The 57,671-nt window shown below is 58.2% G+C and carries 46 protein-coding genes and 1 tRNA gene (2 of these 47 only partly in view); 21 read left to right on the top strand and 26 right to left on the bottom strand.

Annotated features, from left to right (window positions below):
• From DRW39_RS11835 to DRW39_RS11845, 3 genes are all read left to right on the top strand, one after another.
• On the top strand, positions 1-1,887 hold the 3' portion of the coding sequence (locus tag DRW39_RS11835; RefSeq protein WP_198664861.1) for a PQQ-dependent sugar dehydrogenase. 1,476 nt of this gene lie to the left of the window's left edge; the window shows 1,887 of its 3,363 coding nt (coding positions 1,477-3,363); the start codon falls outside the window, past its left edge; the stop codon is at positions 1,885-1,887.
• A gap of 179 nt (positions 1,888-2,066) precedes the next feature.
• Entirely contained in the window at positions 2,067-3,278 is a 1,212-nt protein-coding gene (gene hflX, locus DRW39_RS11840; protein ID WP_116107252.1) for a GTPase HflX, read from the top strand.
• Between the two features lie 178 nt (positions 3,279-3,456).
• Entirely contained in the window at positions 3,457-4,272 is an 816-nt protein-coding gene (locus DRW39_RS11845; protein ID WP_116107253.1) for a DUF2306 domain-containing protein, read from the top strand.
• A 90-nt stretch (positions 4,273-4,362) separates the two neighbouring features.
• Here the strand turns inward: DRW39_RS11845 and DRW39_RS11850 are convergent, their stop codons facing one another.
• Complete coding sequence (locus DRW39_RS11850) at positions 4,363-5,073, bottom strand: YqjF family protein (protein ID WP_116107254.1); 711 nt, start codon at positions 5,071-5,073, stop codon at positions 4,363-4,365.
• Between the two features lie 167 nt (positions 5,074-5,240).
• Between DRW39_RS11850 and DRW39_RS11855 the strand changes: the two genes are divergently transcribed.
• Positions 5,241-6,353, top strand: coding sequence for an aminopeptidase (locus tag DRW39_RS11855; RefSeq protein ID WP_116107255.1), 1,113 nt, complete (start codon positions 5,241-5,243; stop codon positions 6,351-6,353).
• A 278-nt stretch (positions 6,354-6,631) separates the two neighbouring features.
• Entirely contained in the window at positions 6,632-7,420 is a 789-nt protein-coding gene (locus DRW39_RS11860) for a hypothetical protein (RefSeq protein ID WP_116107256.1), read from the top strand.
• A gap of 29 nt (positions 7,421-7,449) precedes the next feature.
• Here the strand turns inward: DRW39_RS11860 and DRW39_RS11865 are convergent, their stop codons facing one another.
• The gene (locus DRW39_RS11865) at positions 7,450-8,667 is read right to left on the bottom strand and encodes a Pycsar system effector family protein (RefSeq protein WP_116107257.1); all 1,218 of its coding nucleotides are present in this window, start codon (positions 8,665-8,667) and stop codon (positions 7,450-7,452) included.
• A gap of 174 nt (positions 8,668-8,841) precedes the next feature.
• On the opposite strand from DRW39_RS11865, the gene DRW39_RS11870 reads away from it, so the two are divergent.
• Both DRW39_RS11870 and DRW39_RS11875 read left to right on the top strand, forming a co-directional pair.
• Entirely contained in the window at positions 8,842-10,380 is a 1,539-nt protein-coding gene (locus DRW39_RS11870; RefSeq protein ID WP_116107258.1) for a hypothetical protein, read from the top strand.
• Positions 10,381-10,384: 4 nt separating this feature from the next.
• Positions 10,385-11,734 carry a DUF5723 family protein gene (locus DRW39_RS11875; RefSeq protein WP_116107259.1) on the top strand — a complete coding sequence of 450 codons (1,350 nt, stop codon included), beginning with the start codon at positions 10,385-10,387 and terminating at the stop codon, positions 11,732-11,734.
• Here the strand turns inward: DRW39_RS11875 and mscL are convergent.
• The 7 genes from mscL to DRW39_RS11905 form a co-directional block, all read right to left on the bottom strand.
• Positions 11,673-12,131: a large conductance mechanosensitive channel protein MscL gene (gene mscL / locus DRW39_RS11880; protein ID WP_116107260.1), complete on the bottom strand. Its 459-nt coding sequence runs from the start codon at positions 12,129-12,131 to the stop codon at positions 11,673-11,675. The genes DRW39_RS11875 and mscL overlap by 62 nt on opposite strands.
• A 52-nt stretch (positions 12,132-12,183) precedes the next feature.
• Complete coding sequence (locus DRW39_RS11885; RefSeq protein ID WP_116107261.1) at positions 12,184-13,164, bottom strand: hypothetical protein; 981 nt, start codon at positions 13,162-13,164, stop codon at positions 12,184-12,186.
• A gap of 3 nt (positions 13,165-13,167) precedes the next feature.
• A complete protein-coding gene (locus DRW39_RS11890; RefSeq protein WP_116107262.1) occupies positions 13,168-14,901 on the bottom strand; it encodes a BatD family protein in 1,734 nt (577 codons plus the stop codon).
• Positions 14,901-15,662, bottom strand: coding sequence for a tetratricopeptide repeat protein (locus tag DRW39_RS11895; protein WP_157976070.1), 762 nt, complete (start codon positions 15,660-15,662; stop codon positions 14,901-14,903). Before DRW39_RS11895 ends, DRW39_RS11890 begins: the two co-directional genes overlap by 1 nt.
• A 171-nt stretch (positions 15,663-15,833) precedes the next feature.
• Complete coding sequence (locus tag DRW39_RS22255; protein WP_157976071.1) at positions 15,834-15,986, bottom strand: hypothetical protein; 153 nt, start codon at positions 15,984-15,986, stop codon at positions 15,834-15,836.
• Between the two features lie 526 nt (positions 15,987-16,512).
• Complete coding sequence (locus DRW39_RS11900; RefSeq protein WP_232830137.1) at positions 16,513-17,358, bottom strand: alpha/beta fold hydrolase; 846 nt, start codon at positions 17,356-17,358, stop codon at positions 16,513-16,515.
• Between the two features lie 45 nt (positions 17,359-17,403).
• Positions 17,404-18,891 carry a mechanosensitive ion channel family protein gene (locus DRW39_RS11905; RefSeq protein WP_198664862.1) on the bottom strand — a complete coding sequence of 496 codons (1,488 nt, stop codon included), beginning with the start codon at positions 18,889-18,891 and terminating at the stop codon, positions 17,404-17,406.
• Between the two features lie 65 nt (positions 18,892-18,956).
• Between DRW39_RS11905 and ade the strand changes: the two genes are divergently transcribed.
• Positions 18,957-20,609 carry an adenine deaminase gene (gene ade / locus DRW39_RS11910; protein ID WP_116107265.1) on the top strand — a complete coding sequence of 551 codons (1,653 nt, stop codon included), beginning with the start codon at positions 18,957-18,959 and terminating at the stop codon, positions 20,607-20,609.
• Positions 20,610-20,905: 296 nt separating this feature from the next.
• On the opposite strand, the gene DRW39_RS11915 is transcribed toward ade, so the two are convergent.
• The 3 genes from DRW39_RS11915 to DRW39_RS11925 all read right to left on the bottom strand — a co-directional run bounded on the left by DRW39_RS11915 (position 20,906) and on the right by DRW39_RS11925 (position 25,123).
• Positions 20,906-22,165, bottom strand: coding sequence for a LamG-like jellyroll fold domain-containing protein (locus DRW39_RS11915; RefSeq protein ID WP_198664863.1), 1,260 nt, complete (start codon positions 22,163-22,165; stop codon positions 20,906-20,908).
• Positions 22,166-22,517: 352 nt separating this feature from the next.
• Complete coding sequence (locus tag DRW39_RS11920; protein WP_116107267.1) at positions 22,518-22,931, bottom strand: hypothetical protein; 414 nt, start codon at positions 22,929-22,931, stop codon at positions 22,518-22,520.
• 2,117 nt (positions 22,932-25,048) lie between these two features.
• A tRNA-Val gene (locus DRW39_RS11925) sits at positions 25,049-25,123 on the bottom strand.
• Positions 25,124-25,251: 128 nt separating this feature from the next.
• On the opposite strand from DRW39_RS11925, the gene DRW39_RS11930 reads away from it, so the two are divergent.
• The 3 genes from DRW39_RS11930 to DRW39_RS11940 all read left to right on the top strand — a co-directional run bounded on the left by DRW39_RS11930 (position 25,252) and on the right by DRW39_RS11940 (position 28,674).
• Positions 25,252-27,321, top strand: coding sequence for a TonB-dependent receptor plug domain-containing protein (locus tag DRW39_RS11930; RefSeq protein ID WP_116107268.1), 2,070 nt, complete (start codon positions 25,252-25,254; stop codon positions 27,319-27,321).
• A gap of 78 nt (positions 27,322-27,399) precedes the next feature.
• A complete protein-coding gene (locus DRW39_RS11935) occupies positions 27,400-27,894 on the top strand; it encodes a hypothetical protein (RefSeq protein ID WP_116107269.1) in 495 nt (164 codons plus the stop codon).
• Positions 27,895-27,897: 3 nt separating this feature from the next.
• On the top strand, positions 27,898-28,674 hold the full coding sequence (locus DRW39_RS11940) for an SDR family NAD(P)-dependent oxidoreductase (RefSeq protein ID WP_116107270.1): 777 nt from the start codon (positions 27,898-27,900) through the stop codon (positions 28,672-28,674).
• Positions 28,675-29,030: 356 nt separating this feature from the next.
• Here the strand turns inward: DRW39_RS11940 and lptB are convergent, their stop codons facing one another.
• Both lptB and DRW39_RS11950 read right to left on the bottom strand, forming a co-directional pair.
• Positions 29,031-29,771 carry an LPS export ABC transporter ATP-binding protein gene (lptB, locus tag DRW39_RS11945; protein ID WP_116107271.1) on the bottom strand — a complete coding sequence of 247 codons (741 nt, stop codon included), beginning with the start codon at positions 29,769-29,771 and terminating at the stop codon, positions 29,031-29,033.
• A gap of 23 nt (positions 29,772-29,794) precedes the next feature.
• Positions 29,795-30,943, bottom strand: a complete 1,149-nt coding sequence (locus tag DRW39_RS11950; protein ID WP_116107272.1) for a S1C family serine protease — start codon at positions 30,941-30,943, stop codon at positions 29,795-29,797.
• Positions 30,944-31,092: 149 nt separating this feature from the next.
• Here DRW39_RS11950 and DRW39_RS11955 point away from each other — a divergent pair, with 149 nt between their 5' ends.
• The gene (locus DRW39_RS11955) at positions 31,093-31,683 is read left to right on the top strand and encodes a hypothetical protein (protein WP_116107273.1); all 591 of its coding nucleotides are present in this window, start codon (positions 31,093-31,095) and stop codon (positions 31,681-31,683) included.
• Here the strand turns inward: DRW39_RS11955 and DRW39_RS11960 are convergent.
• The 7 genes from DRW39_RS11960 to DRW39_RS11990 form a co-directional block, all read right to left on the bottom strand.
• Positions 31,676-33,049, bottom strand: a complete 1,374-nt coding sequence (locus DRW39_RS11960) for a glycosyl hydrolase 53 family protein (protein WP_116107274.1) — start codon at positions 33,047-33,049, stop codon at positions 31,676-31,678. The genes DRW39_RS11955 and DRW39_RS11960 overlap by 8 nt on opposite strands.
• 38 nt (positions 33,050-33,087) lie before the next feature.
• Complete coding sequence (locus DRW39_RS11965) at positions 33,088-34,815, bottom strand: CRTAC1 family protein (RefSeq protein WP_116107275.1); 1,728 nt, start codon at positions 34,813-34,815, stop codon at positions 33,088-33,090.
• Between the two features lie 4 nt (positions 34,816-34,819).
• Positions 34,820-36,715, bottom strand: a complete 1,896-nt coding sequence (locus tag DRW39_RS11970; protein ID WP_116107276.1) for a SusF/SusE family outer membrane protein — start codon at positions 36,713-36,715, stop codon at positions 34,820-34,822.
• Positions 36,716-36,725: 10 nt separating this feature from the next.
• On the bottom strand, positions 36,726-38,294 hold the full coding sequence (locus DRW39_RS11975) for a RagB/SusD family nutrient uptake outer membrane protein (protein ID WP_116107277.1): 1,569 nt from the start codon (positions 38,292-38,294) through the stop codon (positions 36,726-36,728).
• 45 nt (positions 38,295-38,339) lie between these two features.
• Complete coding sequence (locus tag DRW39_RS11980) at positions 38,340-41,324, bottom strand: SusC/RagA family TonB-linked outer membrane protein (RefSeq protein ID WP_157976072.1); 2,985 nt, start codon at positions 41,322-41,324, stop codon at positions 38,340-38,342.
• 141 nt (positions 41,325-41,465) lie between these two features.
• Positions 41,466-43,436 carry a stage II sporulation protein M gene (locus DRW39_RS11985; RefSeq protein WP_198664864.1) on the bottom strand — a complete coding sequence of 657 codons (1,971 nt, stop codon included), beginning with the start codon at positions 43,434-43,436 and terminating at the stop codon, positions 41,466-41,468.
• A gap of 19 nt (positions 43,437-43,455) precedes the next feature.
• Complete coding sequence (locus DRW39_RS11990; RefSeq protein ID WP_116107279.1) at positions 43,456-44,085, bottom strand: hypothetical protein; 630 nt, start codon at positions 44,083-44,085, stop codon at positions 43,456-43,458.
• 128 nt (positions 44,086-44,213) lie between these two features.
• Here DRW39_RS11990 and DRW39_RS11995 point away from each other — a divergent pair, with 128 nt between their 5' ends.
• Genes DRW39_RS11995 through DRW39_RS12015 form a run of 5 tightly spaced genes read left to right on the top strand, consistent with a single transcriptional unit; the run spans position 44,214 to position 48,970 of the window.
• A complete protein-coding gene (locus tag DRW39_RS11995; protein WP_116107393.1) occupies positions 44,214-44,447 on the top strand; it encodes a ferrous iron transport protein A in 234 nt (77 codons plus the stop codon).
• Positions 44,429-46,564, top strand: a complete 2,136-nt coding sequence (feoB, locus tag DRW39_RS12000; protein ID WP_116107280.1) for a ferrous iron transport protein B — start codon at positions 44,429-44,431, stop codon at positions 46,562-46,564. Before DRW39_RS11995 ends, feoB begins: the two co-directional genes overlap by 19 nt.
• Before the next feature lie 46 nt (positions 46,565-46,610).
• Positions 46,611-47,498, top strand: a complete 888-nt coding sequence (locus DRW39_RS12005) for a DUF4271 domain-containing protein (protein ID WP_116107281.1) — start codon at positions 46,611-46,613, stop codon at positions 47,496-47,498.
• A gap of 47 nt (positions 47,499-47,545) precedes the next feature.
• Complete coding sequence (locus DRW39_RS12010) at positions 47,546-48,328, top strand: uroporphyrinogen-III synthase (protein WP_116107282.1); 783 nt, start codon at positions 47,546-47,548, stop codon at positions 48,326-48,328.
• Entirely contained in the window at positions 48,329-48,970 is a 642-nt protein-coding gene (locus DRW39_RS12015) for an NUDIX hydrolase (protein ID WP_116107283.1), read from the top strand.
• 113 nt (positions 48,971-49,083) lie between these two features.
• On the opposite strand, the gene DRW39_RS12020 is transcribed toward DRW39_RS12015, so the two are convergent.
• The 5 genes from DRW39_RS12020 to DRW39_RS12040 all read right to left on the bottom strand — a co-directional run bounded on the left by DRW39_RS12020 (position 49,084) and on the right by DRW39_RS12040 (position 52,488).
• Positions 49,084-49,536, bottom strand: coding sequence for a type II toxin-antitoxin system death-on-curing family toxin (locus DRW39_RS12020; protein ID WP_116107284.1), 453 nt, complete (start codon positions 49,534-49,536; stop codon positions 49,084-49,086).
• Positions 49,536-49,721 (bottom strand): hypothetical protein, encoded by a 186-nt coding sequence (locus DRW39_RS12025; protein WP_116107285.1) that lies wholly within the window; start codon positions 49,719-49,721, stop codon positions 49,536-49,538. The genes DRW39_RS12020 and DRW39_RS12025 overlap by 1 nt, the downstream gene beginning before the upstream one ends.
• 74 nt (positions 49,722-49,795) lie before the next feature.
• Complete coding sequence (locus tag DRW39_RS12030) at positions 49,796-50,485, bottom strand: rhomboid family intramembrane serine protease (RefSeq protein ID WP_116107286.1); 690 nt, start codon at positions 50,483-50,485, stop codon at positions 49,796-49,798.
• Positions 50,486-50,620: 135 nt separating this feature from the next.
• A complete protein-coding gene (locus tag DRW39_RS12035; RefSeq protein ID WP_116107287.1) occupies positions 50,621-51,019 on the bottom strand; it encodes a hypothetical protein in 399 nt (132 codons plus the stop codon).
• Positions 51,016-52,488 (bottom strand): hypothetical protein, encoded by a 1,473-nt coding sequence (locus DRW39_RS12040; protein WP_157976073.1) that lies wholly within the window; start codon positions 52,486-52,488, stop codon positions 51,016-51,018. The genes DRW39_RS12035 and DRW39_RS12040 overlap by 4 nt, the downstream gene beginning before the upstream one ends.
• Before the next feature lie 534 nt (positions 52,489-53,022).
• Here DRW39_RS12040 and DRW39_RS12045 point away from each other — a divergent pair.
• From DRW39_RS12045 to DRW39_RS12060, 4 genes are all read left to right on the top strand, one after another.
• Positions 53,023-53,919: a hypothetical protein gene (locus tag DRW39_RS12045; RefSeq protein ID WP_116107289.1), complete on the top strand. Its 897-nt coding sequence runs from the start codon at positions 53,023-53,025 to the stop codon at positions 53,917-53,919.
• Complete coding sequence (locus DRW39_RS12050; RefSeq protein ID WP_116107290.1) at positions 53,906-55,261, top strand: ArnT family glycosyltransferase; 1,356 nt, start codon at positions 53,906-53,908, stop codon at positions 55,259-55,261. Before DRW39_RS12045 ends, DRW39_RS12050 begins: the two co-directional genes overlap by 14 nt.
• A 369-nt stretch (positions 55,262-55,630) precedes the next feature.
• Complete coding sequence (locus tag DRW39_RS12055) at positions 55,631-57,337, top strand: GMC oxidoreductase (protein ID WP_116107291.1); 1,707 nt, start codon at positions 55,631-55,633, stop codon at positions 57,335-57,337.
• Positions 57,337-57,671, top strand: the 5' portion of a protein-coding gene (locus tag DRW39_RS12060) for a gluconate 2-dehydrogenase subunit 3 family protein (protein ID WP_232830138.1). Its footprint extends 256 nt past the window's final position; only the first 335 of its 591 coding nucleotides appear in the window; it begins with the start codon at positions 57,337-57,339; its stop codon lies beyond the right edge, outside the window. The genes DRW39_RS12055 and DRW39_RS12060 overlap by 1 nt, the downstream gene beginning before the upstream one ends.

A 57,671-nucleotide genomic window follows, 5' to 3' on the forward strand; every position in this document is an offset into this window, starting at 1 on the left:
TCGGGGTCCAACGGCCGCATCAGTGCCCTGACCGTAGGCGCCGACGGGCGGCTGTACGCCGGGGGAAGCTTCACCACCATCGGTGGGGTGAGCGCCCGTAATATTGCTGTATGGGACGGAACTGCCTGGCAGGCCCTCGGCTCCGGCACGAACGGAGCCGTATTGGCGCTGGCCTCGAACGGATCGGACGTCTACGCCGGCGGAACCTTCGTTACCGCCGGGGGCCGGACCGTGAATAACATTGCCAGGTGGAACGGCAGCTGGACCGCCCTTACCGATTCCGGGACGGGAGTAGCCGGTACGAACAACGAGGTTCGGTCGATCGCCTTCGACGAGACCGGCACACTGTACATCGGCGGCAATTTCGGCAGCGCCGGCAACCGTACCGCCAACCGCATCGCCACATTCAACGGTAGCCGCTGGGGGACGCTCGGCAGCGGCACGAGCGGCTTCGTACAGGCGATCGTGATCACCGACGATAATATCTATGCCGGCGGCAATTTCGCCATCGCGGGCGGCCGGACCGTAAACCGCGTGGCCCGCTGGGACCGCTCCGCCCGCAGCTGGCAAGCGCTCGGTCAGGGCGTCAGCGGCAACGTCAACAGCCTGTACCACGATGGCACCTACCTCTACGTAGGCGGCAGTTTCGAAACGGCTACGACCGGTGACAATCAGTCGTATATCGTCAACAACGTCACCCGCTGGAGTGACGCCCTACAGTGGCAGGCCCTGGGCACCGGAAAATCGGTCGGCACGAACAACCTGGTCAATACGCTGGTCCCGGTGGAAGACGGCCTCTACGCGGGCGGTAATTTTACCACCGCCGGTGCCACTACCGCCGGGCGCGTAGCTCGCTGGACGCGGCCCGACTGCAGCCTCATTCCCTACGTCAATATCAATCGCAGCGGCTGGACGCAGGCCAACACGGTGCTCATCGAAGCAGGGGATGAGGTTTGGTTCGGTCCGCAGAGCGTGGACTTCGGCATCACCAGTAGCCCGTGGAGCTATACCGGCCCCAATAACTTTACCTCCACCGGCAGATCCCTGCGGTTAACCGACGTCGGGTTGGATCGCGCCGGGGACTACACGGTCACCAACACCGACCCGGACGGCTGCACGGCCAGCCTTACTTACACCATTGAGATCGACGATCCTACGGTACCGATTGTGAATGGCACCGTCTACGAAATGGAGCCCCAGCACGACACCCGGCTTCGACTGGATGTCCGGGAGGGCTCCACGGAGAACAGTACCCTGGTCGATGGTTACCGCAGACACGGCAGTGCCAACCAGCAGTGGAAATTTATCAGCCTCGGCAACAATGTATACGAGATCGAGCCACAGAACGCGATCGGTAAGCGGCTGGACGTTGCCGGAGGTAGTCGGGCGACCAATACGGAAATTCACATCTACGAACGTCACAGCTCCAACAACCAGCGGTGGCAGGCATTACCGGTCGGTGACGGAACCTACCGTTTCGCGCCCCTGAACGCACCGGACAACCGGCTGGATATCGAGAACGTCGGTGGCGTACCGCGGGCGCTGAGCCGTACCCTAGACCGGGGGAACAGCCAGCGGTGGCGACTAATTCCAGTCGGTACCGCCGCAGTCAGTCGACGGTCACCCGCCGCCATTACCAGCCCCTTATCCCTGAAAGATGAATTCGTACTCTACCCCAACCCGGTTTCCTCCCAACTGACGGTCGAGAGTCGGCGGGACTACCGCTTGGAGCTCTATGACGTTTCGGGCCGACGTGTCCTGGATGCCCGCTACGCGGAGGGAGTTACCCAGGTGGAAATGGGTCGCTTTCCGGCCGGCACGTACGTAGTGAAGCTGATACCGGTGGATGGACAGGAGGCTACTACGGTGCAAATCGTCAAGGAATAAGCTGTTCACCTGCGCTCCGCCGCGAAAACTACCCGGTCGTTACGGTCACTAGGTGCGGAAGACTAGGTACGCGGAACAAACCCCGGTCGGCGGACCAGCCTGCGCTACGCTACGGCTGGGCAGACGACCGGGGTTACCAAAAGCAACTTATCCGCCATACCACCGGTTATACCAGACCTATGGCGAACGAATGGAATGTTGGCGAAAAGACCAACGGATTACTGGATAAGGAAGAATACGCGGTCATCGTGGGCGTCGTGCTGCGCGGACAGACCGAGGAACAGGTCACTGAATACCTGGATGAACTCGAATTCCTGGCGGAAACCGCCGGGGCTAAGACCGTCAAGCGCTTTATCCAAAAACTGGATCACCCGGACAACCGGACCTTCGTAGGTAGTGGTAAGGCGGCCGAGATCGCCGACTACGTGGACGAGCACGAGGACGTAAGCATGGTCATCTTCGACGACGACCTCAGCGGTAAGCAGGTGAACATCCTGGAGACCATGATGAAGGTCAAGATCATCGATCGTTCTACCCTCATCCTGGATATTTTCGCCCGGCGCGCGCAGACGGCCCAGGCCAAGACCCAGGTAGAACTGGCCCAGATGCAGTACCTGCTGCCCCGCCTGCGCGGACTGTGGACGCACTTGGAGCGGCAGCGCGGTGGTATCGGTATGCGCGGTCCCGGTGAAACGGAGATCGAGACGGACCGTCGTATTGTCCGCGATAAGATCAGTAAGCTGAAGAAGGACCTTGAGAAGATCGACAAGCAGGCCGAAACCCGCCGCAAGGGCCGTGATGCCATGGTGCGGGTGGCCCTCGTCGGCTACACCAACGTTGGTAAGTCGACCCTAATGAACCTGCTGACCAAGAGCGACGTCTTCGCCGAGGATAAGCTCTTCGCTACCCTGGATACCACGGTGCGGAAGCTGGCCTACGAAGGCGTGCCCTTTCTGCTGTCCGATACGGTCGGCTTCATCCGTAAACTGCCGCACCACCTGATTGAGTCCTTCCGTTCCACGCTGGACGAGGTGAAGGAGAGCGACATCCTGCTGCACGTCGTCGACGTAGCGCATCCCCAGCACGACGATCAGATTCGTACCGTTCAAGCCCTACTTAAGGAGATGGACTGCCAGAATAAGCCGACACTGCTCGTCTTCAATAAGATGGACCTCTTCCGCGAGCGCAACTACGACATGTACCTGGACGAGGACGGCCGCGACGAAGTCGAATCCGATCTGAAGCGGGGGCTGGAAGCCGAGTTCGGGCAGGAGGCCATGCTGGTCAGCGCGCACACGAAGGAGAACGTGAATGAGCTGCGGGCGCGGTTGACGGAGATGGTGCGGGTAGAGTATGAGCAGACTTATCCTTATATCGCTAAGCAGTGGTAGTTTTTAGTACGGTAGTACAGTAGTCCATAGTACGGTAGTCGGTAGCTCTTCTGCCGGTCGCTGCGCTCCCGGGGTTCACACGGATTGACTTCGTCTGCACGGATTCGCTTCGCTCGGGCACCGATTTTCACCGATTGGCTGCGCCGCCTGCCGTAACTTCGGTAGCATAACCCGCCCGATGAAAGCTCTTCCCGTCTCCACCCGCGCCGACCGGCAGCTCGCTATCGCGGGCCGGATACTGGTTGGGACCGTATGGATCAGCGCGGTCATCTTCGGGGTGTACATTCTCTGCTTTTATTTCCTGGGACTGGTATTCGGGAACTCGGATCAGTGGAACGAGGTACTGCCCGGACTGTACGATGCGAATACGCGATCGGCGACGGTTGGGATTGGATTACACTTCGCGGCGGGGGGCATCATTCTGGTTTTGGGCTGTATTCAGCTGGTGACCAGCATCCGGGTGAAGTATCCCGCGGTGCACCGGTGGTTGGGACGGGTGTACGTATTTGCGGCCCTGTTGACGGCGGTCGGGGGGCTCAGTTTCATCTTAATTAAGGGTACCATCGGCGGCTGGCTGATGGACGTGGCCTTTGCCGGCTACGGCGTCCTGACCGGGCTGGCGGCGGTACAGACGATCCGCTACGCCCGAACCGGGCAAATGGAGAAGCACCGCGCCTGGGGTATACGGCTGTTTGCCCTGGCCATCGGCTCCTGGCTGTACCGGATGGACTACGGTTTCTGGTTTCTTTTTACCGGCGGGGCGGGGCATACGCAGTTGTTTCGCGGGCCCTTCGATTACTTTATGGACTTCTGGTTCTACCTCCCGAACTTGCTCGTGGCGGAGGTATTCATCGGGCGGCGGGAGATTTTACGGGGCCGCTGGGCCAAGGTGGGGAGTATCGTGATGGTGTATCTGACTACAGCCTTCCTCGTGCTGGCTACTTACTTTTTTACAAAGGAATTTTGGGGACCAGGGATTGTAGGAGCGTTCTAGGTGGTTAGTCTTTTAATGCAGGCCATTCGCCGGTGGCTTCGGTCCCGGAATTCTACCACACCCGATACCTGACACCTGACCCGCCCGATGTCAACCGATGGTGCGCTTGCCCTCGATGGTGATGGGGGAACCTTCGGCTAGGAAGACCGAGTTAGGTTCCCGGTCGTTCAGGAAGGTGAAGCGGGGACCGTAGTTACGGGTGAAGTCAAGGTCGAGTACGTGATCGTTGACGGGGGATTGCTGCCAGCGGGGGTGGGTGACCTGGTATTCGGTGGTCTTCGTCGCGGAACTTTTGGAATACCCCCAGTAGTGTTCGGTGATGAATTCCTCCTCGCTGCCCGGTTGGATATCGATGGGGGTTTTATCGGCCGTAACGGCTACCGTTTGCCAGCGACTACCTATTCGCCAGTTGTATTCTACGCGCTGGTGATCCGGGGCATCCGTCCAGCGATGGTGCATGGGGCGGGTTTCGTAGGCTTCGCCGTAAAGGGTGTTGGCTACGAAGGTAATGGCCGGTTTCGGCACGATCTCCTTGATGAAGACGACGCCGCGGCGCCACTCGCCGTCGACTTTCCGGCGAACGTAAAAGCGCAGATTGACCTCTTCGAAGTGGACGTGAAAGGGAATCTTGAGCCCCAGCAGCCGGACGTCCCGGAACAAAAAGCCGATGACGCTGACGTATGCGCGGTCGTTCCACCTGTCCAGTTCCGTGTGGGCGGGTACGTAGGGCGCCAGTACGCTTTCATCGACCGGATAATTGGCGAAGATCAGCTTGCGCCACTGGGCGGTGAGGAAGGACATGGTGGGGAGGTTTGTCGCTACCGTAATGGCCTGGTCCGATATTGGTTTTATGAATATGGAAATCGTGGTCCGCAGCTTGCCATATAACCGACCGACCTTATCCGCGAGCCGGCTTCGCACCAACCCGTACTCCACCCGTTACCCACGAGAACCGATTTAACCAGACCATGACCCACACCGAATACATCGACAAATACGCCCACCTGTTAGTCAATTACTGCGTCAGCCTACAGCCGGGCGAACGGTTGTTCGTGGCCTCGACCACCCTCGCCGAGCCGCTGATGGATGCGCTGTACCGGGAAACGCTAAAGGCCGGCGGCCACATGGAGGTTTCCCTTACTACGCGCGGACAGGCGGCGGCCATGCGGGAATACGGCAGTCCGGAGCAGTTCGCTTACTTGCCCACACTGCAGCAGCGGGCTATGGAGGAGTTTGAAGCGTATATCTACGTCAGTGCTCCCTTCGACCTGCGGGAACCGGACCCCGCCCCCGAGCTTAAAGCCGCACGGCGGGAAGCGTTTAAACCGATGCACGACACCTACTTCGCCCGCACCGCCGACCGGCGGCTGAAGCGCAGTATGTGCATCTACCCTACCCCGGCCCTGGCCGAGGAAGCAGGCATGAGCGAAGCGGAATACACCGCCTTCGTTTTCAACGCCTGCAAGCTGAACGAGGACGACCCCAAGGCTGCCTGGCTGGGGGTCCGCAGCCGGCAGCAGAAGGTGGTCGACCATTTGAATAGCTGCTCGACCTTTCAGTACCGCAACGAACGCAGCGACATCTCCTTCACTACGAAGGGACGGACCTGGATCAACAGCGACGGCCAGACCAATATGCCCAGCGGCGAAGTGTACACCAGTCCCGAGGAGGATTCCGTCAACGGACACATCTACTTTGACTACCCGGCCATCCGGAACGGCGAGGAAGTGAGGGGGGTCACGCTGGAAGTAAAGGACGGCGAGATTCAGTCGTGGCGCGCCGAGAGTGGGCAGGACGTGCTGGACGAAACCTTTGCCATCGAGGGTACGCGTCGCTTCGGGGAAGCGGCCATCGGAACGAATTACGACATCGATCGCTTTAGCAAGCAGATCCTGTTCGATGAAAAGATCGGCGGCACGGTTCACATGGCGGTCGGGCAGAGCTACGCCCAGGCCGGGGGTAAGAATTCGAGTTCCGTGCACTGGGATATGATCGCCAACATGCGCGACGGGGGCCAGGTGCTGGCGGATGGAGAGGTGATCTACGAAGATGGCCGCTTCGTCAGTCGGTTGTGGGAGTAATGGTGAACGCCAGCCGGAGGTACACGACGGGTGAAAATTGGGAATGTCGACTACAATAATCCCCTTACCTTCGCGGTTTATCCAATCCGGTACCCTATAATATCACCCTGACACCACCTTAATCAACCCTACGCTTACCGGGGCACGGCTAACACTCCAAGAGTTGAACGTTTGGGCGCATCAGGCCTTTACTCACGAAGACGTATCTTTGATTGCGTCCTTTCGTGAGAATTTTTTTGCTACGGGAAACCCTTTATTGATTGACTTAACCTCAGACCGTGAACGAGAACATCGCCTTTTTAGAGTTAAAGTACGGGAACATATACGGCGGCTATCCAAACTTTTACGCCATCAGTGAGATCGCGCTGCTGGTTTTTGAACGCGGCTCTAACAAAATTTTCCTGGAAAGCTGGATCAACCAGGCTAACGTCGACATCGTGGACGTATACGCCGAAACGGACGATCTTGGTCACACGGTTCGCCGGGTGCGGGAAGTTCTCAATATGCGGACTAACCGCCGCTTCCCCTACCACGAAGACTTTCGCCTCAGCGAAAATGACCTGCAGTACGCCTTCCGCAATCTGCGGTCTACGAAGAATGCCATCCGCAACTTCCTCAATAAGAATCTCAATAAGTACCGCTTCCAGGACATGATCGTCTTCGACGGTCGTCGCGATATCTTCCTCTGCGAGCGCAGTGGCGTCCGGTTCAATTGGACGAACATCATCGACATCCAAAAGGACCTGAACCGGGAAACCGATTACCTCTTCAGCCTGAATAAGCTGGCCCGGGTTATCAACTTCAACACCGACCGCGCCTATCTCCGCTCCAATAACCTGGAGTACTGGCTGCACCCCATCGCCGCCCGGCAGATCATCCCCGGCACGGCTGCCTTCGACGCTGCACGGCTCCTGATGGTCTTCAACGAGTACACGATGTATCACGATGACTTCCTGATCAAGGCTGCCATTCTGCTCAATAAAGTGAGTAAGCGGAAAGAGGAAAAGGCCGCCGAGCTGGAGGCGCAGACCGAGGGGCAGAGCAACGAAGCCGCGGAGGAGGACTAGCTCTCCCGCTTCACGCCGGGCGAGTCCGCTCAGTAGTAGAAAAAGATAATTGCGACCACGAGCATGACCGTTACCGCCAGGCCGGCCAGGAAGATATTGTAGGCGGTCTTCAGCAGTTTGTACTTCCGATCGATGGCACTACCTAACCCGTGTAGATCACTGATCAGGTTGCCGTACAGGGCATCGGGATTCAGCAGCGTCGCTTCCATACGCCGGGTGAACTCTTCCCGGTTCAGCTTACTTACCGTACCGTAAAAGGCCAGATTTTCTTCCTCCCCCTTCCGTTGGTGGGGCCGCGACGCGACCAGTGCGTAGACCAGGCTGGCGAGCGCGCAAGCGATGAACACCACCACCGGCAGCAGGATTTCCGGCCGTGTCTGTGCCCAGTTACGGTAACTCACGAACGTGATCAGGACACCGATCAGCAGGGCGTTTACACTGACCATGATCGCCGCCTTCTGATCAGCCATCCGCTTCAGCTGGATGTGGTTGCGAAAGATCGTTCGGAAATAGGTCTGGCTTGCCTGCCGGGTCGGCCCCTTTTCGATGCCGTGTAAAATCCGCGCGCCTTCGGCTTTTTCGCCGGGTGAAGGCAGCAGGCCGGGCTTCTTCTTCTCCAGCCGGTCCACCATCTTCTGCAGGTCGAGGAGAACCGCGCTATGCGTGTGCTGGTAGCGACGTCGCAACTCCCCGTCGCGGAACCGGGCCTGACGAAGCTCTTCCAGGTACTGCGCCAGGGCATCCGTCCGATTCATCGTCCGTCTCGGACCCTGGCCGGTGTCCAGCGCGTAGCGATTCTCCAGCCAGGTGAGTTCGGCCCCCTCAGCACCGGAGAGCAGCCGCTGGGCGAGCTTGGCATCGTACAGCACGTCGGCTACTTCGGCGCGGAGGTTGCTGCTGCCATCGGGAAGGACGGTAGCCAGCGTCAGTTGGAGGTTGAGGTAATCGGGGCCGGTCCATTCCCGGAACTCCTGGGCAACCTCTTTCCAGTTGCGCAGTTCGCTGCCCTGCCCCCAGTAACGGCAGGCCTCGAGAAAGGCAACGGCCCGCGCCAGATGGGGCAGATCGGGCGATACGCCGGGCCGACGCAGCGCAATTTCCAGCGAATGTGCCGCCAGCGACAGCGCCCAGCTATCGTTATGCAATACCAGGGAGCGGGGCAGACGTTCATAGGTCATCAGCATGAAGCGCTCCGCCTGGTCCGCCAGGTTACTGAGGTGCAGGGACGTAAAGCTTCCGGTCTTCATGGTGTGTGTTGTATAGTGTCTGCTCAGGTGGCTTTGATCGGATCAAAGGCCATTTCAATGAAGGTAATGAACGCCGAAGGCAATGTCAAGTTGCCCAACCATCGTACACGATGGTTTTCTTGCCGTTTCTTTGACTTCCGCGGGGCGCTGCCTAGGTTTTCTTACTACAGTCATATGCAGAAGTTTTTCATCTTTTTTTTATCCACTACCCTGCTCACCGCCTGTGGTGACCTGGTCGAGGACTTTAGCGTGGATGACGTCCGGCTCGAGGCCGAATATGCCGTCCCGCTCGTAGACAGCCGCGTAAATCTTCCGGAACTCATCGGCGAGATTGACGAACAGGTCACGCTAACTATCGACCCGGACGGATTGTTGCGGTTCAACTACGCGGATACGGTTCCTCCTGTCACCGGTGACGCCCTCTTCACCGAACTACGCAACCTGGCCGGCACCCTGCCCCTGCCGATCACGAGCCGCTCGCGTACCATACCCTTCCCCCTGCCGGGTGATGTGGAGTTGAACGTTCTTCGATTGAAAAGCGGACGCTTTTCCTACAGCCTGCCGAACACCTACGACGTTCCGGTCACCGTCGAATTAACCTTCCCCACGCTTTCCCGAAACGGCACCCCCTTACAAATCAGCGGCCAGCTACCGGCTTATTCCGGAACCGGTGCCCCGCCTACCTTGACAAACTTGGACGATCCCCTCGATCTTAGCGAATACGAACTCGATTTCAGCAGCGGATCCATCACCGTTAATTACGCGATCGACGGTCCGGACGGACAAGAGTTCGAGCCCGCCGACGGCACCATCACGCTACTCGCCGGCCTCGACTTTTCCTATCTGGAAGGTTACTTCGGCGTACAGTCATACGCGGGGGTGGACGAAGTGCTTCGCATCGACTTTTTCGACAACTACCTCGGTGGGGATATCTCCTTCGTCAAACCCCGCATTACCGTAACGGTGCGTAACAGTTTCGGTGTCCCGTCACGAGCCATCGTCGATGAGCTTTACGTAACGACGGTAGACGGGGACACTCTACCGGTTACGGGCAGCGTCGTTGAGGAGGGCTTCGCTTTCGATTACCCGGAGCGCCCCGGCAACGACCGGACGACCAGTTACGTTATCGACGAAACCAACAGCAATGTGTTGGACCTTATTGCCGCCAAACCCGTAGCTCTATACTACCGAATTAGTGCACGTATCAACCCGGATGCCGATACCTCCGTCAAGGGCTTCCTGGTAGATACCAGCAGCTACACCGCCACGGTGAAAGTCGAACTTCCCCTTTACGGATCGGCGGATGACTTTCAGATCCGCGATAGCTTCCCCGTCAACCTGGGCGATCAGTACGGCGATATCACCAGTGCTTCCCTGCGGGTGACCACCGACAATGAGATTCCCTTCGATCTTTCCCTGACGGGAACCTTCACCGACGAACAGGGTAACGCACTAGCCGACCTGACCGACGGCGAATTGCTGGTCATTCAAGCCAGTCCCGTAGATGCCGATGGCAATGCCACCGGTGTACAACAGCAGACGACCGACATCGCGTTCACCGGCGAAAAGCTGGACGCGATCCGGCGTGCCACCACCCTGGTTCTTCGTACCACCTTCGCCACTACTGACGGGGGAACGAAGGCCGTCCGGGTACTCGACGAGCAAGATCTACGCGTAAGAATCGGCGCTCGCCTCAGCGTCCAAAATCTTTAAGGCCATGCGGAAAAGCCTACTCCTCCTACCCTTTTTGCTGGCCGCTAGCCTGGGCGCTCAGAATCTGACCGCCCCCCTGCTGTCGGGAACCTGGCAGTCTACTTACCATAACCCGGCCATGATCCACTTCCTGCCTACGGAGTACACGGTCGGCCTGCCGGGAATCGCGAATGACCTTCGACTGCAGAATTTGGAATACGGTGATGTGTTTCAGCAAAGCGGCGGTAGCCGCATCATCAGCCTGGCCGCCTGGGCAGGATTGGTGGAAGACCGGAATGCCGTGCAGGACGTCTATTCCATCGAGACGATCGGAGGTGCGCTACACCGTGGCAAATTTGCCTACCAACTCTACCACCGCCTTCGGGTAGACGGCGATGCGGACTATCCCAGTTCCCTCTTGAACCTGGTGGCCCTGGGCAATGCGGCCTACATCGGACAGACCGTAGATATCGCGCCGCGCGGCGGCATCCTGAGCTACCACGAAGTCGGGGCGAGCTTCAGTTATGCGATCGACGAGCGGATCGCCGTGGGCGGTCGCATCAAGTATCTCGCCGGTGTATCGAGTATCGAGGCCGGCGGGGGCGGGAAACTCGAACTGAGCACGGGAGAGGAGAACTATACCCTCACTCTCGACAAAGACCTGACGCTCAATACCGTCCGCGCCTTCGATTTCCGCACGCTGGAAGATTTCGATCTGGTGTACAACCCCAGCCAGCTACGTCCCGGCGATCTATTCACCAGTAATACCGGTATCGGCTTCGACCTGGGCGTCGCGGTCAATCTGGACCGCTTACGGGTAAACGCCTCGGTGACCGACCTCGGGGCCGGCATCGACTGGAAGGATGACATCACCACGCTTCGCTTCGAGGGCACATCTACCTTTAGCGGATTGGACGTTTTACAGGACCTGCTCCGCGATTCCGTTTCTCTCGATCAGGCCGCCGACAGCCTCGTCATGGCTCTGGAACCCGGCCGCGGAGCGTCTCCGTACCGCAGCAACATTTCCGCCAGCATCTTTCTGGGAGGCGAATACGACCTGACCGATAAAATTACCGCCGGAGCCCTGCTTACCCTGGAAGATCGCCTCGGGGAACTTGTCCCGGCCGTAGCAATCACGGGTCGGTATGCCGTTACGGACTGGCTCAAGCTCGGCATCAACCTCAATCACCGAAGTGGCATCCGGACCAACCTCGGCCTTCACCTACTGGCCACGCCCGGCCGGTTTCAGATCTTTGCGGCATCGGATAAACTACTATCCCTGCTCAGCTCCGGTAACAGTTCCGTGGCCGGTATCAGACTGGGGGCTGCGCTGACTCTCGGGGAGAGCCGTTCATCAGGCGCATTTCGTCCCTGATGTCCGTGAGTAGCTGAATGTCCTTCGGCGTAGGCACGGTTTCATTTTTCGGATCTTCGGCTTCATCGCGTAGGGCATTGATACCCCGCACGATGAGAAAGAGCACCAACGCAATGATGAAAAAATCGATCAGCGTCTCAATAAAAAGACCATAACCGATTACGACTCCCTCGGTAATTACCTCACCATCACTATTCGTGACGGGCTCCCTGATCACCCAGGCCAAATTGGACATTTCGATGCCCGTCGTTAAATAACCAAGGGGTGGAGTTATGACCTGCTTGACCAGGACGTCCACGATCTTATTGAAACTGGTACCGATCACGACACCGATGGCCAGATCGATCATGTTACCCTTGACGGCAAACTTCTTGAATTCACTAAAAAAACCGGGCATAGCAACTCTTTTATGGCGGATATCCCCCCATAACCGGCCATCCCCCGAATTGTTAGCCGGTGAAGTGCAGGACGGTAAGTGTCAGCGCCGCGGCGAACAGCAGCAGGTGCATCAGCTCCGCCTGCCGGTCCGTACGATCGACCAGCCAAAGCCCGAACAAGGTACCCAGCGGGGCAACCAGTACCTCTCCGTCTACCACCTGCAATACGGCACTAAACACGGCTACCGGTAAAGCGAAGAGAAGGACCCAAAAAAGGAAGGAAAGATTCTTGCCCCCCTCGATACTCAGCAGCGTACGGGTGCCGCCACCGCCGGCCGCGACCAGGAGAATCAAGGCCAGCAGAATACCCGTCCCGATCAGGTCATAGACAGAGGCGGCCTCGGGAGCCCAGAAGCCAAAGGCATGAATGTCGTTCAGGTAGAAATCCAGTAACTCCCCCTGCAGGTAGGCGTAGACCGCGGCAAGGAAATAGACGACCAGCGTTCCACCGATCAATTGGGTCATCGACCGTAGATCCGCGGTGCGGAATATGCTGATGCCCAGCAGAAAGCCGGGGATCAACAGGAGATAGGTCGGCTCCAGCAGGCCGGCCAGCCCCAACCAGAAGCCGGCATTGAACCGGGCAACCGCCGGTGTGAGACTCTTATAGGTACTTCCCAGCGCACCAATCCCGAGAAGCACGAAGATCAGCGCGAGTTGCTGCGGATCGAAAAAATGAAATGACGGCACCAGCCCCCACACCAGCACGATGCATAAGCCGGGAAACTGAGTGACCGTACGGCTGATCCGGTACCGGTCACATACATTGTTCGCGATGATGCCCCCCGTCGCCACCAGCAGCGGCGGCACGAGCGCGGATAGCCACGAACTGAATCCAACGACCCGAAGTACGGCTTCCCCGTAATAACCGACGTCGGCGTCCGGTGTGACCCCGCCCGCCCCGAAGATGAACACCGGCAGCTGCAGCAGCAGGGCGTAGCCAAACAACAGCAGGCTGGCAAAGGATTGGTTCGTACGGAATAGGGAGAGCATAGATTACTTGAGCTGCCGTTCGGTCTCGGTGATGAGGTTTACGGCCTGATCGTAGGTTGCGCCGAGATCGGCGGCCGAATCTTGTCCTGCATACAGGGCCAACTCACAACGCTTGAGCAGTTGATCGTAGCGCTCGGTCAGTTCGGTATCGGCTCCGGCCGCGGCGAGTACCTGGCGGATGTTCGAGCGGCTTAGGTCGGCCACGGTGAGATTAAACCGGTCGCGCAGGTAGCGGAGCAGGGCGTTTTCCACCGCATCGTAGAAGGGTCGGGGCTCCACCTTTTCCAGGTGCACCCGCGCCTCCTTCAGTCGGGCACTGGCCACTTTGCCGGCACGCTGCCGAAGCAATATTGCCGGATCCCGATCGTCCATCCGCCGGCGGTAATGACTAAGTCCGATAACCCCGCCTCCGATGAGGAGGGGAAGCAACATCAGCCCCCAGAAGATCGGCCGCCCGGCCAAATTACCTCGGTAGGACCGCCCCGGGCCGAGCGGGCCGGCGGGGCGCAGGACCAACGGCTCTTCGGCTACCGCACTGGTATCGATCGTATATGTTTTTTGCCCACTGCCCCCCGTTACCCTGACGGTGAAGGTTTCGGGAGAAAGGGAGACGTAATCCTGCGTTTCGGTATTGAAATAGTTCAGGCTGGGATTCACGGCATAGGTACCCGCCCGTTTGGGCACCAGCTGGTACTCGAAGGTTTTGCGTCCGAACATACCCGAAGGGCTATCCAGGAACTCCTCCCGGATTACCCGTGGATCGTAGATATTCCAGTTGTCCTCGTCAACGGGTACCGGCGCTTCCAACCGCTGTACATCTCCCTGGCCGGTGATCTGTACGACCATCGTCAGGGCATCGTCGGTGGTCAGGGCATCGCGGTCGATTTCGACGTCCATTTGGTAGGTACCTACGCCCCCGCTGAAATCTTCCGGGCGCGGTTGGGGAAGTTCGCGCACCGTGACGGTCAGGGTATCGCTGTTGACCGGTATCTGCTCCGTAAAGCGGCGGGCAAACGTACTGCTGGAGCGCGTGCGCACGGCTCCGATGACCATTCGGTACGGATCGATGCGCAGCGTCCCGCTCTTGATTGGAAACAGGGCCAGACTGGCCAGGGTCCGCCGCTGGTATTCCCGCCCGTTTTCGATGATGGTCGTCGGGGAGGCATCGAAGCGGCGGCGGGGCCGGGCAAAAAAGCCATCCAGACTCGGCTCCCGCACCATATTCCGCGAGATCGGATTTACCGAGGCGTAAAGATTGAGGTTCAGGATAATCTGCTGCCCAACGTATGCCTGATCGGTACTGATCTCCGCGCGGAGAAAATTTTCGGGCGTGCTGCCGATAGCTTCGTCGTTGACTTCCAGTACCGTGACGGTTTTTCCCGGGGCCCGGTACGTTTGTCCACCCGCCCGCACACTGGCCGGACCGATTGACAAGTCACCGGTGCGCGTCGGCTGGAGCATCCAGCTGAAGGTCATCTGGCTGGTGGCGACACCATTGATGATGGTGGTGCCGATGGAGCGGTTCGGGCCGCGGATTACGTCAAAGGCACTAAAATCGGGGGGCGTCAGCTGCTCTCCCTGGGCGTTGCGGAGAATCAGATGGTACTCCAGGGTGCTGTTTCGCAGCATCCGCTCTTTACTTATCTCGGCGGTGAAGCTGATATCCTGTCCCTGGGCGCACAGCAGACTGCTCCAAAGCAACAGGAGAACGGAAATGATGGGTATCCGTCGCGTCATTACCAGTCTTTGGTTCCCGTACACCCTTCGCGGTTTGCCTGACGCAAACGACTCAGGGTGCGCTTTTCTTCTTCGGCGGCAATCCCGAGTTGACGCTCGGCTTCTTCCCGGCTCATTTGGGGCTGATTGGGGTCCGCCTGCGGTTGACCGGGCGTACCTCCCGCTTGTTGCTCCTGATCCTGCGCTTCGTCGCCATCTTCGGACTGCTTGCCATCCTGCTGCTGTTGCTGGTCGCCGTTTTCGCCACCCTGCCCTTCCTGCTGCTGTTGGTCCTGCTGCTGGTCCTCGCCGTCCTGGTCCTGGTTCTCGTCCTGCTGCTGCTGTTGTTGTTGTTGCTGCACCTGACGGATGGCCTTGGTCAGATTATACTTGGTCTCGGCATCTTCCGGATCCAGTCTTAGGCTTTGCTTGTAGGCTTCTACGGCCTGCTGGTAATTTTCCTGCCGGTAGTAGCTGTCGCCGAGGTTCCGGTAAGCCCGCGACTGGATGTCGGGGTCCGCGGAGAGGCCGGCCGCTTCCTCGTAGCGCTTGGCGGCTTCCTCGTATTCGCCCCGTTCGTAGAGTGAATTACCGAGGTTGTAATTCCCCTGCGCGCTGTTCTCCTCCCGGATGGCATCGCCGTAAGCCCGCTGTGCTTCTTCAAAGTTCCCTTCCCGATAGGCGCGGTCGCCTTCCCGCAGGGCGCGGTGGCTGGATTGGCTTTGCGCCGGAGCGCAGGTAACGAGCCATATCAGAAACAGGAAACATATACGGTACCACATCTTGGGCGAAGTTAGGGATTTGTCGGTAGCTGCTACGGGCAGTGTACACCTAAACCTTTCGGATTGTAGACGCTCTCCACGTAGGACCTGTTTTCGCCCCAACCCGGATGCTACCCTCCAGCGCGGCAGGCGATTAGGGAGGCCCATCCACGGGCATTTAACGCGCTGGCATCACTCGGCCGGTCTCCGGTAGGTGATATCGGCGAAGTCCGAGCATTCATTGCCCCCGGCGAGGAAGCATAGTTGCTTGGTGCGAACCACGGCTTTCGTTCGGAGGCTATCGGGCGTACCGTCGTAGTCAAGGTAGATCGTGTCCCGATCCATACGGAAGGTACCCCATTTCCAGCTATTCCGACTCAAGGATAATTCGAAAGTGGAATCCCTGAATAACCGAACCTTCACCCAGCCAACGGGGGCCTCTCGCTCCGCGGCCAGAAGCAGGTCAGTGGGCTCCTCGGTATTGCAATAGCATAGCAAGCTGATTGCGCCGCACAGGATTAGGATCCACGCGATTGGCGCTCGCCAAGCTTGGCCAGTCTCTTTATGTGTTCTGAAACGAGTGTAGCCCATAGTCCCGCACTGCTATTAAGGACAGTGTTGACAGGTAAACAGCGCTCGTCTAGACATCGGATGTGTCAGGTCGGTAAATTTGTCAGACATCGGATGTTGACCGCTGGGCTTGATGCCGTCCAAAAAGCAGAAAGCGCTCAAATTTGAGTAAATGCTACCGCCTGATCGGCTAATTCTTGCAAAAACGCAAGTCCAAGGCCTCCATTCGCCTGAGAAGACACCTGCCACATCCGATGTCTGCAATCTTGTCAGTACTGACACATCCGATGTTTACAGCGTCTTATTCCCCCATATCTGGCACCGCCCCGTGTACCCGCTCCGCCGGTTGATCCAGGAAAGTCTTGACATCGGTATACAGTTTTTCCGGCTGCTCCGCGTGCACCCAGTGGCCGGCATCGGCGATCGTGACCAGTTTTGCCTGCGGAAAGTGGTGCTCGATGACGTCCATATCGTCGTCCTCCACGTATCCGCTTTTTCCGCCGCGGACGAACAGGGCCGGCCCAGGAAAGGTCTGCCCGGCCGTACCGATTGGCGCGATCAGGTTTTCGTAATCCCGATCGAGAACCTCCAAATTCATCCGCCAGCGGAAGCCATCCTTAGAGTCCCGGGCCAGGTTCTTTAGTAAAAACATGCGCACACCTTCGTCTTTCATATAGGGGGCCATCAGCTCGTCCGCGTGCCGGCGGTCGTCGATGTCCTTGGGGTCCAGAGCCTTGAGGGCCGCGAAGACGTCGTCGTGGCCGCGACCGTACCGCCGCGGCGCCATATCCACCACAACCAATTTTTCTACGAGCGTCGGATAATCCAGCGCGCACTGCATGGCTACCTTTCCCCCCATGCTGTGTCCGAGCAGGTGACAGCGATCAATGCCCTGTTCTTCCAAAAAAGCGGCCAGGTCTTCCGCCATGAGGGGATAGGTCATCTCGTCGGCGTGCGGGCTCCGGCCGTGATTGCGTAAGTCGACCAGGATGACTTTAAAGTCTTCCGCCCATTTGCGGGCGATAGTGGACCAGTTATCGAGATTTCCGAATAAGCCGTGGAGGATGACGAAGGGGAAGCCTTCACCGTGGACTTTGTAATTGAGCTGCATATATGCGCAGACGCGAAGGCCTTTGCGGAGGTTCACACAACGCAATCGCTTCGGATCGAAATCCGCGACCCGTCCACTCTTTTACTCCTCTTTCTCCTGGCGCTCCTCCGGTTCGGGTTCCGGCTTTTGTCCGTTTTCCCCGGCCAGCCCGTGTGCCGCCTGCTGCGTACCGATGACCCGGTCCAGCCCCTTGCCCCCCCGTATCCATAGGTCGCGCTGCGGGAATGGAATCTCGACTCCCTTCTCCCGGAAGCCCTGGTCAATCCCAAAGCGGACGTCACTCTTTACATCCTCGATCCGCAGAAAGTCGCGCGACCAGAAGATGATCTCGAAGTCCAGCGAGGAATTGCCAAAGTCCAGAAAGCGGACGATCGGATTCGGTGTCTTGAGTATCCGGGGGTGATCCAAAGCCACCTTCATCAGGATCTCCTTTACCAGATTCGTATCCGACCCGTAGGCTACCCCCACGCCGACGTGAAAGCGGGCTTTGCGCTCTACATGGCTCCAGTTGACGACGTTCTCGCCGATCAATTTGGAGTTCGGAACGAAGATGATGATGTCGTCGCGGGTTTCTATCGTGGCGGTTCGCGCACCTATTTTGCGGACCGTCCCGATCTGGTGGTCGGCCACCTCTACCACGTCCCCGACCATCACGCCACGTTCGAAGAGGATGATCACCCCGCAGATCAAATCATTGAAGGTTTGCTGCAGCCCGATACCGATACCCACCAGGAGCGCCGCCGCACCGGTCCAGAGCACGACCAGGTCAAAGCCCGCAGCCTGAAGTACCAATAGGACGCCGACCACGTACACGAAGTACGTAATGAGTCGGTTGATCGCGTACTGGCTTCCGGCATCCACTTTGGAACGCCGGTAGTAAGCGCCAAGAATGAGGTTCGTCACCGCCATCAGCAATAGACGGAGAAACAGAAAGACCGCTCCCGCGAAGACGACGTTCCCTACCGTAATAGTCGAAGTCGTTTCACCGCTTTGGTCCCGGAAGGCGTAAAGTACGAGCGAGGCCAGCCCCGTATCATTAAGCACAACCAGCAACGCCAGGGTATACATGAATGGCCGTACCGCCCGGAAACGGTTGGCGGCCGCCTCCTCCTCGGAAAGCGACTGGGCGGTCGCCGTCGTCGACATATGCATCCGGTGGTACCGCTGTACGAGTAATTCTTCGATCAGGATATCCAAAACGTTTGCCACGATAAAGGCCAGCAGGGCTTTGACGATCGTACTGATGCGGACAACCAGGTAGACCGGCGGGCCGTCACTCGTACTTGCCTGCTGGATAGGCTCGTTCACGAAGGTGATATCGATATTCAGAATCCGCAGGATCACGATCACCAACAGGCTAAAGAGAGAAAACCGCGTCACGTTGCGCACCCGCGTGCGGTTCTTGACGCTGACCGCTTCCCGGCCGTAATACCAGGGCAGGACGCGGCGGACCATCAGGTAATTCGTGCCAAGCAATATCACCGTAGCTACCCCGATCAGCAGCAGCTGATAGGCGGTCACCGTGAATCCCATAAACTCCAACAAGATTAGTTCCCTCAGTTGGTCCATAAGTATCGCAAAGTACAACCCGCGGCTCCCCTATCCGTTGGGGCAAGACAACATTCTACCTCCAGATGCAGGAAATCAAGGGGCGGTACGTCGACCTCGACGCCCGGGAAATTTACGGCGCGGTCATGACTATCGACGACGAAGGCCGTATCGCGTCCATCCAGCGGGACCCCTCCCGCGACAAACGCGGCTGGTTCATTTTGCCCGGATTCGTCGATGCCCACGTCCACATCGAATCCTCCATGCTCTTGCCCGTCGAATTTGCTAAACTCGCCGTCGTACACGGTACGGTGGCTACGGTCAGCGACCCCCACGAGATCGCTAACGTGATGGGCCTGGAAGGCGTCGAGTACATGATCGATAATGCCCGCCACACTGCCCTGAGTATTCACTTCGGCGCGCCGTCCTGCGTACCGGCCACCACGGCGGAGACTGCGGGCGCCCGCATAGACGCGGAAGGCGTCGCGGAATTGCTCAGCCGCCCCGACATCAGCTACCTCAGCGAAATGATGAACTACCCGGGCGTACTGCACGCCGAGCCGGGCGTCATGGCTAAAATCGATGCCGCCCAAGCAATGGGTAAACCCGTCGACGGTCACGCTCCCGGACTCAAAGGCGAACAAGCCGCCGCCTACGCTGACGCCGGTATCAGTACCGATCACGAATGCTTCACGGCCGCCGAGGCACGCGATAAACTCGCCGTAGGAATGAAAATACTGATCCGCGAAGGCAGTGCCGCCCGTAATTATGCCGCCCTGGAAGAACTGATTGACGAATTTCCCGACCGGCTGATGTTTTGCACCGACGATTGCCACCCCGACGATCTGATGGCCGGTCACATCAACCGATTGGTCGTACGGGCCGTCCGCGGTGGTCACGACCTATTTAAGGTACTTCGAATCGCCTGCCGCAACGCCGTCGAACACTATAATCTCCCCATCGGCCAACTGCGGGTAGGCGACCGCGCCGACTTCATCCAGGTCGACGACCTGCGGCACTTCGGCATTATGGCCACCTACATCAATGGCGTTCGGGTAGCCGAAGCCGGTGCGCACCTTCTCCCCGACCACCGTCCCGAACCCATCAACAATTTCAACTGCTCGCCAAAGGTGCCGGAAGATTTTCGCATCGCGCCAGGGCCGGAAGGCGGGAAACTCCGGGTCATCGGCGTGACCGACGGTGAGCTCGTCACCGATCACCTGGTACTGACGCCCGTACTCGACGATACGGGCCGTCCCGTTGCTGCTCCCGAACGTGATCTCCTCAAGATCGCCGTCATCAATCGCTACCAGGATGCACCCGTTGCGCTCGGTTTCGTCCAGGGAATGAAGATGCAACGTGGTGCGATCGCCAGCAGCGTGGCACACGACAGCCACAATATCGTGGTCGTAGGAGTAGACGACGAAGCCATGTGCCGCATTGCTAATGCCGTAATCGCCGAGCGGGGCGGTATCGCTGCCGGCCGGGACGAATACCTGGAAGTCCTCCCCCTGCCGGTGGCTGGAATTATGAGTCTGGAAAGAGGCCCGCAGGTGGCCGCCCGTTACGGTGAGCTAAACGGTTTCGTGCGCAGAAAACTACGCTGCGAATTGGCCGCCCCGTTCATGACACTCTCCTTTCTGGCCCTCCTGGTCATCCCCAGCCTCAAACTGAGCGACCGTGGCCTGTTCGATGGCGCAGCCTTCGAGCCTGTGGACCTATGGGTTGAGTCCGAGTAGAGGGCACCTTTAACCATGCCTGGACTTAAAAGGTGACAGGGGTGGCAATAGATAATTTTGGACAGACGTTTATGACATGAAATAACCAAAAACGAGTAGTTTATCTACTGTTTTATGGGGGCGCCTTATTTCAGTTAAGTATCGCTTAACCAAGAAATACATCCGGTATTGATCCCTTTGCACGCTTACCCTGATCCGAGATCCGGGCGGGAAGAGTACCGGCATGTCTACTTATAGTGTTTGTTCATAGTGTCTCTGTTCAGTGTGGCCCGGCGGTAATGCCGGGCCGCAACTTTTTACCGTACCACCAGTCGCTTTGACCAATTTTCCCCGGCGGCACGAGCTGTCAGTACGTATAGACCGGGCGGCGCATCTGCGGTTTCGCGTAGTACCGATTCTTCCGTCACATATTTCTTAATCCATATTCTGCGACCAGCGAGGTCCGAGAGTTCCAGCATAACCTCCCCCCGCGACGGAAGATTGATGGTAATGGCATCCGAAGTAGGATTCGGGTGGACGCCAAAGCTTTCCTGGCTGAACCGCTGCAGGTAAATGACTTCACTGATGGAAGACGTCCCGTCGAAATCCACGATCTGGAGACGGTAATACGCACCGGCCGCCGGATCGAGATCGCTGAATTTATACGTATAGGTTCCGAATGCTCCGTTCGCACGCGCCAGAATGGTAGATATGGGCTCCCAGCTTTCACCTCCGTCGGAGGAACGTTCCACCATGTAGTAATGGACATCAGACTCCGCCATAACCGTCCACTCAAGTTGATTATCCCGTGCGGCGGTCTCACCGGTAAACGTAACTACATCGACTGGCAGGACAGCGGCCATTGTTACGTAATTGGATGTGCTACCGAAGTATGCAAAGTTATTCAATGTACCGCTGTAGGGTTTACCACTGGCTTCGTTCAACCTACTCAGGATGGCTGGATACTGTTCATTGTAGTCCATATTGAAAGTGTAACTGGCCAATAAATCCGCATCGTAAGGATCGATCGATTCCTCCACGGCATAGGTGCTTATTTCACTCGCCGTACGTGCGGTCGACCAGAAGCGCAATTCCGAGACCGTAATGTTGGAATAGCGATTTACCTCCCGCCCGATATAGATGGGTATGGAGGGTGATATGTTGGCCAACCTGGACGGCGCCCTGTTGCCGCCGGTCAGTCGCTGCTCCACGCCATCGATGTACATTTTGGTCCGGTCTTTGGCCCGGGACAGGGTGCCGTCGAAAACCACCGATACGAGTATTTCCTTTCCGATCTCCATCTGCGACTCCCACGCTTCCCGGAAATCTTCCGTCCCGTTGGAAATATTGGTTGCCAGTCGGTTTCCTCCCCCGCCTGAGGTCTGCAGTTCAAAGATGTAGGAATTGCGGTAACCCCGGTAATCACGGAAGGCGAAGATGGCATCGTAGCTTTTCAGTGCATTAAAAGTGAAGCGGATCTCCATGGTCAGTTGCTGTCGGTTGCTGAGCTGCCCGGCAAAGCTGGGGTCCAGTACAACGTGGTCGTCGATGCCGTCAAACGCGAGCGCGGTGCGCATCTGGCCGATTAGGTGGGTCGGGATGATTAAGCTCAATAGGATACACCAGCCCAAAATCTTTATCCGTATCGCTCTCTTGGTGCAGTAGTTGGTGATAGAATAGGTGACCATGGTAAAATACTTCGTGGTTCGTGCCTCAATTAATTCACCTATCCTATTTCAATGTCTATACCACAATGCAAATGACTGATATTTAATCATTTACGAATTTTTAGGATATTAATCCATTCCAGTTTTTGGACGCTATCCAATTTTCGTAGTTGCCTTTCCCTAGCACACAAAAAAAAGCCCCACCAGAATCTGGTGGGGCCGATTACATCATCATATGGTCCGTTGCTTGACCGTGTCTTGCTTATAAGTGAGTGCTGTAGCCGCGGAAGATTTCAACTTGGGATGAAATCTCCGATTCGCCCGCTGAGCGTACGGCGCGGACGCGGTAAACGCCGGTCGGCAGGGGGGCTATATCCATGAAACCATACTCCGATATTGCTTCGTCGGTTAGCTTCGCCGGAATAGCAGCTAACTCTTCCCAGGTATCGGCAACCCCCGTCGAACGTTCCACACTATAGTAGATCACTCCCGCCTGAAAGGCCGTCCACATAAGACGATTTGCCTGACCCATCGCTTCCCCCTCAAAGGAAACAATGTCTGCGGAGACGAGCAATGGGCTCGTGCTTTGTTGTGCGGATAGCGACTGTCCCGTCCACATGGCGAACGCCATAATAAAGAGGAGAAAGTATTTCTTGAAGGTTAGTGGAGTAAACATGCGTATATATTAGGTTTGATCAAAGTGGCGATCTGTATTCCGCCGTTTTATTCGTCCCCGTAGGAACGGTGTCTGCAATAGTAATATCAAAGGGAATGCCAAAATGTATATCTCTATGATTCAGCAAGTTATACATTTACCAGATAGAACTTCGTTCCACATTCTGGAATTTGCCCGAATTTGAGACCGCCCCGGAATCCTTTTCGGAACGCTATGACCCAAAAAGAAGCGGCCCGGGGGTTGCCCGGGCCACGTGAATACGACACTTGAATTACACAAATACTATAGGACTGTCTATTGACAAATATCTTGAGTTTTACATGCCACCGCTGTGGCTGAGAAAGTGCGGCGGCGGAACTCGCATTCCACCGCCGCTTTGGAAAATTAATTATCTAATCAAAACAGTAAAACACCTTATCTGCAGGCCGTCTTTAATCCGTATAAAAGCGGGCGACGGCATCTCATTTATGATGGCTATCGATTTTTCAGTACGCTTTCGTACCACGTTCAATCGTTAGGACACGAACAATATGACAAAGCACGTGCCAAAATATTTATGCTTGACAGTCAATTCATTATGAATTCAATTGCCGCATATTTATTCCACCCTTTGGAAAATGTCCATTTGATGTGTTTACTACGAGTCCGATTGGCGATATACGCCATCACGTCCCGTTTCATACAATACGAGCTAATGGAGATAGTGGATTCACCATTTTACCCTAGTGGCACGTTATTCGGTTCCTCATACAAACGCTGCAGGCATATCCAAGCCTGATTCATGGTTGCCGGGTTCCGTATACGAGGTCGCAATACGTACTTGGTGACATACCAGCCTTCAAATAGAAATCCCCACACCGCGGAAACGGAATGGGGAGCCTAAAAAAAGAATACGTGGCCAGCGCCGAGCGCGACCACGTATTAATTACGGACACTTGAACTACACAATAACACGAGATAATCAATTGCGGCGGTTGTCCCGCTACGCGGCTTTTGGTTAATGGGATAAAATTGCCCCCCGGCCGGCGGAGGGAGAGGGGCCTAATCCTGTCCCCCTTTTTACCGGCCGGGTAGGCGATCAACAAGGGAAAAACACAGTAAAACTGCCGGTTGCGCTCCGGTCTAAAAAAAACGCCTGGTTGCTATTTCGTCTCTCTATACCAGGCGAATGTTTGCTCAAAGGTCAATAGGCGTTTGTTCAAAGGTCTAATAGGTGTCTGTTCAATGGTCTCTGGCGTGTCTCTCTTAGTGCCATGGCGGGCCTTATGTGAGCCCGCTGAAAAGGAAAGAATGTTTGTTCGTGTACGTTTCAATGTTACGCTCACCCTTAGGCAATCGGTGTGCCACAAAAAGATGCACTGATAATCAGACGATTATAAATGCCTACCGTGTGTATTTATTCCTGAATCTGGAATTCTTCCATGCGTTGTGCATACATTTAAGTAGGCAACTAGCATTTTCGGGTAGGAACCCGCTGGTTTAGCGCACGTCTGATACCACTCAGCCTATTATCCGGGTTTTCTACCGTCCAATTGGTTGTCGCGTAAAGACGCCTTATGGTTGGCGATCCTATTCCGGTCCCAACCGTATCCTCCGCCACACCAACCCAAGTGGCTTAACCGGTGTGCGCCTGCTGCTGATCACCCCCTCACCTACTTCACCCCACCGCCTATGGCGATGCGAGAGTGCGTGGTGCCCATGTAATTGATCTGCTAATCTCGCCTTCCAGCGGCCATTTTTTGCGGCGGAGCGCAGGTAGAAAGCCATCTTCTGGCAGCGATGATTTGCACCTCGCGAACCATGATCACCTACCCCGCGGTGTCTCCCCGTCTAGCGCAGGAATTTTATTCCCCCGATTCCTGCAGACCGATTCTACTTCCGAGAAATCAATCATCTATCCAGTGCAAGACAGCTATTTTTTATAGGACAGCCACGTCAGTAGACGGGGGGTCTCCAGATCCCCACTCTGGCTAGAGCCTGACTTCAAGGTGCACGAGGCACAATGCCGGTAAGAGGCACAGAGCGCTACGATGCTCCTCTTTCTACCCCCTCCCATTTCCCCCAAACAACAAAGCCCCTTGACTAAAGAATAGTCAAGGGGCTTCCTAAATGATAAGTGGTCGCTGAGAGACTCGAACTCCCGACCCCCTCGGTGTAAACGAGGTGCTCTGAACCAACTGAGCTAAGCGACCCGGTGTAGCAGCGTGGCCACCTACCGTCGTAGGCCTCCATCGCTAAGGGAGCGCAAATATACGGTTGCCCGCCCGACTCGTGCAAGCAAACAATTGGTAATTTTACCGCTCTTTCGAAAGCTTCCCCCATGACCCGCCTCCGTTTTCTCGCTTGCTGCCTGCTGTTATCCCTCGCCGGATTCGCGCAGGATTCCCTGTCTTTCGGTGGCGTTGACCTACCGGGAGCCGAGGTGCGGGCCAGCTACTTACGGGTGAGCCCCCTGGCCCAGGCCTTCACCATCGAGGAGGTCCGCCGGCTGCCCGCCACCTTCTACGATCCGGCGCGCCTGATCGCCCTGTTGCCCGGGGTGGTCCAGACCAACGACCAGGCCAACCACCTCAGCGTCCGCGGCAACACGCCGAATGCCAACCTCTGGCGGCTCAACGGCCTGGCCGTCATCAACCCCAACCATACCGCCAACGCCGGCACCTTCTACGACCTGCCCACCCTTAGCGGCGGTGGCACCAACGCCCTGAGCGCCCAGGTGCTCGACAACTCCGCCTTTCTAGCGGGGGGAATGCCCGCCCGCTACGGCAACGCCACCGGCGGTACCTTCGATCTGCGGCTGCGCCCCGGCAGTCACGACCACGCCCAGCATCAATTGCAGGCCAGCCTCATCGGCTTTGACGCCGCCACGGAGGGGCCGATCGGTAATTCCGGCATCAGCTACCTCGTGAACGCCCGCTATAGCTTTACCGGTCTGCTGGCGGACCTGGGCGTGGACTTCGGCGGTGAGGAGATCAGCTTTTCCGATATCAACGCCCATCTTCACGGCGAAACGGAGCGGAGCTCGTACAGCCTCTTTACCGTCCTGGGCCGCAGTACCAACTACTTTTCCCCCGACCCGGAGGAAGAGGTCACCGAACAGAAAGAACTCTTCGATATCGATTTCGAAAACGACATCGCCATCGTCGGCGCAAACTTCGAAACGGAACTATCGGCCGGTAAGTTATCAGCCGGTGCCGCCATCTCCACCCTCGGCACCAACCGAAATCAAAACTTTACCGACGGTGGCCCGCAGGTGCAGGGAGGCACCCTCGACCAACGGCGCATCAGTGCCTTCGCCGACTGGGAAATGTACTGGACGAACAACCTGACCTTTACCCTGGGCGCGGAATTCCTGCAAGACGAACTGGACTTCACCAACGTGTTCCACTTCGACGGCAGTGCCCGTTCGCTGGATCGGACGGACGATGGCCGCAGCCTCGCACCCTACGCGGCTTTGCAGATCCTGTCGGACGATGGGAATAAGGCCCTGGAATTCACTGCCCGGGCCCCGTGGTACCAATTTGGCGGCGGCAGCGACGAACTCGTCTTCGAGCCCCGCATCCGTTACCGGACCCGGTGGAACGATCAGCGGCTGGTGGCCAGCCTGGAACGCCTGAGTCGCCTTCCCAACCTAGGGCGCATCCTCAGCGCACCGGAAGATGAAACCTTTGTTCCCGTCACCAACCAGGCCAGTCTGGCCTACGGCAAACGGATCGGCCGGGTGAATACCCTGATTACCGGCTACTACCAGTACACCGGCGAGGAATACGCCGCCCAGGTAGGTACATTCCTCCTCAGCGCCAACAACTTCCTGGAGATCGATCCGAATTTCGCCTTCACCACCCGTACCGCCACCCGTCGTTACGGACTGGAGGCCGAGGTAGCGGGTGGCCAACGCACCGAGGGTTGGTACTACCGGGGGAGCGCCTCCGTCTTTCGCGCCGAAACGCAGCAGTCGGATGATTCCTGGGCCAAGGACCGCTACAGCAGCGACCTGATCGCCAAGCTCACCCTAGGCCGGGAATGGGCGGGTGCCGATCGACAATCGAATCCGCGCACCTATGGTTTCAACGTCGCCCTGATCGGCTACGGCGGCGAGCGCACGGGCAACATTGTAGGGAATAGCGGGCGGCTTAACCCCTACTTCACTCCTCCAGACTACAGCGAGGGTCTCGTGAATACCAACGGCGTCTATTTTCGCCCCGATCTGCGAATCTACCGAACCAAGGAACGGGGCCGGCGCACCACCACCATTGCGCTGGACCTGCAGAACGTAGCCGGCATTTCAAACACGGCGGCTACTTATTTCGATTCATTTCTGAACCGTCCGAACGAACGGGAAGCCCTCTCGTTGATCCCGGTGCTCAGTTACCGCGTTTGGTGGCGATAGTCGTTGCCAGAAACTTCACTTCCACCGAATCGGCTTTCTACCTGCGCTCCGGCGCCAAATTTGCTAAACTCCAACTCTATGAAGCTTTCCTATTCTTTATTCGTCTTGTTGCTTTTCGCTTTCGCCTGTGGTAACAGCGAGGAAGATGCCGCCGAGAATGCCGGCGAGCGCGCCACTACCGCCGCCCAGGAGACGGCTTACGACCTGATGATGGAAGGCCACGATCGCGTCATGCCGATGATGGGACAGATCACCCAGGCACAGCGCAACATCACCGAGCAGCTATCCGCCGGCGGGCACGGAGAAGACTACCGCGACCTGCTCATGGCCGCCAACGAGCAACTCGAAGACGCCGACGATGCCATGATGGCCTGGATGAATAATTCCCGCCCCCTCACCGAACTGCGCGAGAACATGGACAATGACGAGATCATGGAATTCATCCGCGAGCGTACCCGATCGATTGCCGAGGTAGAAGCAGACATCAAGACGAGCCTGGCCAACGCCCAGCAAATCCTGGGCGACGAAGACCACGAGCACGGGGAGGGCATGGACCATGACCACGACCACTGATCCGTGGCCGACACGCGTATACGCTCCCGTTTCGAGCTTACCGGCCGGGTGGCCGTCGTCACCGGCTCTTCCAAGGGCATCGGGGAAGCCATGGCCCGCGGGCTAGCTGAATTTGGTGCCCGCGTGGTCATCAGTTCCCGCAACCAGGAAAGCATCGATGCGGTAGCAGCCGCCTACCGGGCCGACGGCCTCGACGCCACCGCCATCGCCTGCCACGTAGGCGACCCCGACGACCGCCGCCGCCTGATCGAGCAGACCGTCGCCACCTACGGCCGCCTCGACATCCTCATTAACAACGCCGCCACCAACCCCTACTTCGGACCGGTAGAGGGCCTCCCCCCCGATGCCTACCAGAAAACCCTGGACATCAACCTGACCGCCGCCCTCGAGCTGAGCAACCTGGCCCTGCCCCACCTCCGGAAGTCCGGTACGGGTAGCGTCATCCACATCAGCTCCATCGAAGGCCTCCACGCCAACCCGAACTTCGCCGCCTACAACATCAGTAAGGCCGGCATCATCATGCTCGGCAAGAGCCAGGCCCGCGAGTGGGCTTCCGACAACGTGCGCGTCAACGTCATCTGCCCCGGCCTCGTCAAGACCAAGCTCAGCCGCGCCCTCTGGGAAAACGACCAACTGGCCAAGCAATTCACCAATATGATCCCGCTCAACCGCATGGCCTCGCCCGATGAGATCGCCGGCCTCGCCGTCTGGCTCGCCAGCGACGCCGCCAGCTACGTTACGGGGGGCACCTTCGTAGCGGACGGGGGGATGTTGGGGTAGCTCGAATTGCTTCGCCATAGGTAGAGGATTTCGTCGGTAGAGGACCGCTTGCTTCGCTCGCGGTCGGTAGAGTGGCTTCGCCACGGTAGAGCTCACTCCGTTCGCGGTAGAACAAGCTTCCCACAAACACGCAGCAAGCACTAACCGGCAACCAAAGCGACGCAATCACCGCGACCGCAGGGAGTCTCTACCGTGAGCGCCAGCGAACTCTAACGCGAACGAAGTGAGCTCTACGTGAGCGCCAGCGAACTCTAATACGACCGCAGGGAGTCTCTACCATGAGCGCCAGCGAACTCTACCGAGAACGAAGTGAGCTCTACGTGAGCGCCAGCGAACTCTAACGCGACCGCAGGGAGCTACACATCCATAACCTTCCGCCGCAAAACGAAATTCTTCCCCAAATAAACCTTCCGCACCATCTCGTCCGCGGCGAGCTCCTCGGCGGTGCCGGCCTTGAGGATGTTGCCTTCGAACATGAGGTAGGCGCGATCGGTAATGCTGAGGGTTTCCTGGACGTTGTGGTCGGTGATAAGGATGCCGATGTTTTTGGTCTTCAGTTTGGCGACGATGTACTGAATGTCTTCTACCGCGATGGGGTCGATGCCGGCGAAGGGCTCGTCGAGCAGGATGAAGTTGGGGTCGGTGGCCAGGGCGCGGGCGATCTCGGTACGCCGCCGCTCGCCGCCGCTTAGGGTATCGCCGTTGCTCTTGCGGACTTTATGGAGGCTAAACTCATCTAATAGACTCTCCAGCTTCTCCGCCCGCTCCGCCTTTTTCAGGTCGGTCATTTCGAGTACGGCCATGATGTTGTCTTCCACGGTTAATTTTCGGAAGACCGAGGGCTCCTGCGGGAGGTAACCGATGCCGCGCTGTGCCCGCTTGTACATGGGCAGGTTGGTGATGTCGTCGTCGTTGAGATAGACGCGGCCCTCGTTGGGCTTGATGAAGCCGACCGTCATGTAGAAGGTGGTGGTCTTACCGGCACCGTTCGGGCCAAGCAGGCCGACGATGTCGCCGCGGTCTACGTGGATGCTGACGCCCTTGACGACCGTACGGCTGCCGTACTTTTTGACCAAATTCTCACTTCTAAGCCTCATGTAATTAATGGTTTCGGTGGCGGCTACTTCTCAGCGGCCACGAGATCAATGGCGAGTTCCTGTGATTTATTATTCCGGATGACCTCAATCACGAGCCGATCGCCCGGCCGGGCGCGCCCGATGATTTCCGTCAGCTCCGGCAGGTCGCGGATGTTCCGGCCGTCTACGGCTATGATCAGGTCATCGACCAGGAGGCCTCCTACTTCCGCGGCTCCCCCGGGAAAGATAGCATCTACGACGACACCCTCGCTGCGGTTGCCCAGCGCCAGCCGCTCGATATCGGCACCCGTGAGCGAGGAAATCTCCACGCCCATCAGGGCACGCCGGAAGCTACCGTACTCGATGATGTCATCTACAATCCGCCGCACCAGGTTGCTCGGAATGGCGAAACTGTACCCCTGGAAGAGCCCGGTTCGGGAAGCAATGGCAGTATTGATACCCAGCAGTCGCCCTTCGGCATCGACCAGCGGCCCTCCGCTGTTGCCCGGATTAACGGCGGCGTCCGTCTGGATAAAGCTTTCGATAGCGTCCGGGTCGCGCAGCAAGCTCAGGTTCCGCCCCTTCGCGCTGATGATGCCTGCGGTGACGGTGCTGGTCAGTCCGAGCGGACTCCCGACGGCCAGTACCCACTGCCCCGGCTCCGCCTCGTCGGAGTCGGCGGCTTTCAGATAAGGCAGATCATCGGCCTCTATCTTCAGTACGGCGAGGTCGGTTTTTGGTTCCGCGCCCACGATTTCCGCCGGGTAGCGGTGCCGGTCGGCGGTCGTGACGGTGATGTTGTCCGCCGCCTCCACGACGTGGTAATTGGTGACGATATAGCCGTCCGCCCGGTAGATTACCCCGGATCCCTGCCCGCCCAGGCTACCGCTGTTCTCTTCGCGGTCAAAGAGCGCCTTTACCGTGGCGCGGTCCCGCCCGTCTACCCGCGCGTCCACGTGTACGACGGCGGCGGTGGTACGCCGGGCGGCCTGCCGGAAATCGATGGCATCCGCCGGTACGTCGGGCAGCGGCTTTTCGCTATCTACCGGCTGCGACCAGTACAGTGCCGGCGTGCGATTAGACACGGTTTTGGCTAACGCCGACTCCCCACTTGGCCCCACCATCCACAGCACGAACAGGGCGGCAATCAGGCCACCCGCAAGTGCGGAAAGGAAATGGGATCGAATCTTCATGCGACGTCGGTCAGAGCGCAAACACTTAAGGGAGTGGCCCGCTTTGTGAACAGGAGATACCTATATTTTGGTTAACGCTTCCCCGACTTTACGCGCATTAAGCTATTTTCGTGGTCGAAACCAAACACCCCGCCCCCTAGCCTGCCGCTTTGACCGCCCAAGAACTTAGTGACCTTTTACAACCCGAAACCGAACTGGAAGCCCGCTTTCTGCAGGAGGAGGAATTTCGGCGCGGCCTTGCCTGGGGGCTGCCGCGCTACGGGCACCCGGAAGGGACAATCTGGCGCCACATCCTGGAGGTTAACGAAAATATTGATGCCCTGCCCGTCGACGCGGAAACGCGCCGCAAACTGCGCACGATCTGCTGGGTCCACGATACCTTCAAACACATCGAGCACCGCGGCAATCCCCGCGACTGGTCCAAGCATCACTCCGTCTACGCCCGTCATTTTCTGGCCAATTTCCTGGATGACCCCCTGCTCCTGAACGTGGTCGAGCTCCACGACGAAGCCTACTACTGCTGGCGCCTCGCCCACCTCTACGGCGAATACCGCGAGTCCGAACGCCGCATGGAAATTTTGCGGGAACGGGTCGGCCCCTACTGGCAGCTCTACTACCTGTTCTTCAAGTGCGATACCAGCACGGGAGACAAAAATCCCGCCCCCCTCATCTGGTTCGAGGAGACGGCCGAGGACATCGAAGTGGTGGAATTCGAGCGGGGGGAAGGCGCCGCTATTTAATCGATACCCGTCGATTCACGGTCCGGCCATCCCGCAGTTGCATCCTCAAAAAATAGATGCCGTCCGGCAGGCCATCCACCGGCACCTCCAGGTGCAGACGGCCTTCCTTATCCGAATTCTCCATGACCAGCCGGCCATTTACCGTAAGCAATTGGTAGCTGGCGATCGGCTCGTTACTCTCAATGTAGATGCGGTCGTCGCTGGTCGGATTGGCATAGACGCGAATGGCATCCGCCCCGAGCGGCGCATGGGTAGCGACGGTTTCGTAACTAAGAAATTCAAAGGCCGGCAGGGCCCGATTCTCCCGCTGAAAGTCGAAGAAGGTGGCATTTTCGTACGATGAGCCCTGGCCCCAGGCATCGCATAGGGTACTGGTGACCCAGGCCGGCTCCCAGTAAAAGACGCCCATACCGCCATTCTCGCATACCGTTTGCGTAAGATCGACCAGGAAATCCAGCTGCCCCTGCGGCGTGGCGGGATAATCCACGACGTTCCCGTTACCGCCCAGGAAGTTGTTATAATCATCGGCCCCGGCCGTATTGTTCCAGCTGAAACCGGTTTCGAAGATCATTACCTCCTTGCCGTAGCTCTCCACAAGATGCTTCACCAGCACCCCGATGGCTTCCACGGTCGTCTCCGGGTTGAAAAAGGGATAGTACGAAACCCCAAAAATGTCGAAACCGGTAACACCCGCGTCCCGTAGGGCCTCCGCTCCGTACCGGACGTAGCGCTCCGTCATGTGTATGGCGGATCGGATCGTCGTTCCCCTCGCTTCATTGAAGGCGGCCACCGCGTCGATTCCCGCCTGGAATTTCGGCCCGTCAACGGCCCATTCAAATCCGTTCGTAGGCACCGACGCATCCACGAATCCGTTATCCGTTTCATTACCAACCGCGAGGATAGCCGGCGGAGTCCCCTGGGCGTACATACTATCCAGCACGCGGTAAGTGTAGCCGTAGATGCTGTCGAGCAAAATGGCCTGGTCGAGTCCGTCCCAGGCGGCGGGCCGGCGTTGCTTGCCGGGGTCGACGAAGTAGTCGCCGTAGTGGACCGCCAGGTTAATTTTCATACCCGCGCTATCGGCTCGCCGGGCCGCTCGCAGCATGTCCGCCAGTCCGCCACTGGTTATTGGTGCGCCGCAGGCACTCTCGTTGTTTTCGGGGGTATGCCAGAGCCGTAGCCGGACCATCTCCGCGCCCCGCTCGGCAAAGTAGGCAAAGGGGTCCACCCGGTTACCCTCCGTATCGCGATAGACGCCCCCGCCGGCCTCCACGGCATTGACATACGAGAGGTCAACCCCCTGCAGGCACTGTCCGAGCAGCAAAGCGGGAAGCAAGAACAGCAGAGAGGATACGAAATAAGCCATGTAGTAGTTTTTGCGGCGGAGCGCAGGTATAAGGCAGATCAATGGGAGGAAACCCGTACCCGAGCGAGTACCCTTTTCCCGGCTACGTAGCCCGAGACGTAATATATGCCATCCGCGAGACCATCGGGCAACACGACTCGATCAATCGGTTCGGAAAGCCGGAAAACGCATACGCCCCGTGGATCGTAGAGTCGCAAATGGTGCAGTACCTGACCGAAGTGAAGCTCACCGTCCCTGACGGGATTGGGATACACGTTAAGGCTTATAGCATTATCCAGGACCGCCGTAGTCCGAAAGGAGCCGGGCGAAATCATGTACCTCCTGTCAGCTGCCATATCCTGATATCGTTCGATATCACCACCGGGCCAGTGTATAATTAAGCTGTCTACCCTATCGGACGTGCCTAGGCCAAAGCGCAACGTCCGCTCGTGTTGGCTGGCGAAGCTGCCCCCCGCCCGGACTTCTCCCGACCTTCGTCGCCCGTCGATCCACACATCAACCGAGGCACCGATGGCGTAGCGGTCGCCGGCGTATAGGTCAAATCCTACCCAGTGGTTGCGATCGTCGGCTGTATTGAGGAACAACTGGCCGGATTGCCCGCTATTCGCCACGTACAGATCCGGGCGACCATCGCCGTTGAAGTCGGCCGTCACTGCTCCGTAGCTGCTGTGCGAGCTGTGGAACGCGGCCGTATCCGGACGGACCGTAGCGAAGCGTCCACCATCATTGTGGTACAATACATTGTTGTACCTCCGGTTACCTACGCTGAATCCGGTTTCATTCGCAACGTAGAGGTCGGGCAGACCGTCCAGATCATAATCGAGCCAGACCGTCCCCCACCCCATCCCCAAGTCGTTGACGCGGGCGTCGAAACCGCGCTCCCGGAAGGTGCCATTGCCCAGATTTTCAAGCAGGTAATTATCGTACAGATTGGTGACGTACAGATCAAGATCCCCGTCCCGGTCGTAGTCCGCGGCGTCAACGCCCATTCCCTCCCCCACGACGTCGGCCCCACTCGCCATACTTACATCGGTGAACCGACCGCCGTCGTTACGCAGCAGTACGTTGGGTTGTGATCCGTCCCGTACGACGTATAGATCGGGGTCGCCATCCCTATCGTAGTCGGTGGCCAGCGATTGCATGTTCAATCCCGTCACGGCTACCCCGGCCTCCGCGGCCACTTCGGAGAAGACCAGCCCCCCGAGATTTCGGTACAGGCGATTGGGCTCGTTCAGACAGGTGAGATAGATATCCAGCTTGCCGTCGCCGTCAAAGTCGAGCACCGATCCGGCCTGCACTTTAGCTACCAGATTGATGCCGGAGGTCGGAGTTTCGTCTAGGAAGCCGTCTCCCTCCCTTTCGTATAGCCGCGTCGGCTCATCCTGGTTGCCGATGAGTACGTCTTCATCTCCGTCATTATCGAAATCGGCCCACAGACTGACCATACTCCTATCGTTCCCGGCCAGCCCCTCGGCCTGCATCTCCTCGAAGTGGCCGGCGCCATCATTTACGTACAGCCGGTTCGGGCCGTCGAGCATGCACAGGTACAGGTCGGGATGGCCGTCCGCGTTGACGTCACACACTGCTGCTCCCCGCCCCCTACCCCGCGCGTCGATACCGGAACCGGCGGTAGCATCCCGGAAGGGTTGCTGTCCGGGCGCCGAGTTAACGAATCCTACCACACTCATGACGACAAAGCCCCACACACGCAAAACGGGCGCGCCTCCGCAGAGTACGCGCCCGTCGATGTAGTCGATTAAGCCCACGATCTTAGTCGAAGCTGTATTCGAGGGTATTCACGTTGAAGGTGACCGTGTACTCACCGCTGGTCGTGACGGGGATGTTATCCGGCGTGTTGAAGACCGCCGTACCCCTGGGGAATTCGGTGCCCCCCCAGTTGTAGGCCCAGTCGTCATTGACCCGGAACTTTACCGCCGCATCATCTCCGGCGGTCAGCGTGGTGGTCAGACTTACTTCTCCCACTACGCCGGTGGGGGTCATGTCGGTGTCGCTGGTCCAGGCCGTGGAAGTAGCCGATCCGATCAATCCGATACTGGCCGCTTCGAAACTGTAGGCACCGGAAGCCGGTGTGAGCGTAACGATGTAAATGCCCGGGCTGACAGTAATGTCCGATCCGTTCTGAGTGCCCGTACCGTTGGGGAAGTCAGCACCGCCCCAGTTGACGTCCCAGTTTCCGTTGGCACGGAACTTCACCACCCCTTCACCGAGTCCGATGATGGCGGACCAGGTACCGTCACCCTGGTCGACAAGCTGGATATCGTCGTCCCAGCCCCCGGGGCTAGCAGAACCTACCAGCCCTACACTAGTAATACCGGCGTCTTCTACGAAAGAGTACGTCAGATTATTGATGTCCAGCGTGACATTGTAGGTGCCTGCTACGACGGGAATATCACTGCCCCCCACAACGGCCGTCCCGCTGGGGAATTCGGTGCCGCCCCAGTTAAGGTCCCAGTTATCATTCGCGCGGAACTTGACCACGCCGTCGGTGAGTTCAATATTGATGGTATAGACACCATTTCCTTCGTCGACCATATCGACATCGCTAATAAAACCGTCGGGAAGGGCGTCACCGAGGATGCCTACGCTCTCGGGAGCTCCGAGGCGGAGAAATTCCAGCTCGTAGGCCAGCGAAAGATCGTTGAAGGTGATGCTGTAGTATGCTTTCTCAAGGGAGTCGGCATACACGATGTTACTTCCTCCTACCTGCGCTACGCCGTCATTATTATCGTCACCGTAGTTGATGCCGACAAAATCCGGCATTTCCGCCATCTTGAATTGCGCACCGGGTTCCAGCAGGACCTCACCGAGCTCCCAGGTATTATCCTCGATCAGCGTAAACTGATAATCACTGCCCGTAAAGTTATTGAAGGTACCGAGCAGGTACAGCCCCATGGTCTGGGAAGCGAAACTAACGGTTGGCGTAACGCTGTAGCTGAGCGTTTCGTCGTTGAAGCGGATATTGACGGGGCCGGAAGCACCACAGTTCGTATCTCCGTTTCCGCCTGCGGCCTGGTTAGAATTCATGAATCCGTCACATTCGGGATCACCAAAATCTTCCCCACCGAATTCCGGGCCGTCTACCAGTTTCCAGGCTTCTCCCTGCAGATCGACTTCCTGAATTTCCCAGAGGTTAGGTCCTATTAGGGTGAGCTGATTGTTGCTGGGCGTCCAGCCGTTGAAGGCCCCGGCCAGGTAGATGGCGTCGTAGTTTGCGGGGTAAGGCAGGTTGCTGATCTCAAAGGAGAAGGTGCTTTCGGTGGTCTGGCCCTTCGTATCGGTGACACTGACGGACATATTATAGATACCCAGCGCAAGGTTCTCGGCGTCGAAGCTCAACCCCTGGATCACGATGGAATCCTGAAGTCCCTCGAGGTTCTCACTGGCGCTGGCGATTTCGGTCATCGCCGAGTCCATCAGCGTGACGGTGCCGGATTGCAGGGGAGAGATGCTGCCGTCAGCGAAAACGACACGGATATCAAAGTCGCCGGCCACCACCCGACCGTCGGGCGAAGGGGAGGACGACAGAATGGCGGGAGGAAAGTCGGTATTCGCGGCGAGATCGATCTCGTCACGGTCACAGGAGACTACCAGCGTCAGCAAAAGCAGGAGCGGCAGCCAGGATAAGAGTTGCTTAGAGAGTTGCATGATCTTGGGGTTAGTAGCCTGTGTTCTGGCTCAGGTTAGGATTGGAAAGGATCTCGCTGCCGGGGATCGGAAAAATGTTGAGGTAGGCCTCGGTCGTTTGACCGGCCGGAACGCCGCCCTTGAAGGCCCATACGCCGGAGGTGGTGAATTCTCCGAAACGGACCAGGTCCGTGCGGCGGTGCATCTCCCAGTAAAGCTCGCGGGCGCGCTCGTCCAGCAGGAAGTCCAGGGTAAGATCACCCTCGGTGATGTTACCGGCGTCGCCGTCATAGGCGCGCTGGCGGAGTTCATTCACCAGTTCGACGGCCCGGCTCATACTACCGCCGCCGCCACGTACCACGCTTTCGGCGTACATAAGGTAGGCATCGCCGAGACGAAACATGGGGAAGTCCGTGTCCGGAAAGACGGGGTCCTTACCCGCCACGCCGGTGCTGGTGATGTTGGTATACTTTGGCATGGCGTAGCCGTCGCGGAACTCCCCGAGATTGTTGACTTCCCGGTTCTGGCCCTCGGTATAGAAGATGGCGCGCTCGTCTGTGTCACCCGTCACGTCGGGGAAGAGGGCGACGAAGGACGGGGTGGCGCGCATACCGCCCCAGGCGGAATTGACACCGTAGTCTTCAGCGTTCATATCCCCGCCGATACCGGCGTGGACGAGGAAGGTGGTCCCCCCGTAGCTCTGCGTGAAGTCGCCGTCGAAGGCAACGGGAAAGATAATTTCCTCCGACCGGTCGTTGTCGGCTTTGAAGAGGTCGGTATAGTCTTCTTCCAGCACGTAGGCGTCGCTGTCGATCACCCGTTCCAGGGCGGCGATGGCGTCTCCGTTGCGATCCTGACCGGTATACACCTCCGCGTTCTGGTAAAGTTTGGCCTGTAGCATGTAGAGGGCACCGCGGTCGGCACGGCCGTATTCGGCGGAACCAATTTCCGGCAGTTGGCTTTCGATGGCTTCGAGTTCGGATTCTATAAAAGCGAAAATTTCGGCCCGCGTACCTTCTTCCGGCGCACTGCCGCCAAGATCGTTCTCCTCGGTGTAGAAAATTACATCACCGAACATATCGATCCCGTGCCAGTAGCTCAGGGCGCGCAGGAAGCGGGCTTCGGCACGAAACTGCTCGACCGTCGGCCGGAATCCTTCGCGGATACCGCGGGCGTCTAGCTGCTCGGGAGTGGTTTCCCGTAGAAACTCGTTGGCGATACTCACCTGGTAGAAGATCCGGTAGTACATCGCCCGAATGAACTGGTTGTCGCTCGACCAGGTCTGCTGTACCAACTCGGGCAGGCCGGCGTCGCCCCACCCGATCACGACCTCATCGGTCGGTAGTTCTTGCATATAGTATAGGGCTCGGAGGTACTGACCGAAGCCCTCGTCCAGGCTCTGAATGTCGCTGGCTCCAGCGGGGCCCTGCTGGCCGCTAACGGCCAGCCCGGCGTACAGTTTGGCGAGGAAAATCTCGTAATTCTCTTCCTGGCTGAGTACCGCGTTAGGGTCGGCCTTGTCCTGGGGAAGGAGGTCCAGATCGGTGCAGGCGGTGAAGCTCAGCCCGAGTAATAGCAGCAATATCGCTTTGGTTTGCATGATATATGGTTGTCGTTTCGTAGCGAAACGGGTATTTGAGATTGGTTAGAGGCCGAGGCGGGCGCCCAGGGTATAGATACGGGCCCGGGGGAAGGGATTATTGTCGATACCGCCGCTTTCGGGGTCGGTTCCACTGTATTCGGTCAGGATAAACAGGTTCTGTGCCGTCGCGTACACGTTGAGGTTCAGGGCCTCACCGATGATGTTACCGAAGTCGTAGCTGAGGGACACGTTGTCTAACCGCAGGAAGCTGCCGTCCTCCACGTAGTAGTCACTGAAGTACTGCGCATTGTTGAAGCGGGTATAGACCGCACTGGCGTGCACGTTGCTGACGTAGCCTGGTCCGGCGATGCGCGACAGGTGGCCGGCGTTGGATGCTGCGTTGTTATACACGTAATTGCCCAGCGTTCCCCGCAGCGTGAAGCTGGCGTTGAGGCGTCCGTAGCGGGCATTGGCAGTCAGGCCGAGCAGGACGTCCGGAGCCGGGGCCTGATTGATCACGAGGTCCTGCTCGTTGATGATTCCGTCGCCGTTCTGGTCCTGATAGATATCGAGGCTGTTGGCCACGCCGTCTTCGTTGTAGTCGACTCCGTCGCGGAGGGGGCGGCCATCCTCCCCGTACTTCTGCTTGTAGACGTAGAAGCTATTGGGAGTTTCACCGACACTCAGCAGCTGGATGTTGTTGCCCACGCCGCCGGCAATGCCGCCCGTCTGGATATCGGCGCTACCGAAGCCGTCCAGTCGCGAAATTTCCGTGTGCTGGAAACTGACGTTCCCGGTCACGTCTAGACCGAAGCGCTCCCGGTCGTAGACTACCCCGTTGAGGGTAAGTTCAACACCGCGGTTATCCAGGGCGCCAATGTTGGTCAGTACCCGGTCGGACAGGTTGGTACCCGCCGGTACGTTGACCGTGAACAGCAGGTCATCGGTATTTTTCTGGTAGTACTCCAGGGTACCGCTGAAACGGTTATTCAGGATGCCGAAGTCCAGGCCGATGTTCAGGCTGGAGGTTTCTTCCCACTTCAGGTCGGCATCATAGGCGTTGGGGCGAATGGTAGGTACGAATCCGTTGCCGAACTGGTACTGCGTCATCTGGTCGCTGTACTGATATACCGGAAGGTAGAGGTAGTCACCGAAGTCCTGGTTGCCGGTCACGCCGTAGCCGATACGCAGTTTGAGGTCCGAGAAGGTGTTGTCCAGACCGGAAGCGAAGTCCTCCTGTAGAATCCGCCAGGCGAAGGCAGCGGAGGGGAACATACCCCAGCGGTTGCTCGGGCCGAAGCGGCTCGATCCGTCGCGCCGTAGCGAGGCCGTAATGAGGTAGCGCTCGTCAAAGTTGTAATTGAGGCGGCCGAAGAAGGAGATTAGGCGGTTTTCCACCACGCTATTGAAGGCGACGATATCCTGCGCTACGCCGGGATTGGCGGTGCCGAAGGCGTCGGTGGTCAGGTCACGGCCGCGGAGGGAGGGGCCTTCAAAATTGAAATTTTGGTAGGAGTACCCTACCTGCAGGCTCGCGCGCTGGCTGCCGAATTCCTTTTCGTAGGTGAAGTAGGTATCGAAAAGCTTGCTCGTCCGGAGGTTGCTGGTGATGTTGATCTCCCCGTCGTAGCCGTCGATGGCGTTGGTCGCGTAGGTGGTCGGCACGAAGCGGTTGGTCTTGCCGCTGTTCGCGTCGAAGCCCAATACTGCTTTATACTTCAGGCCGGGGATCAGGTCGTCGAAACTGTACTCCAGGTCCAGGTTACCGAGGCCTCGGTAGGTGGTGCCTTCGTTGAGAATCTGCTCCGTGGCACTGACCGGGTTGCGGGGGGCCAGGGCGATCCCGTACTCAAAGTAGCCGCCGTAGGCCGTATTGGCGGGGTCGTAAACGGGTTGGGTGGGGTCCAGGTCCAGCGAGGCGTTGATGACCCCGGGGTCGTACACGTTATTCTCGTTGGCACCCTTCAGGCTGGCGGAAACGGTGAGCTTGTCGTCGAACAGCTTCTGCGAGAAATTCAGGTTGACACTGATGCGCTCGGTTTCCGCCCCGCGGATCACGCCCTCCAGTTGCTGGTAGCCGGCCGATACGCGGTAGGTGTTCGTTTCCCCGCCACCGCTGATGCTCAGGTTGTGCTGGGTGCCGTAGCCGGTCTGGGTGAGTTCGTTGAACCAGTCGGTATTGGCCGTTCCCAGGCTCTCCAGGCGGGAGGGGGCGGCGTAGGTCACCACGTCGCGGAAGGTAGCCGCGTCCAGATTCTGCGTCCGGTCGATCATTTCGGAGATCGTCCCTTCGGCGCGGTAGCTGATGCGCGGCGCGCCGGACTGTCCCTTCTTCGTCGTGATCAGGATGACCCCGTTGGCCCCGCGGGATCCGTAAATGGCCGCGGCGGAGGCATCCTTCAGCACGTTCATCGACGCGATATCATCGGGGTTGAGAAAGTTGAGCGGGCTGCGACCGCCGGCTACCCCGTTGGCATCGAGGGGGACACCGTCAACTACGTAGAGCGGATCGTTGCTCGCATTGATCGAGGTGCCGCCGCGAATACGAACGGTAGGGGCCTCGCCTGGATTACCGCTGTTTGAACTGATGTTAACCCCGGCAACCTTGCCACTGATCAAGTTTTGCGGGCTCACGATTGCCCCGCGGTTAAAGGATTCTTCCTCGATGGTGGCCACTGCCCCCGTTAGGTCTTCCTTTCTCACCGCGCCGTACCCTACGACCACTACCTCCTGAAGGAGTTCCCCGGCGGTAAGGGCCACGTTGATCTCGCTGCGGCCGTTGATGTCTTCTACCGTATTAGGGTAGCCCGTATAGCTGAATTGCAGCTGGGTCACCTCCGCCGGTACGTCGAGCGAATAATTCCCGTCAAAATCGGTGATGGTGCCGGTGGATGTACCGACCGCCAGAATACTGGCTCCGATGAGCGGTTCTCCGCTTTCTTGGTCTGTTACAATTCCCGAAACGGTCGTTTGGGCGAAAACAAGGCGGACACCAAGCAAAGCTGCCAAAAGCAGGAGGTGTCGCAGCCGGAGTAAAGAGTGCTGCATGTCGTTGATTACGTTGATGATCGAGTCCCTTTGCTGCCTTTCGGTAGAAAGGGGGCACAAAAGTCGATAAAATATTCTTATTTCCGATGGCAAATGATCCTGGCAGACTGTATTATGGCAGATACACTGCGAAAAGTCTGCCTATTCGCGCACCAGACCCTTGATCCGCCGGTCCTTCCCCAGGCGGGCGATGCGGCGGCGCAGGTCGCTTGCCGTGTCGATTTCCCAGAGTGAGCCCAGGGCAAGGGTATAGGCGACAATACAGCTACAGAACAGCATGGCCAGCAGGTAGTAATAACAGAAAGCCTGCAGGATGACGTTGTAGGCATCAATATTCCCCCCATCGGTATAAATCACCCAATCCAGAAACTGGAAGAAAAATTCACCGATCACCGTATCGATCAGATAAGTGACGGGCAAGTAGATGAGCAGGAGTAAGAGCAAGATCCCGTAGCTGCTACCAAGGTTTGTATAGGCGAGCCGGAACACCGTCTTAAAGGGTATGGCAAATAGGTAACTTCCTACCGCCCATAACAACAAGCAGGGCAGTGTCAGAAATACCAGCAAAGCCACTACCGTCCCGTTGAACGCAAAGCAAAGGGCCAGAAGACCGCAAATCATCAGCAAATGCAACTCCCTGGAGGCCTCGAACGGCGGACGCTCCAGATCGGTATACCGCTGAACTACGCTGAACGAAAGGCGGAATAAGGCGTAAAAACCTCCCGCCACCAGCAAGGTGTAGCTTATTTCCCTTGATTCTCCGAACGACGTTAGTAAGCGGTAGAAGTTTTCCACGTCGCCGAAAAAGTAACTGACGAAGCGGTACCGCCCGGCGGCGGCGGGACCAAAGGAGAAGGACAGCGCACAGAAGCCGACTGCGATCGAAGCTCCGATCAGCAGTAGCCTGCCTAACCCCTTACCGAGTACACCGAAGGCGGTAGACAGCTGCTCTCCGAGCGTACGTATCTGTCGCACCGGGTAGGTTCCTCCGAAGGTGGTCGTTATCCGGCGCCCGGTGGTCCGCTCGGGCGGACCGCTACGTGCTATCACGCGGGGATAGACCACGTAATACCAACCGATAAAGGCGAAGCACAGCAGGATAAAGAGGAAGCGCAGTACTTCCGGCAATTCCGTTTGCCGGGTCACGTAGCCTTCCAGTGTCCCGGCAATGATGAAAAGGGGAACGGTGCCCAGCATGATCTTGAGCCCGTCACGGGCCGAACGAACGAAGGCCTGTAACCTGGTAAGCGTACCCGGAAAGAGCAAGCCACTCCCCAGTGTCAGTCCCGCTCCGCCGGCAATGACGATGCTGCTGATTTCTAACGCCCCGTGAATCCAGATCGTCAGCAGGCTTTCGCGGAAGACACCCTCGTCGCTGCTTAGGTACACCAGGCTGGCGAATATCTTCTCGAAGCCATTGCCGCCGGCCGTGAACAGCCAACTCAGCCCCCGCGCTGCCCAGTCGAGCCCCGGCGGAAGGGCAAGTTCGGAAAACTCTCCGCGGTCGAAAAAGAAGTACTGGAATACCCCCAACATCACTCCATTACGAATTAGCAGGACCACGCTCCCCACACAGAAGAATGCTCCCGCGATAAAGGTGAGAAGAGCAATCAGGATGTTGTGCAGGGTGATGTAGAGCGTCATCCCGAAGGCATCCGGCGACTTATACACGGCCATCGGATCACCGCCGGCGATGTTAGCTTCCGTCATCGATACATAATCCGTGCCGAGGATTGTCTCGGCAAAGGTGGCATCGATACGGTAACTGAGCACGCCGATGGCCATCGATAGCATAAAGATCAACAGCGAGATGAACAGGGGGCGACGGCGACGGTACACCACCCACGGCAGCTCCTGACTCCAAAAAGTAAAGAACTTACTAACCTCGCCCCGCCGCCCGCGGTATATCTGCAGAAAGGTCCGCTGGGCCAGTCCGTTCAGGTAGACACGTACCGATCGGTTGGGATAAAATGTCCGGGATATGGACAGATCATCGGTCGTATGCACATAAAGTTGGTTGAGCAGTTCCGGATCCTGGTCGGACTGCTCCAGGGAGGCTTCGTAGCGCTCCCACTTCTCCTTGTTATGCTCGATAAAATCGGTTTCCCGCATACGCTCCGGCTAGTAACGATCAGTTCTGGCCGGTCATACGCAGCGCTTCCTGCACTTCGATGCGCTGTCCGTTGTTGGTCGCCACTACGAAGGCATCCTTGACGCCCATCTGCTTAAGACGGTCGCGCAGGTTGGCGGCGTTCTCATAGGTACGGAACTTACTGACTACCACTTTTTGCATACCGTTCTGATCGGTCAGGTCCAGCGCGTCGCCGGTGGCCATGCCCGGATCCACGCGGTTCTGGGCGTATGCTCCTAGCTGTACCTGAAAGATAACTCCATCGATGGAAGCCTCGTCGGTGATGACCTCATCCGAGATTTGGTTGGCCTCCAGAATGGTAATCTGCTCGCGTAGCTGTTGGATTTCCTGGTAGGCTTGCTCGGCGGAGGCTTCGGCGGTCGCGAGTTGGTTTTGCATATCGCCTGCTTCACTCTCGTAGCTACCGAGCTGCTCGCGTAGATTGGCTACTTGTTCCTGCGCTCTGTCGCAATCCTCTACAAAATCCCGCAGGGCGGCGGGGTTCTCCCGATACTCCGCAGCACGGGCGTTCCAGTCCGTTCCGTCTTCTCCAACCACGGGGGCCACCTTAGGCGAACAACCTACAGCTAGCAGAAAGAGGGCGGGCAACAGAAAAGTCAGGTGTTTCATGGAGTCGGTTTTGCGGTAAAGCTAAGGGTTTCGAAACGCAACATCTGTCGGAAATTTATTTAGACTGCGTACAGATAGTCGACTTTTCCTATCTTTGCGGCGTTACGTTGCTACCAAAAGCCTCTACCATGCCCTTTCCCGTACCCGCTGCAGCATCTCTCTATAAGGTCGGCCAGTCCGGCACCATAGACCGCTTTACCAATGAGAATCTGGCGGGTAAATTACTGGATATCGGGGTGCGGCCCGGCTCGCGCCTGCGGGTCGTGCGGAAATCCCCCTTCGGTGGCAGCTGGTACGTCAAGATCGACCGACAATGCCTGGCATTACGAAAGAAAGAGCTGGCATGCATAATGGTCAAATAAAGGCCACGCCCGTAGTCGGCTTAGTTGGCAATCCGAACAGCGGCAAGTCTTCCCTCTTTAATGTCCTGACCGGTCTGCGACAGCGGATCGGCAACTTCCCCGGCGTAACCGTGGAAAAGAAAGCCGGTATGCTGAAGCTGCCGGGACTGCCGACGATCGAACTCATCGATTTTCCCGGTGCCTACAGCTGTTACCCGACCAGTCTGGATGAGCGGCTTGTCGTTCAGGAGCTGACCAATCCCGAAGGCGAACTGTTCCCCGATGCCATTCTCTACGTGGCCGACATCACCAAGCTGGATAAGCACCTGCTGCTGTTCACCCAGCTCCGCGATCTCGACTTGCCCATGATTCTGGTGCTGAACATGGCCGACCTGATGGAAAGCGACGGCCTGACGGTGGACATCCCTACCCTGAGCAAAAAACTCGGCGTGCCCGTTATCCCGGTGAGTAGCCGCGATCATCGGGGTATCGGCGAACTCAAGGAGGCTATTGCCGGCCTGCTGCGTGAGCCGGATGCCTTTCGGCCCCGCCAGCCTTTCTACGAGCCCGCGGCCAGTGCGCGCGACGTCCTGGCGGAACTACGCCAGGAACTCCCGGCGCGTAACGACTACCATGCTTTGCTGTTGGCGCACCACGCTCCCTGGCTCAAGCATATCCCGGAACAAACGCGCCACCACGTGCAGGAGGCCCGCGTCCGCCACGGCTTTCATAGCCTGCGGGCCCAAGTCGAGGAGACGATGGACCGCTACAACTCCTTCGAACCCATCGTCCGGGATACGGTCCGTCATGCCGGCGATAACGATTCGCTCAGCGACCGAATTGACAGCATTGTCACGCATCCCATTGCGGGCCCCCTCATTTTCGTAGTACTGATGCTCCTGCTGTTTCAGGCCTTATTCGCCTGGGCAAGTATTCCCATGGACCTGATCGAATGGACGTTCGGCACCCTCGGCGATACGGTCCGGCAGACGCTACCCGCCGGTTGGTTTACCGACCTGTTGGTCGACGGCATCATCGCCGGACTGGGCGGCGTGCTGGTCTTCGTGCCGCAGATCGCGATCCTTTTCTTCTTTATCGCCATCCTCGAGGAAGTCGGCTATCTGGCCCGTGCCGCGTACATGTTCGACAGCCTGATGCAGCGCTTTGGGCTCAACGGTCGCTCGGTGGTCGCCCTGGTGAGTGGACACGCCTGTGCCATTCCGGCCATCATGAGTACCCGGACCATTGCCAATTGGAAGGAGCGGTTACTCACCATTCTGGTGACACCCCTCACCTCCTGCTCGGCCCGCATCCCGGTGTACGTTATCCTGATTTCCTTCGCGGTACCCCAGGTGGCCTACCTCAACGGGCTGATTAGTCTGCAAGGATTGGCCTTCGCCGGGCTGTATTTCCTAGGTATTACCGGGGCTATGCTCTCGGCCCTGGCCTTCAAATACGTACTCGACACGCCGGAGCGAAGTTTCCTCATGCTGGAGCTACCGGAATACCGCGTGCCGGTGTGGCGTAACGTAGGGACTACCGTGTGGCAAAAGTCCAAAACCTTCGTGGTCGAGGCCGGCAAGATCATCATGATCATCAGCGTAATTCTCTGGGCGGCCTCTACCTACGGACCGCCCGAGGACATGGCAGCGGCGAACAGATTGGCGAGCGACAAAGCGCAGGAATTAAGCCTCTCGGAAGACGATGCCGCGGACCTGATTGCCTCCGAACGACTGGAAGCAAGCTACGCGGGCCATCTCGGCAAATTCATCGAGCCGGTGATCAAGCCGCTGGGTTACGACTGGAAAATCGGCATTGCCCTACTGACGAGTTTCGCGGCCCGCGAGGTCTTCGTGGGTACCATGGCCACCATTTACAGCATTGGGAGTACGGACGACGAGTTCCGCATCCGGGAGCGCCTCGCCGAGGAACGCGACCCGGAAACCAATGAAATGGTCTATAACCCCGCGACGGCCTGGAGCCTGTTGATATTTTACGTCTTCGCGATGATGTGCATGTCGACCCTGGCCGTCACGCGACGGGAAACGAACAGCTGGAAATGGCCGGTCGTACAGTTCGTATTCATGACGGCCATTGCGTACGTGGGGGCCATGGTGGTTTATCAGGTACTGGCCTGACCCGGGTACTTTACCATAGGCAAAAGGCTGCTTACCTTTGGACTCCATGCCGAAGCGATTGCGCACCCTTTTGCTGTTCCTCTCCCTGTTGAACCTATCCGCCGGATTGCCGGCGCAGGGTAGCGACAATCCTTTCGAACTGATCGACCGGCTTCCGGAAGAGTCAACCGCTGACGCTCCGGTCGACACCTCCGACAATCCCTTCGAAGTGTACCCGGAGGAAGAGGCCGCCGAACCGGTTATCGGTAAGGCCCCCGTTGCCCCCGTCGAAGACCCGACCGATCCACAGCGCCGGTCGATCGTCTTCATCCACCTCCTGCTCGTCCTGTTGGTCACCAGTATGTGGGTGCTTTTCCGGGACCTGCTGCGCCAGTGCATGCGGGCCATCGCCAACGACAACGTAATGACCCAGTTGTACCGCCGGCGATCCGGGGGACAGATCAGCGCGCTCTGGATGTGTTACCTGTTTTTCCTGTTATCGGCGGGTTTTTTCCTCTACCTGGTCTCGCTGGAGTTCGGGCTGTCGCTCCCGATCAACGGCGTATGGGCCAGCTGGCTAACCTTCGCCCTGCTGGTTATGGGCGCGGTTGGGTTCAAACTGATCCTGCTGGGACTGGTGGGTCGTATCTACCCCCTGCGCAAAGAACTGAGCCGCTACACTTTTCTGCTGATGGTTTTCAGCATCCTGGTCGGGGTACTGTTGGTGCCCATCAATTTGCTCATCAGTTATGCGCCGGAAGACTACCGGCATTTCTTCCTGATCGCCGGTTTGGTCGTCCTGGGTGTTGTGTATCTCCTGCACCTCGTCAGGGGGCTGTTCATCGCCAACTATTACGTCGGCAGCAGACCGCTTCATTTTTTGTTATATATTTGCACCATTGAAGTAGCACCTCTGCTACTCGTTTTCCGCTATTTGAGTAATTCCTTGGCTTAAGTAGAAGCGTTTCCCCAACTGCCCTCACCGGTTCACAACTTACCCCTATGGCGGCTGAAAGTCAACCTTCACAGGAATCTTACAAACCCGTTCGTACCATCCTCGTGTCGCAGCCCGAGCCGGAGCGGAGCCCCTTTGCCAAGCTGGAGGAAAAATACGGTCTCCAGATAGACTGGCGTCCCTTTATCGAGGTAGAAGGGTTGACGGAGAAGGAATTCCGGAAGGAACGGATTCGCCCGGACGAATACACCGCGGTGATCTTCACTTCCAAACTGGCCATCGAGCACTTCTTCCGGTTGTGCAAGGCATTGCGCATCGAGATGAGCCAGGAAACCAAGTACTACTGCATGACGGAGGCGATCGCCAACTACCTGCAGAAGTTCATCGTCTACCGCAAGCGGAAGGTATTCTACGGCCAGCGGACCATCCAGGACCTGGCCCCGACGCTCAAGAAACACCGCAGCAAGGAGAAATTTTTACTCCCCTGCAGTAATCTGGGCTCGGAGTTCGTCTCCCAGTACCTGGAAGAAAACAACTTCGACTGGACGCCGGCCCTGATGTACCGGACGATATCCTCCGACCTCAGCGACCTGACCGAAGTTTACTACGACATCATCATCTTCTATTCCCCGCTGGGCATCGATTCGCTGTACGAGAACTTCCCGGATTTTAAGCAGAAGGACACCCGACTGGCGGTGGCGGGCCGCAAGACGACGGCCGCCGTGGAAAAGCACGGACTGACGGTCAACATCGCACCCAGCCCCCCCGAAGTGCCGAGCATGGGCATGGCTCTGGAGAACTACCTTAAGAAGTCGAACAAGAAGCAGTAGATGCAGCAGCCCGATGGGGGCTTCGCCTACCTGGATCGTATCCGTCAGTGCCTCCGGGCCGGTGACCTGCCCGGTTATGCCTCTCAGAAAACCATGGGCCACAAGCTGCGACAGCCCCACCAGGAGGCTCCGCCCGACGCGCGTTTGGCATCCGTGCTGGCGCTCTTCTATCCGATCGAGACCCAATTACGCCTGCTCTTCATTCAACGGACCAGCCCTCCCGGCGACCGGCACGGGGGCCAGGTATCCTTTCCCGGCGGCTCCGCCGATCCGGAAGACGCGTCCCCGGCCGCTACCGCGCTGCGGGAGGCGGCGGAGGAAGTGGGGGTGCCGGCTTCCACCGTGACGCTGCTGGGTAAACTCACCCCCCTGTATATCCCGATCAGTAATTTCCTGGTTCACCCCTTCGTCGGTTACACGCCCCAGCGACCCGACTTCGTGCTGCAGGCCAGCGAGGTCCAACGCATACTCGAACTGCCCTTCGCCGGCTTCTACGCCGACGATGCCGTGGCCTACCGCGACAAGAAGCTGTACAACGGCATGATCCTGAAGGAAGTGCCCCACTGGGAAGTGGCGGGGGAGTCCGTTTGGGGCGCTACGGCTATGATGGTGGGGGAACTGGTGGAGATGGGGAGGAGGTAGTACGGTAGTAACCGGCGTTACCGGTTGTTAGTACGGTAGTCGGCTGGCTGCGCCATCCGGGGTAGTACGGTCGGCATTCAGGGGGCCTTGCTTCGCTCGGCCGGTGTGCATGGTCAGGCTATCGACTCGATGTTAGCGGCAAACCACTGGCGACAGGCTTCGAGGGGGACTTGGCCGGCGGCTACGGCTAGGGTGAATCGGTATACGTGATCGTCGTGTCCAAGACGCGCATCCGGCCACAGTTTGTCTTGGTACGTGACAGGTTGCAAGTCCTCCTTTAAACGATAGTCATTTATCATCAGAAACGCTAAGGCCGCCGCCAGCCCTGTTCGCTTATTTCCATCCTGGAAAGCGTGGTTACCAATAAGGTTGAACATATACAACGCCGCCTTATCGGATACCCGTGGGTAAAGCGGTTCACCGAACATTTCCGCTTGCACGGATTCCACCAGGTAGTCGATCGCTTCGGGATGCAGAGAATTATCCGGAGGTACAAAGTGGCCTCCGTGACGGGCAAGGGTGAGTTTATTCAGTCGAAAAATCTCCGGTTTAGTCAAGTAACGCATCAAGCTAATGCCTTGAAGACGTCATCATAGCGATCAAAAATCTTTTCCGCAATGCTGTCAATGTCTATCGCCTCCGGATCCTCTTGACCACGCGCATTTTCCGATTCCTTTCGGTTAAGTTCCTCCCGAACTACCTCCCGGATCAGCTTCTTTAGTTCTTCGGTCTGTTCTTGAGTAAAGGCCATGTCGTTCGCATTGAATTAGGGTCAGAACGCGGCCTGCAATTTGAAAGTTGCTCCTCTCCTGCCCTCCGCCGCCCCTATATCTCCGCGTCGTGGCGGGAAGCGTATCCCTCCGAATGGCGGGGGACGGCGTGGGTAGCGCGGAAATAGAAACCGCCAAGTACGCCGAAGACAAAGCCGCCGATGTGGGCCCACCAAGCGATACCGGTACCCGCACTCTCCTCCAGCGTGGCGAAGCCCGCGGCCGATTGCTGGTAGAACCAGAATCCCAGGAAAATGAAGGCGGGTACCTGTACGCGGAAGAAGAAGAAGTAACCGCGTACCCGGCTGCGGGGAAACATGACGATGTAGGCACCCATGACGGCGGATAGCGCTCCGCTGGCTCCAACGGCCGGAATGGGGCTGCCGGCATTGAAGTACATATGGCAAAGGCCGGCGGCAATGCCGCCCAGAAAGTAGAAGATCACGAACTTGAGGCTGCCGATGGTGGCCTCGATGTTATCGGCGAAGATCCACATGTACAACATGTTGCCGATGAGGTGCAGCCAGCTGCCGTGCAGGAACATGCTGGTGATCAGGGTGTAATAGCCTTCCCCGGCCTCGATGCGCTGGGGAACCGTGCCCCACTCGTAGACGAAGGCCTGGCCGGCTTCCGGCCCGAGGCTGAACTGATAAGCGTAGATCAGCACGTTGAGCGCGATCAGCCCGTAGGCAAAGTGAGGGCGGTGACCGCCGCGGACCTGGTCGTCGCCGGTGGGGAAGAACATAGGGAGGGGGGGATTTACGATCGTTGATTTACGAACTACGATTTACGATTGGCTGCCGCACGAGCATTGCACGGCCGGGCTGGCTCGCGGGCGGCCATCTCACCAGCCAAAATACTAACGAACTTAACCTCTACCCTATTCGACGGCACGAACCACCAGCCGGTAAGGCTCCGGGACATCCACGGCGGCATCCGGGTAGGGATCGAGCCGGAGAAGCTGCAGCGGACCGGCGTCCGTCGGAATGGCGTTGCCATCGATGGTGACGGACTCCTCCTGCCACTGGCCGCCGCGCATGACCCGTACGGCCACCACGGCCCGGCCGGCCTGGATGCACTGGACGCCGCGCGGACACCGACTGTCTTCCAGTACGCTGACGAAAGTGAAAAAATCAGGCTGTTTGCGCTGGGTTCGGACCTGATCGGCTATTTGGAGCGTGATCGCCTCGGCCTTGGGTAGCACATAGGTCCCGTCGGGCAGTTTACGGCTGCAGGCGAGGCAGGTCAGGATGCCGCAGCATAGAAGTACCTGCCTCATTTCGCGTCGTAGGTCATCTTCACGAGCCGGAGGCGGTTGCGGTGCTCGCTGGGGAGGATCAGCTCATTCGCCGCTACCTGTATGCCGTCGCGGAAGCGGAGGCGGAGTTCCAGGTCACGGGTATGGAAGAGGCTGTTGCGCAGGAATTCACCCCGGCCATTAAGCACGTATTCACTCACCGAGTTTTCGAAACGGACCTCGTCATTGAAGAGAAAACGCAGGCGGGTAGGCGTTTCCAGCAGGAAGAAGCTGGAGTAAACGCCATTGTCATCCTGGCTATACTGCTTCTTGTGCATGATGTTGCTCCAGTGGGGCGTACCGTCGGGGTTGACGGCGAATACGACAATCTCGTCGTAGTGGTAATCGATGAGTGACCGCCCTCCGTAGGTGTTGAGCATCTGGGCCTGCGCGATGGATCCCCGGCGTTGCAGTTGACGGTCACGCTCGGTGATCATGACCATACCGCCGTCGCGTCGCAGCATGGCGTCCCGTACGGTCAGCTCGTTGATGCCGGGGCGCCGCTTGTTGAATTTGCGGCCTTCGACGTTGCGGACCAGATTGACGGGGAACTTCTGAAAGGTTGGGCGTAGTTCGTTGCGGGGATTGACCGGGTCGACCCATAGGTAAAAGTAGCCTTCCGCGCGGATGAAATCGCGGGTGGAATAGAGCCCCCCCGCCGCCAGACGCTTGTTAAGATTATCGTACTTGAAGAAGACGTCGTAGGTCAGGCTATCGCCCAGGTTGACGTCCAGGACTTCCCGCGAACCGCCGTTAGCGTCGTGCACGTACACGTGGTAGCGGTGCTCCTTGCGGCGGCTTTTGAAGTTGTTTTCCAGGGCGATGAAGTACATGTCCCCGTCGTTGGCGATCTCGGCCTGCACGAAATCCTCTCCGAAGAAGAACTTATCGGGCTCGAGGGTACGGTCGTAGAGCAGGGTCATGCTATCCAGATCGATGCCCAGGTAGCGCGGCTTATCCTGCTGCTCGACGATGAGCATGAGGGCTTTGGTTTCGTCTTCGGACAGGTAGATCTCCTCTTCCGGTGTTGTCATGAAGGTCCCGAAATCCTTCAGCGTAACGCTATCCTGCAAATTTCCGGCCGGATTGTAGCGATCGAGTTGGAGGTGATTGCGCCCGCGTTCACGGAATAAATAGAGAAGGTGGAAGCCGGTACCGTCCTGGGCGGTGATGGTTTCCAGGATCCGGATGTTGCGTCCCCGCAATTCGAGCTCCTTTTCCCACGATTCGTTCATGCTCCTGCCGTAGGCGGTCAGCGTCTGTTTACTTTCCCGGTCCTGGAGCAACAGGACCTGCCCGCCGAGCTTGCCGAGGAGGGTGTATTCCGTGTCGTTGCGCATGGGAATCTCATCGCTGACGGTGAGAACCTGCGCGCTCATTCTGATGGGTAGAATGCCCAGGCAGAGGCCAAGCAATAGGATGAAGCAGCGGGTCGGAAGCGTACAAGGCATGATGAAGCGGGGTGATGGAGTGATCAACGAATCTCCGTACGGTGATAAGACGAAATTTTCACTTTCCAGGTTGTGACACCCTGCTTACCTAAGCCAGAATGCCGCGAAAAGCGGAAGAAAATACGGAGAGGATGTCAAAATTTGCGGACATTTATAGCCGAAGCTGCGGATTCAGGCCGTCCATCATCCCGTTCGGGTGACCATCCTTTTTCCAGCTTGGTGGCGGGATGTCCCGTCGGTTTTTCCTACTCACCGGTAAGCCTGATAGTATAGTATACGGACAGGCTAGACAAGAACGCGCTCGTAGGCAGCAATACGCTGACCATCCTTGTAGCTAACCCCCTGGTTATTCTGCTCCTGCAATCCTATACCCAACCCTTGTTCGCGAATCTATCCGCGCCGGTGATGCTGCTTCTCGCTCTACTGCTGCTGACCGCCCTGGTCATAGCCGTGTGTTTGCTATATGATCGTATGGTGGATTGGATTAGTGCTAAAGTCAGCCGGGCGTAAACCAGCTTCTCGTATTTTCGGCTCATGCACCGCCCTACCCTGTACCTGTTCCTGGTATGCCTTCCTGCTATTCTCTCGACCCAGGATTACGGCTGGTGGAACGACACCCACGACTGGGACGGCGTAAGCCCCTGGCGGAGTTACCTGACCCTGGCGTCCGCCTATATGGGACCGAACGCGCTGCCCGTACCCGAAATACGCAACGGCCGCATTACCCAGGGCACGGAATTGCGAGTGGCGGGCGACGCCCACTTCGGTGACGGGGATGATACCCAGAACCTCTATTTGCAGGGGCACGTCCCCCTGTTCTCCGACCGGGTGGGCCTGCACCTCCAGTACGTACCCCTGGAACATTACCGGATGAGTGCCGCCACCCGTGATGAGCGGGCGGCCCGAGACTACGACGGCGAAGGCCTCGCCGGTGGCGATGTATACGTCGGCACGCACATCCAGCTTGTTCAGGACCACGCCCACTGGCCGGACCTGCTGCTCTCCATCAACCTGAAGACCGCTTCCGGCAACCGGCTCTCGGCGGCCCGCTATACCGATACACCGGGTTACTACTTCGATCTGTCCGCCGGCAAGACCTTCGAAAGGGAAGGTTCGCTGGCATCTCTGCGTCCCCATGCCCTGCTGGGATTCTACGTCTGGCAGACCTTTATGGACAACTACTACCAGAACGACGCGGTACTTTACGGATTGGGTTGTGACTTCCGCTTCCGAAAACTGACCCTGACCCCCGCGCTCGGCGGCTACTACGGCTATCTGGACATCGGCGATCGGCCGCTGGTCGGCCGCCTCGACTTGCGCACCCAACGGGACCGGGGCATGGAATACTTCGCGCGCTTGCAGCACGGATTCGCGGATTACCCTTACTCCACGGTTCGGCTGGGCGTCACTTTCCACTATGCCCGGCAGTAAGCGACTCTCCTATTTAGTGAGCGGCTTAGCTACCGGAGTGGCCATCCTTTCCGCGATCTACCTGCCGGTAGAAGCCTGGGATGAAGCCCGCCGGGGCGTCAACGCCTTCGAGATGCTCCAGCGGGGAGACTACCTTAACTATTATTACCTGGGGGAGTCGGACACCTTCAATACCAAACCACCCCTATTTCTGTGGTTTGCCGCGGCAAGCTTCCAGCTGTTCGGCGTCCATACTTTCACGCTGCGATTGCCATCGCTCCTTGCATTAGCGGGTCTATTGCTTTACTACCGGCACTGGCTGGCGGAGCGCTTTGGGGCGCATATCGCCCTGCTCACCATCGGCGCTACCGTTTCCGTCAACGGGTTGATTGGCTACCACGTGGCCATCAACGGCGATACGGACATGCTCTTCGTCTGTTTACTTACGGTGGCTTGTCTGGCGTACTATTCGTTTTTAGTAGAGACGCAATCATCCAGCCTGCTGATTGCCGTCGTGGCCGCGGGACTTGCTTTCCTGACCAAGGGCGTGGCGGTGGTACTGGTCGTACCCGGCCTGCTTGCATTTACGCTCTCCCGGAGAGAATATAGGCGGACCATGGTTTCCCGGCGGGCGGCGGGTAGGTGGCTGATGGCCCTGGCCATGCTGGCCGGATTGTGTCTCTTCCTTTCATTCATGGGGCGGGAAAGCTATCCGGAAGGAGGCCCCGACAGTCTTCTGACAGCCATGTTTCTCCGCGATGGGCTACAACGGCTTACGGATACGGCCTTCGAGCCGGTAAGTCAGCCCTGGTTCGTTTTTCAGGCCCTCGACATTCGCTTCGGGCCCGTAATCTATGTCCTTTATGCCTCCATCCCCGTGCTGTTGTGGCGATTCGGCGGTGGCGGCCTGGCGCGCCGCTTAGGGCGCGATCCTTTCACCGTGTACTCGCTGTGCCTGGCCGCTTCCGTTCTGCTCCTGCTGCAGTTGAGTAGCAACAAACACAACTGGTACGTAGCCCCGGCGATCCCCTTCCTTGCCTACCTCTTTGCCACCTGCGTACGGGGCGCGACCGGGTCAGTGAACGCATACCGATGGCTGATCGTTGCCCTTGTATCGGTGGCGATTGTACAGCGTGGCCTGACCATATCATCCGCGAGTTCGGAACCCCTACCGGCTTCCGTCACGGAGCGTTTACGGGGGGCGGACGATCTCTACATCGACGCGCAGATGCCGCAGGATGATGTGTTTCGGTTGGTAGAACAGATTCCGGTGGCCTGCCGGGTCGGCGTACTGACCGCAGGCTTACCCGAAACTTCGGAAGACTGTTTCTTACTCGATGCCTGGCGGGGATGCATTAAGTAAACGGCAAGGCATTTGCTGCAGGTCGTTCGGGTAGCGCACGCTGGTATACCATGGCGTGCAACAACCAAGTCGGCTTACTGGAAAGGGGCGGCGGAGCGCAGGTAAAGTGGGCGCTACGGCCGGATCGATTGCGAGCCGGTCTGCTTTTCGGGAACGGTCGTGTGGATCGGGTGCTGATGTATGTTTCGGACCTGATTATGAAAAAATCCGGTTCCCGAGGGGCATTCTACCTGCGCTCCGCCGCAAAACTTAAAGGGTGGCCAGCGATCGGATATTTACCACCTTCAATGTAACGTGACCGTCAGCCGCTAGACTTGCCCGGGAGCTGTGGTTTCTTATCTTTCCCCGGCAAAGTCGATCAAGTAGTTTATGGCCAATTATAACATTGACGCCGATAAGGCGCTCACCTACGATGCGATCGTCGTCGGCTCCGGGATTTCCGGGGGCTGGGCGGCTAAGGAGCTCACCGAAAAAGGACTGAAGACGCTGGTCCTCGAACGGGGCCGCATCGTGGAGCACGTCAAGGATTACCCCACCATGAGCCTCGACCCCTGGGACATGGACCTGCGGGGTGGCCTAACGCCCGAGGAGCAGGATAAGCACTACAAAAGCATCCGCTCGGGATTCGTGGGGAAAGACACCGAGCACTTTCACGCCAACGACCGGGAAAACCCCTACACCGAAGAGAAGCCCTTCCTCTGGATCCGGGCCCACCAGATGGGCGGCCGCTCGCTGCTGTGGGGCAAGCAAACTTACCGCTGGAGCGATATCGACTTTGGGGCCAACGCAAAAGACGGTCACGGGGTGGACTGGCCGATCCGCTACCGCGACATCGAACCGTGGTACACCTACGTGGAGAAGTTTGCCGGCATCAGCGGGGCCAAGCTGGGCCTGAAGCAACTGCCCGATAGTCACTTTCTGCCGCCCATGGAAATGAACGTGGTGGAGAAGGATATCCGCCAGCGCATCGAGAAGGACTTCCCGGGGCGGAATATGATCATCGGGCGCGTAGCCCACCTGACCGAGCCGCTGAACGGCCGCGGCAAGTGCCAGTACCGCAACCGGTGTAGCCGCGGCTGTCCGTACGGCGCTTACTTCAGCTCCAACGCCGTCACATTGCCGGCGGCCGCCGCGACCGGCAATCTGACGATCCGGCCGTTCTCCATCGTGCAGGAGGTGATCTACGACGACGAGAAAGGCAAAGCCACCGGCGTGCGCATCATCGACGCGGAGACCAACGAGGTGATCGACTATAAGGCCCGGGTGGTGTTCCTGAATGCCTCTACCCTCTCCTCCACTCAGATCATGATGAACTCGAAGTCGAGCCGCTTCGAGAACGGCCTGGGTAACGACAGCGGCGAGCTCGGCCACAACCTGATGGACCACACCTACCGGGTAGGTGCCGCGGGTACGGTGGAGGGCTACGAAGACCGCTACTATAAAGGGCGGCGGCCGAACGGCATCTACATCCCCCGCTACTGGAATATCGACGAGGAGAGTAAGTCCGACAAGTTCGTGCGCGGCTTCGGCTTCCAGGGAGGCGCCGGTCGCGGCGGCTCCCGCGTGGCGGCCAACCTGCCGGAATACGGGGCGGAGTTCAAGGAGAAGCTCCTGAGTCCGGGGCCGTGGGAATTCTTCATCACGGGATTCTCGGAGAGCCTGCCCCGGCACGAGAACCACGTTAAGCTCAACCCCGATGTGACCGATAAATGGGGGCAGCCCACCCTCACCATCAGCGCCGAGTGGGGACCGAACGAACTGGCCCTCAACAAGCAGGCCAAGGAAGACGCCGTGGAGATGCTCGAACGCGCCGGCCTGAAGGACATCATTCCCTTCGATAACGAGCACGAGATGGGCTACGGCATACACGAGATGGGTACCGCCCGCATGGGTCGCGACCCGAAGACCTCCGTACTCAACGGAAATAACCAAGTGTGGGGCGCCCCCAATGTCTACGTCACCGACGGCGCCTGCATGACCTCTTCTTCCTGCGTGAATCCCTCGCTGACCTATATGGCCCTCAGTGCCCGCGCTGCCGACCACGCCGTTTCCGAACTCAACAAACAAAACATCTGATGCTGAACCGCCGCGACGTACTCCGCAACATAAGCTGGCTGGCCGGGGGCGCCATCATCACGCCCGCCCTCCTCCACAGCTGCCAAAACGAGCCGGAACTCGGCTGGAAGCCCGCCTTCTTCAGCGACGACGAGGCCCGTTTCGTGACCGCCTACATCGATACCCTGTTGCCGACCACCGATACCCCCGGCGGCCTGGACGTGGGCGTCGACCGCTTCATCGATAAGGTCATGGCCGCCACCAACGCCGATACCGACGAGCTCCTCCCCATGCAGACCGGCATCCGCGACTTCGACGAGGACGCCCGGACCCGCTTCGGCAAAGTCTTCCACGA

This window comes from Lewinella sp. IMCC34191, from assembly GCF_003390935.1.
In the GTDB taxonomy this organism is placed as follows: domain Bacteria; phylum Bacteroidota; class Bacteroidia; order Chitinophagales; family Saprospiraceae; genus Neolewinella.

What these genes read in the sequence shown, in the direction of transcription:
- hflX (WP_116107252.1), top strand. Translation starts at nt 2,067, where the DNA reads ATGGCGAACGAATGGAATGTTGGCGAAAAGACCAACGGATTACTGGAT.
- DRW39_RS11845 (WP_116107253.1), top strand. Translation starts at nt 3,457, where the DNA reads ATGAAAGCTCTTCCCGTCTCCACCCGCGCCGACCGGCAGCTCGCTATC.
- DRW39_RS11850 (WP_116107254.1), bottom strand. Translation starts at nt 5,073, where the DNA reads ATGTCCTTCCTCACCGCCCAGTGGCGCAAGCTGATCTTCGCCAATTAT.
- DRW39_RS11855 (WP_116107255.1), top strand. Translation starts at nt 5,241, where the DNA reads ATGACCCACACCGAATACATCGACAAATACGCCCACCTGTTAGTCAAT.
- DRW39_RS11865 (WP_116107257.1), bottom strand. Translation starts at nt 8,667, where the DNA reads ATGAAGACCGGAAGCTTTACGTCCCTGCACCTCAGTAACCTGGCGGAC.
- DRW39_RS11870 (WP_116107258.1), top strand. Translation starts at nt 8,842, where the DNA reads ATGCAGAAGTTTTTCATCTTTTTTTTATCCACTACCCTGCTCACCGCC.
- DRW39_RS11875 (WP_116107259.1), top strand. Translation starts at nt 10,385, where the DNA reads ATGCGGAAAAGCCTACTCCTCCTACCCTTTTTGCTGGCCGCTAGCCTG.
- mscL (WP_116107260.1), bottom strand. Translation starts at nt 12,131, where the DNA reads ATGCCCGGTTTTTTTAGTGAATTCAAGAAGTTTGCCGTCAAGGGTAAC.
- DRW39_RS11885 (WP_116107261.1), bottom strand. Translation starts at nt 13,164, where the DNA reads ATGCTCTCCCTATTCCGTACGAACCAATCCTTTGCCAGCCTGCTGTTG.
- DRW39_RS11890 (WP_116107262.1), bottom strand. Translation starts at nt 14,901, where the DNA reads ATGACGCGACGGATACCCATCATTTCCGTTCTCCTGTTGCTTTGGAGC.
- DRW39_RS11895 (WP_157976070.1), bottom strand. Translation starts at nt 15,662, where the DNA reads ATGTGGTACCGTATATGTTTCCTGTTTCTGATATGGCTCGTTACCTGC.
- DRW39_RS22255 (WP_157976071.1), bottom strand. Translation starts at nt 15,986, where the DNA reads ATGGATCGGGACACGATCTACCTTGACTACGACGGTACGCCCGATAGC.
- DRW39_RS11905 (WP_198664862.1), bottom strand. Translation starts at nt 18,891, where the DNA reads ATGGACCAACTGAGGGAACTAATCTTGTTGGAGTTTATGGGATTCACG.
- ade (WP_116107265.1), top strand. Translation starts at nt 18,957, where the DNA reads ATGCAGGAAATCAAGGGGCGGTACGTCGACCTCGACGCCCGGGAAATT.
- DRW39_RS11915 (WP_198664863.1), bottom strand. Translation starts at nt 22,165, where the DNA reads ATGCGCACCGCGCTCGCGTTTGACGGCATCGACGACCACGTTGTACTG.
- DRW39_RS11920 (WP_116107267.1), bottom strand. Translation starts at nt 22,931, where the DNA reads ATGTTTACTCCACTAACCTTCAAGAAATACTTTCTCCTCTTTATTATG.
- DRW39_RS11930 (WP_116107268.1), top strand. Translation starts at nt 25,252, where the DNA reads ATGACCCGCCTCCGTTTTCTCGCTTGCTGCCTGCTGTTATCCCTCGCC.
- DRW39_RS11935 (WP_116107269.1), top strand. Translation starts at nt 27,400, where the DNA reads ATGAAGCTTTCCTATTCTTTATTCGTCTTGTTGCTTTTCGCTTTCGCC.
- lptB (WP_116107271.1), bottom strand. Translation starts at nt 29,771, where the DNA reads ATGAGGCTTAGAAGTGAGAATTTGGTCAAAAAGTACGGCAGCCGTACG.
- DRW39_RS11950 (WP_116107272.1), bottom strand. Translation starts at nt 30,943, where the DNA reads ATGAAGATTCGATCCCATTTCCTTTCCGCACTTGCGGGTGGCCTGATT.
- DRW39_RS11960 (WP_116107274.1), bottom strand. Translation starts at nt 33,049, where the DNA reads ATGGCTTATTTCGTATCCTCTCTGCTGTTCTTGCTTCCCGCTTTGCTG.
- DRW39_RS11970 (WP_116107276.1), bottom strand. Translation starts at nt 36,715, where the DNA reads ATGCAACTCTCTAAGCAACTCTTATCCTGGCTGCCGCTCCTGCTTTTG.
- DRW39_RS11975 (WP_116107277.1), bottom strand. Translation starts at nt 38,294, where the DNA reads ATGCAAACCAAAGCGATATTGCTGCTATTACTCGGGCTGAGCTTCACC.
- DRW39_RS11980 (WP_157976072.1), bottom strand. Translation starts at nt 41,324, where the DNA reads ATGCAGCACTCTTTACTCCGGCTGCGACACCTCCTGCTTTTGGCAGCT.
- DRW39_RS11985 (WP_198664864.1), bottom strand. Translation starts at nt 43,436, where the DNA reads ATGCGGGAAACCGATTTTATCGAGCATAACAAGGAGAAGTGGGAGCGC.
- DRW39_RS11990 (WP_116107279.1), bottom strand. Translation starts at nt 44,085, where the DNA reads ATGAAACACCTGACTTTTCTGTTGCCCGCCCTCTTTCTGCTAGCTGTA.
- DRW39_RS11995 (WP_116107393.1), top strand. Translation starts at nt 44,214, where the DNA reads ATGCCCTTTCCCGTACCCGCTGCAGCATCTCTCTATAAGGTCGGCCAG.
- feoB (WP_116107280.1), top strand. Translation starts at nt 44,429, where the DNA reads ATGCATAATGGTCAAATAAAGGCCACGCCCGTAGTCGGCTTAGTTGGC.
- DRW39_RS12005 (WP_116107281.1), top strand. Translation starts at nt 46,611, where the DNA reads ATGCCGAAGCGATTGCGCACCCTTTTGCTGTTCCTCTCCCTGTTGAAC.
- DRW39_RS12010 (WP_116107282.1), top strand. Translation starts at nt 47,546, where the DNA reads ATGGCGGCTGAAAGTCAACCTTCACAGGAATCTTACAAACCCGTTCGT.
- DRW39_RS12015 (WP_116107283.1), top strand. Translation starts at nt 48,329, where the DNA reads ATGCAGCAGCCCGATGGGGGCTTCGCCTACCTGGATCGTATCCGTCAG.
- DRW39_RS12020 (WP_116107284.1), bottom strand. Translation starts at nt 49,536, where the DNA reads ATGCGTTACTTGACTAAACCGGAGATTTTTCGACTGAATAAACTCACC.
- DRW39_RS12025 (WP_116107285.1), bottom strand. Translation starts at nt 49,721, where the DNA reads ATGGCCTTTACTCAAGAACAGACCGAAGAACTAAAGAAGCTGATCCGG.
- DRW39_RS12030 (WP_116107286.1), bottom strand. Translation starts at nt 50,485, where the DNA reads ATGTTCTTCCCCACCGGCGACGACCAGGTCCGCGGCGGTCACCGCCCT.
- DRW39_RS12035 (WP_116107287.1), bottom strand. Translation starts at nt 51,019, where the DNA reads ATGAGGCAGGTACTTCTATGCTGCGGCATCCTGACCTGCCTCGCCTGC.
- DRW39_RS12040 (WP_157976073.1), bottom strand. Translation starts at nt 52,488, where the DNA reads ATGCCTTGTACGCTTCCGACCCGCTGCTTCATCCTATTGCTTGGCCTC.
- DRW39_RS12045 (WP_116107289.1), top strand. Translation starts at nt 53,023, where the DNA reads ATGCACCGCCCTACCCTGTACCTGTTCCTGGTATGCCTTCCTGCTATT.
- DRW39_RS12050 (WP_116107290.1), top strand. Translation starts at nt 53,906, where the DNA reads ATGCCCGGCAGTAAGCGACTCTCCTATTTAGTGAGCGGCTTAGCTACC.
- DRW39_RS12055 (WP_116107291.1), top strand. Translation starts at nt 55,631, where the DNA reads ATGGCCAATTATAACATTGACGCCGATAAGGCGCTCACCTACGATGCG.